The following is a 57,199-nucleotide window of genomic DNA, read 5'->3' on the forward strand; positions in this document are numbered from 1 at the left end:
GCGAGACGCCGGCGGAGGCAATCAGATGGACTTCGTTGCGCAAGAAACGATCATCGTCCGGGCTTGGGGCATCGGCGGCCGGAGAGTTGATATGCGCCATCACCGCTGCAGGCAGTTTCACGCCATAGGCCGAGATCGACGCCAGCGCGTCCTGGCGGCTGCCGCTGTCGGGAACGGTCGGGCCCGAGGCGACCAAAGCCGGATTATCGCCAGGGATATCGGATACCACCAGCGAAACCACCCTGGCCGGCCACGCCGCTGCCGCCAACCGACCGCCTTTGATGGTGGAGACGTGCTTGCGGATAGTGTTCATGGCTGCGATGGGCGCTCCTGAAGCAAGCAGCGCCTCGTTGACGGCGATTTCGTCGGCGAGCGTCAAGCCCTTTGCCGGCGCGGGCAGGAGGGCCGACCCGCCACCGGAAATCAGCGCAACGACCAAATCGTCGGCCGTCAAACCCTGGACCTTTTCGAGCAGGCGCCTCGAGGCCTCGAGCCCGGCCGCGTCAGGCACCGGATGTGCTGCCTCGATAATCTCTACGCGTTCGCATTTGGCGCCATAGCCATAGCGGGTGACGACAAGCCCTTCGAGCGGCCCGTCCCACGCCTTCTCGAACGCCGCAGCCATCTGCGCCGAGCCCTTGCCCGCGCCAATGACGATGGTGCGGCCCTTCGGCCTGGCCGGCAGATGATCCCGGATGGTGCGTTCCGGGTCGGCCGCGGCAACTGCGGCGTCGAAGATGGCGATGAGGAACGATTTCGGGTCAGTAAGGGTCATTCGGCTTCCGGCGGTAGCGCCAGTCCGCGCCTGTCGATCCCGAGATGCTCGCAGATCGCATCGACGACCACGCCGTGGTCCTCGCGCTCCGGCAGGCCCGACACGGCGATGACGCCGATGACGCCGGCGCCCTTGACCGTCACCGGAAAGCCGCCGCCGGCCAGCACATAGTCCGCAATGTCGAGGCCTTCACCGAGCTTGAAGGCGCGGTCTGGGCGCTGCTGCTCCAGCACCATGCGATAGCTGCTTCTGAGGAACCGCCTGACCACATTGACCTTGCGCCGCGCCCAGTCCGGATTGGAGGCGTTGGAACCCGGCATGGCGGCATAGAAAAGCGGCCTGTCGAAGGTCCTGATGTCGACGATGATCGGCAGGCTTTCAGCGAGCGCGCGCTCGCGGATGGCCGAACCGATCTTGAACGCGACGGCTTCATCGAAGGTGGAAAAGACAAGCGTCGTTTCTTGGCTCTTGATCAGAGCGATGTCTTCGGCAACGGGCATGTCGTCCCCCTGTCAGCTTCGCCGCACGCTTTGACCGATGGCCGCCCTGCGGTCAAGTCGTGTACAACGGCGCGGCTTCTAAGACGCGATATCCGTCTTCGCTGCCCGCCCGGCGACATAGACCTCGCGCACCGTGCGGTCGTCGCCAAGCGTTTGCAGGAGAAAGAGTTCCTGGGCCAGAGTGGTCACCGTTTCCATGCGCAGCCGCATTGCGGGCGTGGCGCGGGCATCCAGCACCACGATATCGGCATCGGTGCCTTCCTCCAGCGTGCCGACCCTCTCCTGCACCGACAGTGCCTCGGCATTGCCGCGCGTGATCTGCCAGAAAGACTGGAACGGGTTCAGCTTCTCGCCGTTCAGCGCGATCACCTTGTAGCCCTCATCCATGGTGCGCAGCATGGAATAATTGGTTCCGCCGCCGACATCGGTGGCGGTGGCGATGCGGAGCGGCTTGTCGCGGCGGCGATAGCGCTGGTAGTCGAACAGGCCGGAACCAAGGAACAGGTTCGAAGTCGGGCAGAACACCGCCACCGAACCGCTCTGCGACAAGGCGTCGGCCTCGCGTTCCGACAGATGGATGCAGTGGCCGAACAGGCTCTTCTTCCCCAGCAACCCATAATGCTCGTAGATGTCGGTGTAGTCGCGCGACCAGGGGTAAAGGTCCTGCGTAAGCGCGATCTCGGCATGGTTTTCCGACAGATGCGTCTGCATGTGCAGGTCGGGATGTTCGCGGCACAGCGCGCCCGCCATTTCCAGTTGCTCAGGCGACGAGGTGATGGCGAAGCGCGGCGTGATGGCGTAGCGCTGGCGACCCTTGCCGTGCCATTCCTTGATCAGCGCCTTCGTGTCGTCATAGCCGGATTGCGGCGTGTCGAGCACCCCCTCCGGTGCGTTGCGGTCCATCATCACCTTGCCGGCGATGTTGAGCATGTCGCGGTCATGCGACTCGGCAAAGAAGGATTCGACCGACGCCCTGTGCACCGAGCAGTAGGCGGCGACCGTCGTGGTGCCGTGGCGCACCATCTCGTCGAGGAACAGCCGCGCGATGCGGCGGCCATGCTGGGCGTCGGCGAATTTCGCTTCTTCCGGGAACGTGTAGGTGTTCAGCCAGTCGAGCAGTTCGGCGCCATAGGAGGCGATGACCTGCATCTGCGGGACATGCACATGCGCGTCGATGAAGCCGGGGAGCAGCAGATGTGGCCGATGGTCGATCTTCTCTGTCGCTTCGCCAGCCAGTCTTTCGACATCGCTATACGCGCCAGCAGCAACGATCCTGCCATCGCGCAGCAGCAGGCCGCCATCCTCCTCGTAGCGCCAGGCGGCCTGGTCATCGATGGTTTCCGGCCAGCGCAGGAACGACAGCGTGCGGCCACGCAGGAGGGTCGAACTCATGCCTATTTCTCCGCGCCTTCGTACCATGCCACCAGCAGCGCGCGCTCCTTGTCCGATATTTGCGACACGTTGGCGGGTGGCATGGCGTGGCTGCGGCCTGCCTGCAGATAGATCTCGCGAGCGTGGTTGGCGATGTTGGCGTCGGTGTCGAGCATCACGCCCTTGGGCGCATGATAGATGCCCTCATAGACCGGTTCGGCAGAATGACACATCGAGCAACGGCCGAGCACTGTGTCACGCACGGCCGGAAAATGCGCCGACGCGACATAGACCCGAGCCGCCGCCGATTCCTTGGGTTCGCCGGTCAGCAGCTTCGGCGCGGTCGACAACCACATGATGATGATGAACAGGACAAGCGCGCCAAGCCAGGTCCAGTGCGGGTTGCCCTTGCGGGCGTGGACGGTGTTGAAATAATGCCGGATCAGCACGCCGATGATGAAGACCAACGAGGCGATGACCCAGTTGAACTCAGTGCCGAACGCCAGCGGATAATGGTTCGAAAGCATCAGGAACAGCACGGGCAGCGTCAGGTAGTTGTTATGCAGCGAACGCTGCTTGGCGATCTTGCCGTATTTCGGATCCGGCTTGCGGCCGGCGATCAGGTCGGCGACGACAATCTTCTGGTTCGGGATGATGGCCATGAAGACGTTGGCCGACATGATCGTCGCGGTGATGGCGCCAAGATGCAGAAACGCGGCGCGGCCGGTGAACAGATGTGTCAGCCCCCAGGCGATGAACACCAGCACGCAGTAGAGCACCAGCATCAGGCCGGTATCGCTTTTGCCCAGCGGCGATCGGCACAGCAGGTCATACACGACCCAACCGACGCCGATCGTCGCCAGCGACAGAAGGATGCCGACCGGCACCGAGATGTTGAGCACGTTGGGATCGATCAGGAACAGGTCGGCGCCGGCATAGTAGACCACGCACAGCATGGCGAAACCGGACAGCCAGGTGGCGTAGGATTCCCATTTGAACCAGGTCAGGTGCTCCGGCATCTCGGCCGGCGCCACCAGATATTTCTGGATGTGATAGAAGCCGCCGCCATGCACCTGCCACTCCTCGCCGAAGGCGCCGACCGGCATGCCGGGACGTTGGGTCAGGCCGAGATCGAGCGCGACGAAATAGAAGGACGAGCCGATCCAGGCGATGCCGGTGATGACATGTAGCCAGCGGACGGCAAAGCTCAGCCAGTCCCAGAAAATCGCGAAGTCCATCATCGAAGTCGTCCCTGCGGATTCCCGCGACTTTACGGGTTGGAACGCAAACGGAAAGAGGTGAGGTGCGCGATGACTTTCAAAAAAAATTGGAAAATACTAGTCTGCCGCGTGTAGCCGCGTGAGAGCCCCGGACGAAATGGCCTATCTCGACAACATCGCCGTCTTTGTCCGCGTCGTCGAACTCGGCAACCTGTCGGCGGCGGGCCGCGATATGCGCATCTCGCCTGCGGTCGCGTCCAACCGCATCAAGGAACTGGAGAAGCATCTTGGCGTGCGGCTGTTCAACCGCACGACGCGGCAGCTGATGCCGACCGAACACGGTACCGTTTTCTACCCGGGCGCCAAGCAGGTGCTGGAGGCAATCACGGAGGCCGAAGCCGCGGTCTCGGCATTGTCCGGCCAACCGCGGGGCACCGTACGCGTCACGGCTCCGCTCGGTCTCGGCCGCCGGATCGTGGCGTCGGGCATCCCCGATTTCCACGACAAATATCCGGATATCGAGGTTCGGCTTCGGCTTTCAGACCACAATGTCGATATCATGAAGGAGGGCATCGACGTCGCCTTCCGGCTCGGCATCATCGAGGATTCCAGCCTCCGGATGCGCGGCATCATGGAATGCGAACGCGTGCTGGTGGCGGCGCCGAAATATCTCGAGACGCGTGGCGAGCCCGCAGAGCCGCAGGAGCTGATCGGCAGGAGGCATGACTGCCTGATGCTGCGTTATTCCGGCGCGCGCGAATATGTATGGACGCTGCAGACGTCGGCCGGCCCTCAGAAATTCGAGGTGCATGGACCATACGACACGGACGATGGCGATGTCCTCACCGGCTGGGCCTTGTCCGGACGCGGGATCATCAACAAACCCCGCTTCGAGGTCGAGCCGTTCATCCGCGACCGCCGGCTCAAGGTCATTCTAGCTCATACACCGCCGGTGCCGGTTCAGTTCGCCGCCGTCTACCCGCACAAGAAATTGCAGGATCCCAAGGTGCGACTGCTGCTCGATTTCATGGCCGAGCGTTGCCAGCGGCTGATCAACGAGATCCTTGCAGGCAAGCGATAGCTCCGATGAGCCGCCCTTCCGCATGGAGCGACGCTTCTATGCCTGGTCCATCATCCTGGCCGTTCCCGAGACTTTGATCGAGCTGCCCGCGGCCGGCGGGATGTCCGCGCGCAGGCGCGAGCGCATGCCCATGTCCTCGCCTTGCACGATCTCAATCGCGCCGCCATGTGCCCAGCCTATGTCACGAAGATAACCGGCGAAGGCTGCCGTCGCCGCGCCCGTTGCAGGATCCTCGTAGACACCGCCGGAAGCAAAAGGATTGCGGGTGTGGAAAAGACGCGGCGTTTCGGCAAAGGCGAGGAGTATCGTAACCAGCCCTTCGCGGCGCATCAGGGTCTGCCCTGCCTTGATCTCATAGGCCATTGCGGCGAGCGCCTCGCGCGTGCCGAGGGCCAGGACAAGATGGTCGGCGCCGCCGTGGATCAGCGCCGGCGGTATCGCGGGATCGAGGTCGGCGGGCGTATAGCCGAAGAGCTCCAGCGCTTCGGCAACCAGCCGAGGCGGGGCTGGCTTGCTGCTGGTCGGCGGCGATTGCAGCGCCGCCGCGACATTGGCACCATCGCGAAACCCTTCGACGGTGATGCTCGCCTGGTTGAGAGTCAACGGGAAAACCCCATCGCCAAATTGCCGGACCAGCGCCGCGCCGAGGGCAATGGTGGCATGGCCACAGAAGGGGACTTCCGATTCCGGCGAGAAATAGCGGACCCGCCAACCAGTGCCGTGCGGCGCGGCAAAAGCGGTTTCTGAGAAGCCGACGTCGGCCGCAATACGCTGCATGGCGGCCGCATCGGGCAAGGCATCGCCTATCACGACGCCAGCGGGATTGCCGCCGGCATCCCCATCCGAAAAGGCCGCGATCTTCAGCACTTCCATCTGCTTTTCCCTCATAGTCCCAAGGCGCGCAGAAAACACCTTCGCAACTGATTTGAGAACCGGAGAAATCGACGAGCAGCTGTGACCTGAACGATGAGGTCAGCCGCCTGTTGCCGCGTCATATGGCGCCTGGTGGCCGGCATTCGAGGCGGCCGCATGGGTGACCAGCGCGGTCATGATTTCGGCGGCCGCGAGCGCTGCGATGACCTGCGGGCGTTTGTCCTTGACGGCGTCGCCGCCGATCGGCGAGACAAGGCGCCCAAACTGCACCTGACTGCCGTCGGCCGACTTCATGAACCAGGTCCGGAACGTTGCCTTCTTGGTCTTCGAACCGATCATGCCGACATAGGCGGTGTCGTCACGCTTCAGCGCTTCGGCAACAATCAGGAAATCCAGCGCGTGATCATGGGTAAGGATGGCGAAGGCGGTGCCGGCGGGGGCGTTGCGCGCCTCGACCTCCGGCATCGGCGTCAGCCGTGTCTCGACCGATTCCGGCATGGCCTCAAGTGCTTCGGCCCGCGTCTCGATGACGATAACGCGTACCGGAAGAAGCGCTACCGCCGAGGCCAGCGACTGGCCGACATGGCCGCCGCCGAAGATGTAGACATATGGGAGATGCGCCTCCACGGCCCGCGCGGCCGCAACCAGTTCGGCGGCGAGCGCCGGGTCGACAAGCCGGATCGTCACTTCGACGCGCCCGCCGCAGCATTGACCGATCTCGGGGCCGAGCGGCACGTCGAGGGTCGCGCAACCATCGGCCTTTTCGCCCGGGCCGGTTTCTGGCGCCCCAAGCATCTGCCTTGCCTTGTCGATGGCCATGTATTCGAGCTGGCCGCCGCCGATCGTACCGAAGATCGCCGCCCGCGAAACGAGCATGAAGGCGCCCTTCTCACGGGGGGTCGAGCCTCTGGTGCCAGACACTTCGGCCAGGGCGACGGGGCGCCGGCCGGCAAGGAAGTCTTCCAGGCTTTGCACTTTCGAAGTCATCATGCGCTTCCCTTACGGGAACAATAGGGTTTTGCGGGCGGATTGCACGCTTATGGAAGTCCGGCCTTCGCTTCGCGCTTGAGCCGCTCGACCGCCATCAGCACGCGCTCGGGCGTCGCCGGAGCATCGAGGCGCGGACAGATTTTGTGATCGGCGACGCTTGCCACAGCATCCGACAGGGCATGCAGCACCGATATGCCGAGCGGCAGCGGCGGCTCGCCTACCGCCTTGGAGCGGTGCACCGTCGGCTCGAATGCTTCCGGCCAGTCCGCCAGCTGGACGTTGAATATCTTGGGCCGGTCAGAGGCGAGCGGGATCTTGTAGGTCGACGGCGCGTGGGTGCGAAGCCGGCCCTTCTCGTCCCACCACAATTCCTCGGTGGTCAGCCAGCCCATGCCCTGTATGAAGCCGCCCTCGACCTGGCCGATATCGATGGCGCGATTCAGCGAGCGGCCGGCGTCATGCAGGATATCGGTGCGCTCGACCAAATATTCCCCGGTCAGCGTGTCGACCGAAACTTCCGAGCAGGACGCGCCATAGGCGAAGTAATAGAAGGGTCGTCCTTCGCCCTTGTCACGATCCCAATGGATCTTCGGCGTCTTGTAAAAGCCAGCCGCCGACAGCTGGATGCGGGCCATGTAGGCCTGCTTGACCAAGTCGGCGAACGCGATCTCCTGGTTGCCGATACGCACCCGGTTGGGCAGGAACAGCACCTGGTCGCGCGACACCTGGTATTTCTCGGCGGCGAAATCGGTCAGCCGGTCCTTAATCTGACGAGCGCCGTTCTGCGCCGCCATGCCGTTGAGGTCGGTGCCTGAGGACGCTGCGGTGGCCGAGGTATTCGGCACCTTGCCGGTGGTGGTGGCGGTGATCTTGACCCGGTCCAGGTCGATCTGGAACTCCTCAGCGACCACCTGCGCGACCTTGACGTAGAGGCCCTGCCCCATCTCCGTACCGCCATGGTTCAGATGCACCGAACCGTCGGTATAGACGTGCACGAGGGCGCCGGCCTGGTTGTAATGGGTGGCGGTGAAGGAAATACCGAACTTGACCGGGGTCAGCGCCAGCCCGCGCTTGATGAAACGGCTGTTGGCATTGAAGGCGTCAATGGTGCGGCGGCGGCGGGCATAGCCGCAACTCGCCTCCAGTTCGGCCACGAGCCGGTCGACGATGTTGTCCTCGACCGTCTGATGGTAGGGCGTGACGTTGCGGTCCGAAGTGCCGTAGAAATTCTTCTTACGGATTTCCAGCGGGTCCTTGCCGACCGCGAAGGCAACCTCCTCGATCACCCGCTCAGCACCAACCATGCCCTGCGGCCCGCCAAAACCGCGAAAGGCGGTGTTTGACACGGTGTTGGTATAGAGCGGGGCGGATTGGGCATGGACCGCCGGCCAGAAATAAGTGTTGTCGCAGTGGAACAGGGCGCGGTCGGTCACGGGGCCCGACAGATCCGCCGAGAACCCACAGCGCGCGGCGAACATGAAATCGACGCCCAGAATGTTGCCCTCGTCGTCGAAGCCGACTTCGTAGTCGACAAGGAAGTCATGACGCTTGCCGGTGGCGATCATGTCGTCATCGCGGTCCGGGCGGATCTTGACGGCCCGCTGATGTTTCTTCGCCGCGATTGCGGCAAGGGCCGCGAACTGGTTGCCCTGCGTTTCCTTGCCGCCGAAGCCGCCGCCCATGCGGCGGATTTCCACCGTCACGGCGTTGCTCGGCACATTGAGCACGTGGCTCACCATGTGCTGGACTTCACTCGGATGCTGCGTCGAGGAATAGATGGTGACGTCCTGGTCCTCGCCGGGCACAGCCATGGCGATATGGCCCTCGAGATAGAAATGCTCCTGGCCGCCTATCCGCATCCTTCCCTTCAACCGACGCGGCGCTTGGCGGATCGCGTCGGCGGCGTCGCCGCGCTTCAGTGTGAGGGGCGGCGCAACCAGCCTGTCCTCCTTCGGGTCGAGAGCGGCGACGTCGGTGACGAACGGCAATTCCTCATACCGGATCACGGCCAGCAGGGCCGCGCGCCGGGCCTCCTCGCGCGTGCCGGCGATGACGCAGAAAATCGGCTGGCCGAAGAACTCAATCTTGCCGTCGGCAAGCACCGGCTCGTCGTGACGACCGGTCGGCGAAATGTCGTTCTCGCCAGGGACGTCGGCCGCCGTGAGCACGTCGACCACTCCAGGCGCGGCACGCACGGCCGCAAGATCCAGCTCGACGATGGTGGCGTGCGCCGCGGCCGAGAGGCCGAGGCAGCCATGCAGGGTGCCTGCCGGCTCCGGCATGTCGTCGATATAGATGGCGGCGCCGCTGACATGCTTGTGGGCGGAATCATGCCGCTGATCGCTGGCGACACCGCCGGCGATCTTCTCGGCTTTGAGGCTGGTATCTGCGTGCTTGTTCATCATGCCGCCGCGTGCCTTGAAACCTTGATCGGCTCGCTGGTCCCGCTGGTTTCGGCGAAGAAGCGAAGCAGCAGATTGCGCGCCACCATGGCCCGATATTCGGCCGAGGCGCGCATGTCGGTCAGCGGCGCGAAATCTCCAGCGTATGCTGCCATCGCGGCTTCGACTGTCTGCTCGGTCCATGGCTTACCGCGCAAAGCGTTCTCGACAGCGGTGGCCCGCTTCGGTGTCGCCGCCATGCCGCCATAGGCGATGCGCACCTCAGCGACAGTGCCGTCGCCGGCGAGTTCAAGGAAAAACGCGCCGAGCGTGGCCGTGATGTCTTCATCGCGCCGCTTGGTGACCTTGTGGACGGAAAAATGCGTGCCCGTGGGCGGCACTGGGACGTGCACGGCCTCGACGAATTCGCCCGGCTGTCGATCCTGCCTGCCATAGGCGATGAAAAAATCCTGCAACAATATCGTGCGCCTTGTGCCGCCCCTGCGCAGCGTCAGGCGCGCGCCGAGAGCGATCAATGGCGGCGGCATGTCGCCGATCGGCGAACCGTTGGCGATGTTGCCGCCAACCGTGCCCATATTGCGCACTTGGTCGCCACCGATGCGATCAATCAGGGCGCCCAGTGCGGGGATGCGCTTTGCAAGCGTCGAGAACGCTTCGGTGTAGGTGACGCCGGCGCCAAAGGTGATGGCGTCGTCTTTCTGCGAGATGGCGCACAGCCCGTCGAGATCGCCGATGAAGATGGCCGGCGAGATCGCGCGCATATGCTTGGTCACCCAGAGCCCGACATCGGTCGACCCGGCGACGATGGTAGCGCCCGGTTCCTTATCCAGCACGGCGGCAAAATCATCGGCGTCGGCGGGCACGACGAGGCGTGAATTGCCGGTGCCGATCTCGATCCGCGCGCCGTCATGCATGGCCTCCAGCCTGGCGGTGATCTCCGCGCGCTCGACAGCCAGAGGGTCGTTCGCAGCCTCGCCGTAGCTGGAGATGGCTGTGGCGGCGCGCATGATCGCCTCGTAACCGGTGCAGCGGCAGAGATTGCCCTGCAAAGCCTTTTCGATTGTCGCGGCCGAGGGATCCGGAGACTTCATCCACATTGCATAGAGCGACATGACGAAGCCCGGCGTGCAGAAGCCGCATTGCGAGCCGTGGAAATCGACCATCGCCTGCTGTACTGGGTGCATCCCGCCGGGCTCACCGCGCAGATGCTCAATCGTCACGACATGGGTGGCGTCCAGCGACCCGAGAAAGCGGATGCAGGCGTTGACGCCTTCATAGACCAACCCACCATCGGAGAGTTTGCCGACCAGGACGGTGCAGGCGCCGCAATCGCCTTCGGCGCAGCCTTCCTTGGTCCCACGCAGCGAGCGTTCGAGCCGCAGCCAGTCGAGCAAGGTCGCGTCGGGCGCAACCGACGACAGCACGACATCTCTGCCATTCAAGATGAAGCGGATCTCGTTGCGTATGGCGGCCATGCTTCAGCTCCCCCGGTAGGTGGAATAACCATAGGGCGAGACGAGCAGCGGCACATGATAGTGCACCGGATCGGCCATGCCGAAACGGATCAGGATCAAATCGAAAAAGGCAGGATTGGGCAATTTCGTCTGCAGGGCGCGGAGATAGTCGCCGGCGGCGAACACCAATTCATATTCGCCGGTGCGGAATTCGGCGCCGGCCAGCAGCGGCGCATCGCAACGTCCGTCGGGATTGGTGACCACGGTCTTCAGAAGTGTCCGGGCCTCGCCATCGAGATGGTAGAGCGAGATCGACAATCCGGCTGCGGGCTTGCCCGTCGCCGTGTCCAGGACATGCGTCGTCAGGCGTCCGCCGTCTGCCTTCAACGTCTCTGCCATTGGGTTACCATTCCCGCGTCACGAATTCGCCAATTGGAACATTACTGATGAATTGTGTGCCAATTAAAGGCAATGCATAAGTCGCGGTCGAGCGCAGCGCGACAAAAACAGTTTCAAAAATTATGGGGGAATGCGGAAGCGGACCTTTCGCTATCCTCATCAGGCTGCCGTCAATGCCGGGCACGGAGGAACTATGCGGTACATCAGGGACATGCGCGGCTACGGCCCCAATCCGCCGGACCCGAAATGGCCAGGCGGCGCGCATGTCGCCGTGCAATTCGTGATCAACTACGAGGAGGGCGGCGAGAACTGCGTGCTGCATGGCGACAAGGCTTCCGAAGCTTTCCTGTCGGAAATCGTCGGCGCCGCGCCCTGGGCGGGCCAGCGCCACTGGAACATGGAATCGATCTACGAATACGGCGCCCGCGCCGGCTTCTGGCGGCTCTATCGCCTGTTTACCGAAGCAGAGATACCGGTGACCTGTTACGGCGTCGCCACCGCCCTTGCCCGCTCGCCCGAGCAAGTCGGTGCGATGCAGGACGCGAACTGGGAGATCGCCTCGCACGGGCTGAAATGGATCGACTATCGCGACTACACCGAAGATGACGAACGCCGCGACATGGAAGAAGCGATCAAACTCCACTATGAAGTGACGGGCGAGCGGCCGACCGGCTGGTACACTGGCCGTACGTCGATCAACACGGTACGGCTGGCAGCGCAGGAAGGCGGCTTCGACTATGTGTCGGACACCTATGACGACGAATTGCCTTACTGGCTCGAGCACGAAGGCGGCGCCCAGCTCATCATCCCCTACACGCTCGACGCCAACGACATGCGGTTCGCCACGCCGCAGGGCTTCAATTCCGGCGATCAGTTCTTCGCCTATCTGAAGGATAGTTTCGACACGCTCTATGCCGAGGGCAAGGCGGGCCGGCCGCGCATGATGAATATTGGCCTACACTGCCGCCTTGTCGGACGGCCGGGACGGGTGGCGGCACTCAAGCGCTTCATCGATTATGTGAAGTCGCATGACAAGGTCTGGCTGGCGCGGCGCATCGACATCGCCAGACATTGGCATGAGAACCATCCTTACCAGCCGACGGCGCTGCGCCCATCGAAAATGGAGCGCGAGGCCTTTGTACGCACATTTGGCGGGGTGTTTGAGCATTCGCCCTGGATTGCCGAGCGAGCCTATGAGCTGGAACTCGGTCCGGCGCACGACACGGCGCGCGGCCTCCACAACGCGCTCTGCCGCATCTTCCGCGCCGCAAGCGCGACCGAGCGGCTTGGCGTGCTCAACGCCCATCCCGATCTTGCAGGCAAACTCGCCGCTGCCAAGCGGCTAACGGCGGAATCGACCAGGGAACAGGCCTCGGCGGGCCTCGATGCCCTGACCGACGCGGAACGGGAGCGATTCGCCGCGCTCAATGCCAGTTACGTCTCCAGCTTCGGCTTTCCCTTCATCATCGCGGTCAAGGGCAAGACCAGAGATCAGATCCTGGCCGAGTTCGAGGCCCGCATCGGCAACAGCCGCGAGATCGAATTTGAAACCGCCTGCAAACAGGTCGAGCGCATCGCGCTGCTCCGCCTCAAGGACATGCTGCCGCAATAGGTTTGACCCATGGATACGACCAGGATGCCAGAGAGAACCTATTACGCGCCGCAAGGCGGCCACCCCGGCCAGAGCGAGCTTCTGACGGGCCGCGCCGTTTTCACCGAGGCCTACGCCGTCATCCCCAGGGGCGTGATGCGCGACATCGTCACATCGGCCTTGCCGTTCTGGAATAGGACCCGCGTCTGGATCCTGTCACGGCCGCTGTCCGGCTTTGCCGAAACCTTCTCGCAATATATTGTCGAGGTGGCGCCGGGCGGCGGAAGCGAGAGGCCGGAGCCCGATGCCGACGCCGAAGGCGCCCTGTTCGTGGTCGAAGGCGAGTTGACTGTGCGGCACGCCGGCGAGGAACATGTGCTGCAGCCCGGCGGCTTTGCCTTCCTGCCGCCGGCAAGCGGCTGGACGGTCCGCAACGAAGGCGAGGCCGAGGTCCGCTTCCACTGGATCCGCAAGGCCTACGAAGCCGTCGACGGCCTGGATACACCGGAAGCCTTTTTCACCAACGAGCAGGAGATCGCGCCGACGCCGATGCCCGGCACCGAAGGCCGCTGGGCGACGACGCGGTTCGTCGACCCTGCCGATCTGCGCCATGACATGCACATGACCATCGTGACGCTGGAGCCCGGCGCGGTCATCCCGTTCGCCGAAACCCATGTCATGGAACACGGCCTCTATGTGCTGGAGGGGAAGGCGGTCTATCGCCTGAACCAGGACTGGGTCGAGGTTGAGGCCGGCGACTACATGTGGCTGCGCGCCTTCTGTCCGCAGGCCTGCTATGCCGGCGGCCCGGGCAAATTCCGTTACCTCCTCTACAAGGATGTCAACCGCCACACCAAGCTTGGCGGCGCCGGCATAGCCAGGCGGGCGCCGTGACCCGCGTCGCCGCGCGGCCGCTGACCCGCGAAGCCTTCTCAACTTTCGGCGATGTCATCGATATGGGCGGCGACAATCACTACCCGATCAATGGCGGCAAGGCCGAGCGCTACCATGATCTCGCCACCGCCGAGGCTACGGGACCGAATGGCCGGGTTCTCATTTCGATGGTGCGCGGCACACCTTACGACTTGCCGTTGAGGCTGACCATGGTCGAGCGCCATCCCCTTGGCAGCCAGGCCTTCATCCCGCTGTCGCCGCGTCCGTTCCTGGTCATCGTCTGCCCTGACGGCGGAGCGGGGCCGGGGGAGCCGCAGGCCTTCATCACGTCGCCCGGGCAAGGCATCAACTACCGGCGCAATCTCTGGCACGGCGTGCTGACCCCGCTCGGCGAGGCGCAGGATTTCCTGATCGTCGATCGTGGCGGCGACGGATCCAACCTCGAAGAGTTCCATTTCCCGCATCCCTACGAGATTTATCTCCCCGACGGTTTCCGGCAATGACCGAAATTTCGCTGATCGACCGCCTGCTTGACGTCATCGAGCAGGACATCGCGCCGAAAACGGAAGACGGCGTCGCCCAAGGCAACAAACTGTTCGGCGCGGCGATCCTCAGGAAGGATGACCGGTCGCTGGTGTTGGCGGAGACCAACAACGAGATCGAAAACCCGCTCTGGCACGGCGAGGTGCATTGCCTGAAGCGCTTCTACGAGATGCCCGTGGCGGAGCGCATCGACACCAGAGAGGCGATCTTCCTGGCCACGCACGAACCTTGCTCGCTATGTCTGTCGGCAATCACCTGGGCTGGCTTCGACAATTTCTACTATCTGTTCAGTCACGAGGATTCGCGCGACAGCTTCGCCATTCCGCATGATCTGAGGATACTCAAGGAGGTCTTCACCCTCGACCCTGGCGGCTATAATGCGCAGAACGCCTATTGGAAGAGCTTTTCCATCCGCAGGATGGTGAGGGCGCTTCCCGAGTTGGAGCGCACACGGATGGAGGCGCGGATCGACAGGATCTCAGCCCTCTACGACCAGCTGTCAAGCGCCTACCAAGCGAACAAGGCGGATAACGAGATTCCGCTGAACTAAGGTCTCGAAGGGGTTACGGCACAGGTCGCTTTTTTGGCTGCTCCAGTCGCGAATGATGATTGAAAGTCGCCTCGGCAGCGGGCGTTATGCCTTCATGAAAACCATCACCGAATTTCCCCGCAAGGTCGTCGAATTTCCTGACATGGGGATCGTCATGCCGGACGGCTGCCGGCTGTCGGCGCGGGTATGGATGCCGGAAGACGCCGGTACAGATCCGGTGCCAGCCATCCTCGAGCACCTACCCTACCGCAAGCGTGACGGCACCATCTTTCGCGACCAACTGACCCATCCCTATTTCGCCGGCCACGGCTATGCCTCCATCCGCGTCGACATGCGCGGCAACGGCGATTCCGAAGGGCTTATGGACGACGAATATTCGGAGCAGGAATTGCAGGATGCATGCGACGTCATCGCCTGGGCGGCAAGCCAACCCTGGTGCAATGGCAATGTCGGCATGATGGGCATTTCCTGGGGTGGCTTCAACTGCCTGCAGGTAGCGGCCAAACAGCCGCCGGCACTCAAGGCGGTGATCAGCCTGTGCTCGACAGTAGACCGCTACGCAGACGACATCCACTACAAGGGCGGCTGCCTGCTGACCGAGAATTTCGGCTGGGCATCGACCATGCTGTCCTATTCGTCGCGGCCGCCCGATCCCTTGATTGCGGGCGATAACCGCTGGCGCGACCTGTGGCTGACACGGCTGGAGCACCAACCCTTCCTGTTACCCTTGTGGCTCAGCCATCAACACCGCGACGCTTATTGGAAACGCGGTTCGATCTGCGAGGATTTTTCGGCGGTGAAGGCAGCCGTGCTGTCGATCGGGGGCTGGCATGACGGATACCGCAACACGGTCTCCAATCTGGTCGCCAACATCGAGGCGCCGGTCAAGGGGATCATCGGGCCGTGGATCCATAAGTACCCGCATTACGCAGGGCCGAAACCCGCCATCGGCTTTCTGCAGGAAGCCCTGCGCTGGTGGGATCGCTGGCTGAAGGACATCGACACCGGCGTCGAGGCAGACCCGGCCTATCGCGCCTACGTGATGAACAGCGTTCGCCCCGCCCGATGGCACCCGGAACGCCCCGGACGCTGGGTGGCCGAACAGGAATGGCCGGCGCCCAGCATCAGGACCGAGGACATCGCGTTGATGGCCGATGGCAAGGAGCCCCTGATCGTGGCTTCGCCGCAAAGCTGCGGGCTTGCCGGCGGCGAGTATTTTCCCTTCACCTTCGGACCCGAACTGCCGGGCGACCAGAGGCCCGACGACGCGCTGTCGGTGTGTTTCGACCAGCCCCCGGTGCCCGAAGCAATCGACATTGTCGGTGCGCCGGAGGTTCTGGTCCAGGTGGCGTCCGACCGCCGGCAAGCCAATATCGCGGTCCGGCTCTGCGACGTCCATCCTGATGGCGCTTCGGAACTCATTTCCTATGGCGTGCTGAATCTGACACATCGCAATTCGCATGAGTTCCCCGAAGCCCTTGTACCCGGCGAAACCGTCTCGGCGCGAATCATGCTCGATCAATGCGCCTACCGCGTGCCCGCCGGGCATCGGTTGCGCGTTGCCGTGTCGAATGCCTACTGGCCGCTGATCTGGCCATCGCCGGAGCCGGTGCGCCTCGATCTTTCGGCAGCAACGCTGAGGCTCCCGCTTCGCCCTGCGGCAAGGGGTGATGAAGTGTCATTCGCCGAGCCGGAAGGCGCTTTGCCCTGGGCAACGGAAACGATCCGCGCGCCCAATTCGGAGCGTCATGTCGCACGCGACGAGAAGACGGGCATCGTGACACTTTCGATCAATGATGACTTCGGCGAGATGCGCGATCTCGACCATGGGCTGGCCACGGGCAGCGTCGCCCGTGAGAGCTGGACGATTCATCCCGACGACCCATTGTCGGCGTCCGGAAGGACGCACTGGACTCAGACCCTGTCGCGAAATGGATGGTCGGTACGCACCGAAACAACTGCCGAGATGAGATCCGACGCAGAAAATTTCATCCTCAGCGCCAGAATCGAAGCCTATGAGGGTGAGACCCTCGTTTTCGAGCGCAATTTCGAGGAAACTCTTGCCCGCGCGCTTCTTTGAACGGAGCCCGGCTTGGTCCAAAAGCGACGTACGATTTACGCCACGGCATGTCGCATTTCGTCTTGCTTACGGCATTAGCTTACCCTCATTATTCCTGCGAGAATAAAAAAGAAAATCGGCCGCAGAGCCGAACCAACGGAGTGAGGAACTAAAATGTCGAATGAACTGGAATTTCTTAGCCGGCGTGTCGCGTCCGGTAAGCTAAGCCGGCGTGATTTTCTCGGCCGGGCGGCGGCGCTCGGCGTCACCGCGCCCTTCGCCAACTTGTTGCTGTCAAGCGCGGCACGCGCGGCGGGCCCGGTCAAGGGCGGTACCCTCAAGGCCGGCCTGGTCGGCGGTGAATCCACCAACAGCCTCGACCCGGCCCTGTTCATGACCCAGGTGCCGTTCGCCTTCGGCAAGATGTGGGGCGAGTTGATCGTCGAGCTTTCGCCCGACGGCAAGCTCGAGAACCGTATCGCCGAGGAGATCGGCTCGTCACCGGACGCCAAGGTTTGGACCCTGAAGATCCGCGACGGGATCGAGTTCCACAATGGCAAGACAGTGACGGCAGAGGACGTCGCCGCGACGCTCGAGCGCCATTCCGATGAAAAGTCGAAGTCGGGCGCGCTGGGCTACATGAAGGGCATAGAGTCCATCAAGGCCAGCGGCAAGGAAGTCGTGCTGACGCTGAAGGAGGCGAATGCCGACCTTCCTTACATGCTCAGCGACTATCACCTGATCATCCAGCCCAATGGCGGCAAGGACAAGGCCGATGCCGGCATCAGCGCCGGCCCCTACAAGATCGCCACCAACGAGCCGGGCGTGCGCCATGGCGGGGAACGCTTCGCCAATTACTGGCAAGGCGACAAGATGGGCCACGCGGACCAGATCGAGATCATCGTCATCAACGACGCGACCGCGCGCACGGCGGCGCTGCAGGGCGGCCAGGTCAATATGATCAACCGCGTCGAACCCAAGATCGTCGACCTCATCAAGCGGGTTCCGGGAGTGACCATCCGCAACCATGCCGGTCCAGGCCACTACGTCTTCATCATGCACTGCAATACGGCACCCTTCGACAATGCCGATCTGCGCATGGCGCTGAAGCTGGCGATCGACCGCGAAGAGATGTTGAAGAAGGTGTTGCGCGGCTACGGCTCCTTGGGCAACGACTTCCCGATCAACGCGTCCTACCCGCTGTTCACCGAGATCGAGCAGCGCAAGTACGACCCGGACAAGGCCAAATTCCACTTCAAGAAATCCGGTCACGACGGCTCGGTTCTGCTGCGCACATCCGACGTCGCCTTCCCCGGCGCGGTCGATGCGGCGCAACTGTTCCAGCAGAGCGCGGCCAAGGCCGGTATCAAGCTCGAGATCAAGCGCGAGCCGGGCGATGGCTATTGGTCGGAAGTCTGGAACAAGCAGCCCTTCTGCGCCTCCTATTGGGGCGGGCGCTCGACGCAGGACCAGATGTACTCGACGGCCTATCTGTCGACCGCCGACTGGAACGATACCCGCTTCAAGCGGCCGGATTTCGACAAGATGGTGCTGGCCGCACGCGCCGAGCTGGACGAGGCCAAGCGCAAGGCGATGTATCACGACATGGCCGTCATGGTACGCGACGATGGCGGTCTGATCCTGCCGATGTTCAACCAGTTCATCGACGCCACGGGCGCCAAGGTGGAAGGTTGGGTCGACGATCCGCATCAGGAGCTGATGAACGGTTATGCCCTGGCGAAGTGCTGGCTGCAGGCCTGAGCCGGCTTTGCGGACATGTCTTCACCCATATTGAAGCTAATTGCCCAGCGCATCGCGCTGGGCATTGTCCTCCTACTGGCCGTTTCGGTCCTCATCTTCGCCGGCACGCAGATCCTGCCCGGCGACGTCGCGCAAGCCATCCTTGGACAATCGGCGACTCCGGAGTCGCTCGCCAATCTGCGCGAGCAGCTCGGGCTCAACGACCCGGCCTATATCAGATACTTCCACTGGCTCGGCGGCGTGCTGACGGGCGACCTTGGCACGGCCATGTCGAGCGGCCAGGATATCGCGACATCGATCAAGGGTCGCCTGTGGAACACGCTGTTCCTCGCCTTCTGGGCAGCGATCGTCGCAGTGCCGCTGGCGATCATCCTCGGCCTCATAGCGGTTCGCTACCGCAATGGCTGGGTGGACAAGCTGATCTCGGGATTGGCGCTGGCCTCGACGTCGTTTCCCGAATTCTTCATCGGCTATGTGCTCGTCTACTTCTTTGCCGTGAAATGGCAGATCTTCCCCGGCATCTCGACCGTCTATGAAGGCATGCCCTTCCTCGAGCGGATGCAGGCGATCGCCTTGCCGGCGACGGCGCTGACACTTGTCGTGCTGGCTCATATGATGCGCATGACCCGCGCGGCGATCCTCAATGTGATGCAGTCGGCCTATGTCGAGACGGCGGAACTGAAGGGGCTTTCGGCGTTCAACGTCATCCGCAAGCATGCCTTCCCCAACGCCATCGCGCCGATCATCAACGTTGTCATGCTCAACCTCGCCTACCTCATCGTCGGCGTCGTGGTGGTCGAGGTGATCTTCGTCTATCCGGGGATGGGGCAATATCTCGTCGATCACGTGACCAAGCGCGACGTGCCGGTGGTGCAGGCGGTCGGGCTGATCTTCGCCGCCGTCTATATCAGCCTGAACATCATCGCGGACATTGCGGCGATCGTCGCCAATCCGCGCCTCAGACATCCGAAATAAGGGGGGGCGGGTATGCTCGATATCAAACGTATCCCCATCCCGGCCCTGATCGGCATCATCCTGACAACCTTGTTCGTTCTGGCCGCGGTCTTCGCGCCATGGATCGCCCCGCACGGCAATGGCGAAATCGTCGGTGATGTCTGGGAGCCAATGTCTTCGGCCTATTGGCTGGGCACCGACAATCTGGGGCGCGACCTGTTGTCCCGCATGATCTACGGCGCCCGCATTACACTCTTCATCGCCGTGCTGGCGACGGCGCTGTCCTTCTCGCTGGGCGCCATCCTTGGCTTCTCGGCGGCGGTGTTCGGCGGCTGGTTCGACACGCTGCTGTCGCGCCTCGTCGACCTCTTGATGTCGATTCCGACGCTGATCATGGGTCTCGTCGTGCTGTCGGTGCTGCCGACCAATCTGGTGACCCTGATCCTGGTCATGGGCGTTCTCGACTCGACCCGGGTCTACCGCCTGTCGCGCGCCGTGGCTGTCGACATCAATGTCATGGACTATGTCGAGGCGGCGAAACTGCGTGGCGAAGGGAGCGGCTGGATCATCTTCAGGGAGATCCTGCCCAACGCGCTGTCGCCGCTGGTTTCGGAGCTCGGCCTGCGCTTCATCTATGCGGTGCTGTTCCTGTCCACATTGTCCTTTCTCGGCCTCGGGGTCCAACCGCCCGATGCCGACTGGGGCGGCATGGTCAAGGAGAACAAGGACGGCATCGTCTTTGGGATTGGAGCGGCACTCATACCCGCGGCGGCGATCGCGGCCTTGGCGATTTCGGTCAACCTTGTCGCGGACTGGATTCTCAACCGCACGACAAGCCTGAAGGGAGGACGCGGGTGATGGCCGAAACCAAGCCGAAGCCCGGGCAGCCGAAAACAGGCGTGCTGCTCGACATACGCAACCTGCGCATTGAGGCCACCGTGTATCCGCCCGGAGAGGCGCCGAAGAATATCGTGCTGGTGCACGATGTCTCCTTGACGCTTCAACAGGGCAAGGTGCTGGGCCTGATCGGGGAATCCGGCGCCGGCAAGTCGACCATCGGGCTGTCCTCGATGGGGTACGGTCGTGGCGGTGTGCGCATCACCGGCGGCGAGGTCATCCTCAACGGCCGCGACATCCTCAAGGGCGGCAAGGACGGTTTCCGCAAATTGCGCGGCCGGGAGGTCTGCTACGTCGCGCAATCGGCGGCCGCCGCGTTCAATCCGGCGCATAAGCTTATGGACCAGGTGGTGGAAGCCACGCTGCTGCACGGAACGGCGACGCGAGCAGAGGCCGAAAAGCGTGCGGTCGCGCTGTTCAAGAAGCTGAGCCTGCCAAACCCGGAAACCATTGGCGAACGCTTTCCACACCAGGTTTCGGGCGGCCAGCTGCAGCGCGTGATGACGGCGATGGCGCTTTGCTCGGAGCCCGACCTGATCGTTTTCGACGAGCCGACCACGGCGCTCGACGTGACCACGCAGATCGACGTGCTGGCGGCGATCAAGGACGCCATCCGCGACACCCATGTCGCGGCGCTCTACATCACCCACGACCTCGCCGTCGTCGCGCAGGTTTCCGACGAGATCATGGTGCTGCGCCACGGCCGGCTGGTCGAATGGGGCGGCACGCGGCAGATCATCAAGGAGCCGCGCCAGGAGTACACAAACGCGCTGGTCTCGGTGCACGAGATCGAGCATGCCGAACAGAACCCCGGCACCACGCCGTTCCTGTCGGTCAAGAACGTCACCGCCGCCTACGGCCGCAGCCATATCAAAGTGCTGAAAAATGTCTCCGTCGACATCTACCCCGGCCAGACGCTGGCCGTGGTGGGCGAGTCCGGGTCCGGCAAGTCGACACTGGCGCGCGCCATCACCGGGCTTTTGCCACCCGAGCAGGGAACAGTCACCTTCGACGGGCGGCCGCTGGCGAACCGGCTTGCAGACAGGCCGAAGGAGGATCTGCGCCAGCTGCAGATGATCTACCAGATGGCCGATGTGGCGATGAATCCACGCCAGACGGTGGGCACCATCATCGGCCGGCCGCTCGAATTCTATTTCGGCATACGCGGCCGCGAGCGCGACACGCGCGTCGCCGAACTGCTCGACAAGATCGAGATGGGCAAGGGCTTTTCCGACCGCTATCCGGCCGAGCTCTCCGGCGGCCAGAAGCAGCGCGTCTGCATCGCCCGCTCGCTCGCGGCCAAGCCGAAGCTGATCATCTGCGACGAGGTGACCTCGGCGCTCGACCCGCTGGTTGCCCACGGCATCCTCAAGCTGCTGCTCGACCTGCAGAAGGAAGAGAACGTCGCCTATCTGTTCATCACCCATGATCTGGCGACCGTGAAGTCGATCGCCGATTCCATCGCGGTGATGTATCGCGGAGAGGTCGTGCGCTATGGACCAAAGAGCAAGGTGCTGACGCCGCCCTTCGATGCCTATACGGACCTGCTTTTGTCATCGGTCCCCGAAATGGAGATCGGCTGGCTGGAAAAGGCGATCAAGGGACGACGCATGGCCAGCGCCGGCAACTGAGCCATCAGGCAGGCCGGCGAGGTTTCGCCAAAGGAAGTGAGCGAAGCGGGGCGATCGTCATCAGCATGCAACGCGCGCGGCGATAGATGTTAGGTAGTTTTGAACAAGGGGTAGGACATGAAAACTGAACTAGACCATCTCGCCCAATTGGCCGGCCAGGGCCGCATATCGCGTCGCGACTTCCTTGGCCGCACCGCGGCGCTCGGCGTATCGGCGGCGCTGGCGACGACGCTCGCCGGCAAGGCCTTCGCCGCGACACCGGTAAAGGGCGGCATCATCAAGGCGGGCCTGCAGGGCGGCGAGTCGACCAACAGCCTCGACCCGGCGCTGAACCTCAGCCAGGTCACCTTCAGCTTCGACAAGCTCTGGGGCGAGTATCTCGTCCGCCTGACGCCGGACAACAAGCTGGTCAACCTGATCGCCGAGGATATCGGCGCATCCAAGGACGCCAAGACCTGGACGATCAAGGTGCGTGACGGCATCGAATTTCACAATGGCAAGACGGTGGGCGCCGAAGACGTCGCAGCGACGATCGAGCGCCATGCCGACGAGAAGTCGAAGTCGGGCGCGTTGGGCATCCTCAAAAACATCAAGGGCGTCAAGGCAAGCGGCAAGGAAGTCATCATCACGCTGGGCGACGCCGACGCCGACTTCCCCTACCTGATGGCCGACTACCATCTGGTGATCCAGCCCAATGGCGGCAAGGACGATCCGAATGCCGGCATTAGCGCCGGCCCATACAAGGTCGCGGTCAACCAGCCGGGCGTGCGGCATGGCGGTGAGCGCTTCGCCAATTACTGGCTTGCCGACAAGGCCGGCCATGCCGACCAGGTGGAGATCGTCGTCATCAACGACGCAACGGCACGCCTCGCAGCCCTGCAGGGCGGCCAGGTCCAGATGATCAACCGCGTAGAGCCGAAGGTCGTCGATCTGGTTAAGCGCATTGCCGGCGTCAGCATCGAGAACGTGTCGGGCAAGGGCTATTACCCCTTCAACATGTTCTGCGACACGGCCCCCTTCGACAGCAATGACCTGCGCATGGCGTTGAAGCTTGCCATGGACCGTGACGAATTGCTGGAGAAGATCCTTCGCGGCTACGGCTCGGTCGGCAACGATTTCCCGATCAACGAAGCCTATCCCCTGTTCACGGCCATCGAACAGCGCAAGTTCGATCCCGACAAGGCCGCTGCCCACTACAAGAAGTCCGGGCATAGCGGGCCGATCGTCCTTCGCACCTCGGACGTCGCCTTCCCGGGCGCCGTCGATGCCGCACAACTCTATCAGCAGAGCGCGGCCAAGGCCGGCATCAAGATCGAGATCAAGCGAGAGCCGGGCGACGGCTACTGGTCCGAAGTCTGGAACAAGCAGCCCTTCTCTCTCTCCTATTGGGGCGGACGCGCGACGCAGGATCAGATGTATTCCACCGGTTATGTCTCGACTGCCGACTGGAACGACACGCGCTTCAAGTCGCCGGCGTTCGACAAGATGCTGTTTGCGGCCCGAGGCGAACTGGACCAGGACAAGCGCAAGGCCATCTATCACGATATGGCGGTGATGATGCGCGACGAGGGCGGGCTGATCGTGCCGTTCTTCAACCAGTTCATCGATGCTGTCGCGACCAACAAGATCGGCGGCTTTGCCAAGAGCCCCATCGGCGAAATGATGGATGGCTACGCGCTCGCCGAATGTTGGGTCAACGCCTAGCCCATCGGCCCTTCGTCCGATCCCGCGAGAACGCCGTGTGCCAAGAAAAGGCATACGGCGTTCCGATTTCCGTATACAACGCATGGAGCAGCCCATGGCGCTCAAATCCAAACTCCTGCTCATCATCCTCGATGGCGTGCCCTACCGAAACTGGCGGCGCCTTATGGGCAACCTCGAAGGCTGGGTGCAGTCGGGCGAGGCGCGGGTCTGGAAAATGCGCTCGGTGCTGCCGTCGACGTCGGCCTGCTGCTATGCGTCCATCCATACCGGCGTATCGCCGCAGGTGCACGGAATCCTGTCCAACGAGAACCGCTTCCGCGTCGAGCAACCGGACATCTTCTCCGAAGTCAGCAAGGCCGGCGGCAAGACCGGCGCCGTCACCCATTCCTATTGGGCCGAATTTTTCCGCGCCTATCCGTTCGACCTGGTCGACGACATGGAGTTCGATGAGCCGGGCGGGCCGATCACGCATGGGCGGTTCCACACCATGACCGGTTACAACGCGCGCAACCAGATGACGCCGAGCGACGTCGATCTGTTCGCGACGCTGACCATGCTGACCAAGCGCCACGGCATCGACTACGGCATCCTGCACACCTGCACGCTGGACTCGATGGGCCATCGCTTCGGCCATGACTGCCACGAGATGGACCATGCGGTTTACGCCATGGACGGCATGCTGGCCGCCTTCCTGCCGCGCTGGATCGAAGGCGGCTACGAGGTCATCGTCACTGCAGACCACGGCCAGACGGATCGCGGCCACCATGGCGGCCATGACGACGAGATGCAGGATTTCGCGCTGTATTATTTTGGTCCCGGCCAAGGGCCCGATGGCGAGGTCCTGCTTGATCAGTTGCAGCTGGCGCCGACGGTTCTGAGCCGACTCGGAGTGCCCGTGCCGGCAACGATGAAGGCGAAGCCGTTTTTGGATTAGCGGTACGTCTCCGCCCCCCTCTCCACGTGCCTATACGGGGAGCGGGTAGGGGTGAGGGGCAGCGCTAACATCTTTGATACTTGGCAAGGTCGGCGCCGCCCCTCATCCGCCTGCCGGCACCTTCTCCCCGTATAGTGACGGGGAAGGGACCACTGGCAACCTCCCCTGTCTTCGGTTAGCCTCCGAAATTCCTTGGCGGAGGATGAACCTTTTTGCACCGATCAGCGACAGAATGGACAGGAGCCAGGCGGCTCGACCGGCCATGATGGCAGCGACAGAGACCGATCGCGCGCTCGTCGACCGGGTCGCGAAGGGCGACCGCGCCGCCGTGCGGCTCCTGTTCATGCGTCACCACGCGCGGGTCTACCGCTTCGTGGCGCGCCAGACGGGATCGGAAATGATGGCTGACGATATCGCGAACGAGGTGTTCCTCGAACTGTGGCGACAGGCACCGGGCTTCGAGGGCCGATCCGAAGTCTCGACATGGCTGCTCGGCATCGCCCGGTTCAAGGCGCTGTCCATGCTGCGCAAGAGGAAGGAAGACTGGATCGACGACGAGGCTGCGGCCGCCGTGCCCGACAGCGCCGACACGCCAGAAATCGTCACCATGAAGGAGGACAAGGGCGCGGCCTTGCGCCGCTTCGTCGACGCCCTGCCCGAAGAGCATCGCTCGGTGATCGATCTCGCCTATTATCACGGGCAATCGGTAACCGAGATCGGCGAAGTGCTCGGCATCCCGGTCGCGACCGTCAAGACACGGATGTTCTACGCCCGCAAGAAACTCGGCGAGGCACTCAAAGCCGCCGGTTACGACAGGGGGTGGCCATGAGCGCCGCTGAAAAGATGTCGCGTCGCGACGAGATGGAAACGCTGCTGCCGTTCTACCTTAACGGCTCGCTGGAAGGTTCGGACCTCGAAGCCGTCGAGCAGTGGCTGGCCAGCGATCCAGCCGCTCTTGCCGCCCTTGGCGAGGCGGAAGCCGAATTCTCCGGCACATCGGCCGCCAATGAGGCGATCCGGCCGCCGGCCGACGCGCTCAGCCGTTTCGCCAGGGCGCTCGAAGCCGAGGCCGGGCCAGCGCGAAAGAATGAAAGTTCATCCTGGCTGGCACAGGCCTGGGGCCGCTTCATGGCGGTGCCGGTCGGCGTTGCCTGGGCGGCCGCGGCGGTTCTGCTCGCCCTAGTCATGGTGCAGTCCCTGGTGCAGCCCGGCGGCAAAGGCAAGGATTTCGAAATCGCCGGCACCCAGGACGACCTGGCGAAAATGCCGTTTGCCCTGGTCAAGTTCAAGCCTGGCGCCACAATGTCGGATATTTCGGGCTTCCTCGGCGACAACGGGCTGAAGATTGTCGGTGGACCGACCGCCGACGGCGTGTTCCGGCTTGGCATCCCGGCCGACACGGCGGGCGACTACACCAAGCTACTCGGCCTGATCGCCGCGCAGCCCTTCGCGGAGAGCGTGATCGAGGGAAGGAAGCCCGCTGATGGTGGCTGAGGCGGCGCTTCGACTTGTGGCGATCCTGGCCGCGGCGGCCATTGCCGCGATCCCCGCGTCGGCACAGACCAACGACCCCAATATCGATCGTGCGCAAATCGACTGCCGCAATGGGACCAACGCGGCCGGCGCCGACTGCACCGAGGATGGCGGCAATGATGGTGCCGGGGATGCGGCGGCAGGGGCCGTCTTCCTGCCCGCCCTGATCGTCGACCTGTTTCCCAATCCCGCCGCGCCGCCGGCACCGATGCCTACGCCACGGCCGGGCCCAGCGGTTTCGGGTGGCAACGACCACGGCGATCCGGCCGTGAACGGAGCTGTCATTTCGCCCAGCGATCTCATTGCCGTCCAGCCGGCACGGGCCGTTGTCGGCGATTTCGTTCCCGACGAGGTGCTGGTAACGGTCGACGGCGATACCGGCGCGGTGCAGCAGATCGCTGCCTCCTTTGGGCTTCAGGTGCGGTCGCAGCGCCAGTCTCTGCTGCTTGGCTCCACGCTGGTGCGCTTCGGCATTCCAGATGGCCGTCCGGTCGGGGTCGTGCTGGCACAACTGGCAACCGACGGGCGCACGCAGCGGCGCGAACCCAATCACATCTACTCGCTGCAGCAAGCCGCAGGCATCGTAAACTATGCCTTCGACCGCATCGCGCTGGATGCCGGACAGGCCAGCGGCGAAAACGTTCGGATCGCCGTCGTCGATACCGGCATCGACGACACCAATCCGGCGTTGGCCGGCGTGATCGCCGGTCAGTTTGACGCAATGCCCGACGTGCCGATTGAAAAACGCGATCACGGCACCTCGATCGACGGGCTGATCGCCGGCGTCGGCGCGCTGAAAGGCATGGCGCCCGGCGCCAAAATCTATCACGCCCGCGCTTTCGAGGGCGGCAAGTCGACCATGGACGTCATCCTGTCGGCGCTCGACTGGGCGGCGGAGCAGAATGTCGCCATTATCAATATGAGTTTTGTCGGGCCAAAGAACGAGCTGCTCGGCGTTGCCTGCCGCAATGCGCGCGCGCTGGGCATGGTGCTGGTCGCGGCCGCCGGCAACAATGGACCGAAGGCTCCCTATGGCTATCCGGGCGCCTTCGAAGGTGTCATCGCGGTAACGGCCACCGACGCCCGGGACGGACTGATGCCGCAGGCCAATCGCGGCGCCTATGTCTTCATCTCGGCGCCCGGTGTCGAGATGGTGGCGCCGAGCGGCGCCGGCTCCGACGTGGTCACCGGCACCTCGTTCGCGGCTGCGATCGTCAGCGGCGCCATCGCCAATCTGATCCACGCCTCGCCCGACCGCTCGGCAGACGATATCGAGAAGGCCCTCGCCGTCACGGCAAAGGACCTCGGCCCCAAGGGGCGCGACAATGATTTCGGCTACGGCCTGCTGGACCTCAAAGCGGCCGCAGCGAAGGATTAATCCCAAGACGTGCCCTACAAGGCCGGACCCGGCCGAATGGCGCTTCCGTCATGGAAGCGCGACAGGCGAAAGCGGCTGAGATCATGCCCGCTCCGGTTTCCCTGGATCAGGTCGGAAACGACCCGGCCGATACCGGGCCCGATGCCGAAGCCATGGCCACTCATTCCCGTCGCGACGAAAAGACCGCCGACGGCCTCGACACGATCCACAACGGGGACGACATCCGGCATGGCGTCGATCATGCCGCCCCAGCTGGCCTTCAGGCGAACTGTTTCGAATTGCGGAAAGAGGCGTTTGAAATTGCGATCTATCGAATGCAGTTTGGTGGGTTCAGGGAGTGGGTTAAGCACCCGCAGCCTCTCGAAGGGGCTCTGCGATTCCAGCCCCCAAGCCCGCGACGTCGACCACGCATCGGGGTAGCCCGGCGGTGCGAATGGAAAGTAGCGCGTCCCGAATGGATTGGCCCTGAGGGCTGGAAGATATTTGGTGACGTGCCGGAATGCGTCGGGGCCGAGGTACAGCAGATGGCTACCGCCGGCGGCGAGCGTGTACCCACCATCCTGCCGGCGCCTGAAGGCGATGTCGTCGTCGGCTGCCGCGCCCGCGTAGATTTCCGGCAGGGGCTCGGTCGCCGCTACGGTCACCCGCACGCTGAGCTGAGGGATGGACACGCCGTGTCTCTTCAAGAACAGGGACGACCATGCGCCGCCCGCGACCAGCACTGTGGAGGCCTCGATATATCCCGCCTCGGTCCACACGCCCTTGACCCTGCTGCCCGAGATTTCGAGTGTTCGTGCTGCGCAGTTCTCGACGATCCTGACGCCGTGCCGAACGGCAAGCCGGGCGAGCGCCGGCACTGCCAGCCAGGGCTCCGCACGCATGTCGGACGGCGTCGTCATCGCGCCCTTGAACTTGCGCGACATGCCTCTGATTAGCGTGGCGGTTTCGTCGCCGTCCAGGAGGCGCGTGTCGAGATCGTGGCTGGCGGCGATCTTCATGAAGGCTTCGAAGGCCGCCATGTCCTTGTCCGACTTCGCCAGGTAGGTTACGCCTGTCTCGGTCAGCCCGATGTCTTCGCCGCATTCCTCGGCCAGTTGCCGCCATAGACGAATAGCCTCGATGACGATGGGCAATTCGTCCGCGTCCCGTCCCTGCTTCCGGATCCAGCCCCAATTTCTGGAGGACTGCTCGGCCGCGACGCGCCCCTTCTCCAAAATCGTTACGGGGATGTTGCGCTTTGCCAGGAAAAGCGCGGTCGTCACGCCGATAATGCCGCCACCGACAATGACCACCTCGGACGCTTTTGGAGGCGGGCCAGGATGCTGGATCGGATCAGCTTCGGAGAACGGAAATGTGGGCAATTGGCGTATCCTGCAGGAATGGCTGGGCTCTGTCTCGCTGGTTGCCACCCTGCGGATGGTAAATCAAGAACAGGTGCAGAGGGACCGTTATCCCACGGCCTGAGGCCGGCCAACCCAAAGCGCTCTGCAATGGCCTGACAGATGTGAGTTGTTGTTATTCCCTTTCAACTGAGTCACATTCCCGATGCGTCGGCGGGCGGGATGGAGGTTTCGTCCGGCGTTGTGGCCACTGGGAGGAATACCGATGAAGAAGACGCTTTTGCTGAGCGCCGCGATTGCGACGCTCGCCCTCAACGCGACAGCGCAGGCTGAACTCAAGTTCAAGCCGGGCGAAGATGCCCGTTTGAACTGGGCAAATTACGAAGAGCTCAAGAAGGTCGATCTCAAGGGCGAGACGCTGACCATCTTCGGACCATGGCGCGGCGAGGACGAAACCCTGGTGCGTACCGTGCTGGAATATTTCCAGGAGGCGACCGGGGCCGACATCAAATATTCTTCCTCGGAGAATTACGAGCAGCAGATCGTCATCGACACGCAGGCCGGCAGCCCGCCCAACATCGCCATTTTGCCGCAGCCGGGCTTGATCCAGGATCTGGCATCCAAGGGACTGCTGACGCCGCTCGGCGACGACACCGCCAAATGGGTCAAGGACAATTACGGCGCCGGCCAGTCATGGGTCGATCTCGGAACTTTCAAGGACAAGGATGGCAAGCCCGGTTTCTTCGCCTTTCCCTACAAGGCCGATGTGAAGTCGCTGGTCTGGTACTCCCCGGACAATTTCGAAGAAGCCGGCTACACCGTGCCGAAGACGCAGGAAGAACTTGCCGAACTCGAGAAGAAGATCATCGCCGATGGCGGCACGCCATGGTGCATCGGGCTCGGCTCGGGCGGCGCCACCGGCTGGCCGGCGACCGATTGGGTCGAGGACATCATGCTGCGCACCCAGTCACCCGAAATCTATGACAAATGGGTGAAGAATGAAATTCCGTTCAACGATCCGGCGGTGGTGAATGCCATCGACATATTCGGCAAGATCGCGACCGACGACAAGATGGTCGACGGCGGCGCCAAGGCGGTCGCTGCGACGGATTTCCGCGACAGTCCCAAGGGCCTCTTTTCGGTACCGCCGAAATGCTACTTGCACCATCAGGCATCTTTCATCCCGACCTTCTTCCCGGAAGGCACCAAGATTGGCCAGGACGCCGATTTCTTCTATTTCCCGCCCTATGCTTCCAAGCCTGAACTCGGCACGCCGGTCCTCGGCGCCGGCACGCTCGCCATGATCACCAAGGATTCCAAGGGCGCGCGCGCCTTCATCGATTTCCTGAAGATGCCGCTGGCGCATGAGATCTGGATGGCACAGGGCGGCTTCGTGACGCCGTTCAAATCGGTCAACCAGGACGCCTATGCCAGCGATGCGCTGAAGAAGCAGGGCGAAATCCTCGCCAAGGCCTCGACCTTCCGCTTCGACGGCTCCGACCTCATGCCGGGCAAGATTGGCGCCGGCGCCTTCTGGACCGGCATGATCGACCTCGTCGGCGGCAAGTCGGCACAGGATGTCGCGACCGACATCCAGAAGAGCTGGGACGCGATCAAGTAGGCCGGCCGGGCGTCCGCGTCTCGCACCGGATCCGGACCGGCGGGCCCGGACCCGACGGCGGCATCTACCGCGGCCTAGGTCATCGGCAGGAACACGGGGGGCCGCAGAGGCATTCACCGCGGCTGCGCTGCAAGCGAATGAATCGGCGCCTGGCCCCGTCACCAAGGTCGTTCGGCCTTGTCGGATCATGCGCAGGGAGAGGAACCCATGGCGGCTCAAATCTTCTCGGCCATATTGGTCATCATCATCGGGGTCGGCGGCTGCGTCGCCTATTTTTGGGGCGCCAACAAGCTGGTCGACCTGATCTTTCCTTCGCGTGGCGTGACCGGCGCTGCTGCGATCGACAATCTGCGCAGGCAGGGGCTCGTCCGGCCGTGGCTCTTCGTCGGCCCGGCCATGATCATCCTGACCATCTACCTGATCTATCCGGTGATCGCGACGCTGTGGCTTTCCTTCTTCGACCGTAGCGGCACCAGCTTTGTCGGCCTTGCCAATTACGAATGGGCCTTCGGCGACCGGGAGTTTCGCAGCTCGATCCTCAACAACATCATCTGGCTGGCGGTCGTGCCCGCCGCCTGCACTTTCCTCGGATTGATCATCGCCGTGCTCACCGACAAGATCTGGTGGGGCACGATCGCCAAGAGCCTGATCTTCCTGCCTCTGGCGATCTCCTTTGTCGGCGCCAGCGTGATCTGGAAGTTCATCTATGAGTATCGTGGCCAAGGCCAGACCCAGATTGGCCTGCTCAACGCCATCATCCAGCATTTCGGCGGCCAGCCGCAAGTCTGGATCTCGCTGCCGTTCTGGAACAACTTCTTCCTGATGATCATCCTGATCTGGATCCAGACCGGTTTTGCCATGGTAATCCTGTCTTCCGCCCTGCGCGGCATCCCCGAGGAGACGCTGGAAGCCGCCGTCATCGATGGCGCCAATCCGTTCCAGATCTTCTGGAAGATTATGGTGCCGCAGATCTGGGGCACCATCGCCGTTGTTTGGACCACGATCACCATCCTGGTGCTCAAGGTGTTCGACATCGTGCTGACCATGACCAACGGGCAGTGGAACAGCCAGGTCCTGGCCAATCTGATGTTCGACTGGATGTTCCGCGGCGGCGGCGATTTCGGCCGCGGCGCCACCATCGCCATCATCATCATGATCGCGGTCATTCCGATCATGATCTGGAACATCCGCCAGGCGGACAAAGAGACGGAAGGGCATTGAGATGGCTGTCGCGACCGGAAAATCCTTTGCCAGCCGCTTCGGCGTCCACATCGCCGTCCTCATCTTTGTTGCCATCTGGACAATTCCGACGCTGGGCATTCTCGTCTCGTCCTTGCGCGACAAGGGCCAGATCATTGCGTCGGGATGGTGGAACTCGTTTTCCAGTTCCAGCCAGACCGAGGCGGGGCGGCTGCCTCCGGCCTCGGCGCAGGCCGAGAAAGACGGCAAGTTCGTGCTCCAGGGCAACATCTTCGGCGAAGGCCCCGTCCGCAGCATCAGCGCCTTCGGCGTCAAAGCGGCGGCGCCCACGCAATATCCGGCCGGCACGTCGGCCGATCTGGGAAACGGCATTACCCTTCAGGTCGATGCGGACGGCACATTTGTCATGAGTTCGCCAAAGGCCTTCGAGGGCGACCGCGGCCAGCGCATCTACTACGCCTCGTCGGCGCCGCCGAAATTCACCACGGAAAATTACAAGACGGTGCTGTTTTCGGAAGGCATCGGCCGTTCGTTCATGAACTCGCTGACGGTCACCATTCCGGCCACCGTCATCCCGATCCTGATCGCCGCCTTTGCCGCCTACGCACTGGCCTGGATGCGCTTTCCCGGCCGCGCTCTGCTCATCGCGGTGATCATCGGCCTGCTGGTCGTGCCGCTGCAGATGTCGCTGATTCCGCTGCTGAAGCTTTATAACGGCGTCGGTTCTTTCTTCGGCGTGCCCTCCAAGACCTATCTTGGCATCTGGCTGGCACATACCGGTTTCGGCCTGCCCTTCGCCATATACCTGTTGCGGAGCTACATTGCCGGCCTGCCGCGCGAAATCATGGAGTCGGCGCGCATCGATGGCGCCAGCGACTTCGAGATCTTCGTCAAGATCGTCCTGCCGCTGTCGTTTCCAGTGCTGGCATCCTTCGCCATCTTCCAATTCCTATGGGTATGGAACGATCTGCTGGTGGCAATGGTTTTCCTCGGTACGGAGGCAGACCAGATCGTGCTGACGGCCAAGCTGAATGCCTTGCTCGGCTCACGCGGCGGCGACTGGGAGATCCTGACGACATCGGCCTTCGTGACCATCATCGTGCCGCTGATCGTCTTCTTCTCGCTGCAGCGCTATTTTGTCCGCGGGCTGCTTGCCGGCTCGGTGAAAGGAGGCTGAGACATGCAATCCGCTTTGAAAGTCAGTTCTAAACCCGACCTCGCCGTCGATCGCGACTGGTGGCGAGGCGCGGTGATCTACCAAATCTATCCGCGCAGCTACCAGGATTCCAATGGCGACGGCATCGGCGACCTGAAAGGCATCATCGAACGGCTCCCCTACATCGCCTCGCTCGGCGCGGACGCCATCTGGATATCGCCCTTCTTCAAGTCGCCAATGAAGGATTTCGGTTATGACGTCACCGATTATTGCGACGTCGATCCGATGTTCGGCACGCTGGCTGATTTCGACGCATTGACAGCCGAGGCGCACAGGCTCGGGCTGAAGGTGATGATAGACGAGGTGCTGTCGCATACCGCCGACAACCATCCCTGGTTCAGGGAAAGTCGGTCTAGCCGTGACAATAAAAAGGCCGACTGGTATGTCTGGGCGGATGCCAGTCCGGACGGCACGCCGCCCAACAACTGGCTGTCGATCTTCGGCGGATCGGCATGGCAGTGGGACACCAGCCGCCAGCAATATTACCTGCACAATTTCCTGGCGGAGCAGCCTGACCTGAATTTCCATAACAAGGAGGTCCAGGACGCGTTGCTCGATGCAACGCGCTTCTGGCTGGAGCGAGGGGTCGACGGCTTTCGGCTCGACACGATCAATTTTTACTTCCACAGCCAGGGCCTGGAGAACAATCCGCCGCTGCCACCCGAGGAGCGCAACGACCAGACGGCGCCTTCGGTCAATCCGTACAACTACCAGGATCATCTCTACGACAAGAGCCGCCCGGAGAATCTCGGCTTTCTCGAACGCTTCCGCGCCCTGCTCGACGAGTATCCGGCGACGGCCGCTGTCGGAGAAGTCGGCGATTCACAACGCGGGCTCGAGGTGGTGGCTGCCTATACCGCCGGGGAAAAGCGCGTGCACATGTGCTACTCCTTCGACTTCCTGGCGCCGGAGAAGATCAGCGCCACCAAGGTCCGCGCGGTGCTGGAAGCCTTCGGCAAGGTCGCCAGCGACGGATGGTCGTGCTGGGCCTTTTCCAATCACGACGTGATGCGGCCCGCCTCGCGCTGGGCGGCCAATGAACCCGACCCGACGGCCTATCTCAAGGTCATCTCGGCGCTGCTGATGTCCTTGCGCGGCTCGGTCTGCATCTATCAGGGCGAGGAACTTGGGCTCGGCGAAGCCGACCTCCGCTTCGAGGATCTGCAGGATCCCTATGGCATCCGCTTCTGGCCGGAATTCAAAGGCCGCGACGGCTGCCGCACGCCGATGGTGTGGGACGGAGGCGCCAGGAATGGCGGATTTTCCTCCGCAAAGCCCTGGCTTCCGGTACCGGCCAAGCATCTGACCCAGGCCGTCAATGTCCAGCAAGGCGACGACAATTCCCTGCTCGAGCACTACCGGCGCTTCCTTGCCTTCCGGCGCATGCATCCGGCGCTGGCCAAGGGCGACATCAGTTTTATCGAGAGTGAGGGCGACGTGGTGGCCTTCACGCGCAGCGAGGGCAACGAGCAGATCGTCTGCGTCTTCAATCTGGGGGCGACCCCGGCCAGCCTCGATCTTGGCCAAAGATCTCCACAGCCTCTTCCGGGACACGGCTTTTCCGGCCGGGAGAGCGGTGGCTCCATCAAGCTCGGCGGCTATGGCGCCTGGTTCGGGCGTATCGACTGAATTCAAACCACTGGGAGGGAACAATGGCCGATGTCACGCTGAGGCAGGTGAAGAAGTCCTACGGTAATTTGAACATTCTTCAGGGCATCGACCTCGACATAAAGTCGGGTGAATTCATCGTCTTCGTCGGACCTTCGGGCTGCGGCAAGTCAACTCTGTTGAGGTCGATTGCCGGGCTCGAGGAAATCACCTCGGGCGAACTCAGGATAGACGGCGAAGTGGTCAACGACGTGCCGCCGTCGAAACGCGGCATCGCCATGGTGTTCCAATCCTATGCGCTCTATCCGCACATGACGGTCTACGACAACATGGCCTTCTCGATGAAGATCGGCAAGGAGAACAAGGCCGAGATCGACCGGCGCGTGCGGCAGGCGGCCGAGATCCTGCAACTGACCAAATATCTCGATCGCCTGCCCAAGGCGATGTCGGGCGGCCAGCGCCAACGGGTCGCGATCGGCCGGGCCATCGTTCGCAATCCCAAAGTCTTCCTTTTCGACGAGCCGCTGTCCAACCTCGACGCGGCGCTGCGCGTCGCCACCCGCATCGAGATCGCCAAGCTCAAGGAATCGATGCCTGAAACGACGATGATCTACGTCACCCACGATCAGGTCGAGGCGATGACGCTGGCCGACCGTATCGTTGTCCTCAAGGAAGGGCACATCGAGCAGGTCGGCACGCCGATGGATCTTTACAAGAAGCCGGGCAATCTGTTCGTCGCCCAGTTCATCGGCTCGCCGGCCATGAACATCCTGCCGGCGACGATCGACAAGACTGGTGAGGCGACCGTCATAAGCCATGTCGGCGGCCGCAAGGCGACGGTGCCGCTCGCGACATCCGCCTCGGCCAAGGGTACATCGGTCAGTTTCGGCGTGCGTCCGGAAGATCTCGCCGTCGCCGGCGACGCCGACTATCTGTTCGAAGGAACGGTGGACTATGTCGAGCAACTCGGCGAGGTGCAGCTTGTCTATGTCGACATCGGCCGCTCCGACCTGCCTCTGGTGACCAAGCTACCGGGAAACTCCGAGGTCAAACGCGGTTCGGCGCTACGCCTGACCGCCAATGCGGAAGACCTGCATATTTTCGATGCGGAGGGACATTCCTTCGCACTCCAAAGACCGGAGGCAAAAGCCGCCTGAGGCGGGCATCCCGACCGAAAAAAAAGAGCGGCGGGCCAGTGGCCCGCCGCTTTTTCAGTTTGGAGTCGGATGCTGTCAACGACCGAAGAGGTTCCGGTCGCTGCCCTGAGGGGCCGACTTCGGCGCGTCAGCAGAATTGAGCAGCTTGTAGACGGGCGAGCCGTCATTGCGGATCGAAGCCGTAGGACGCGTGTCCACGCCGGAGGACGTTACCGCAGGCTGCTTGGCATTGTCGGAACCGAAATTGTCGCTGCCTGCGAAAGCGGTGCCGGAAACGGCCAGAAGGGCGGCAGCGGCGATGAGGATCTTGTTCATTTTGGTACTCCTGAATTCTCGAATTACCCGAGCGGCGGACCAAGCCCGCCAGCTACCGGGGTTCGGCTGTTAGTTGTTGCCGAAGAGGTTATGATCGGCACCCTGGGCAGGCGCCTGCGTGGCCGGAGCCGACTTTCCAATCGAAGCCGTGTAGGAATTGTCGGTCGACGTCACGGCCGGCTGGTTGGCAGCGTCCGAACCAAAATGGTCGCTACCGGCGAAGGCGCTGCCGGAAATCGCCAGAAGGGCGGCGGCAGTGATGATGATCTTTTTCATTTTTTTGGTACTCCTGAATTTTCGGTTTTCGCCAGGACGGCGGGCTGGCCGCCGTCGACTGGGGAAATCGGCTGTTAGTTGTTGCCGAAGAGGTTACGGTCGGCGCCCTGGGCAGGCGTCTGAGCAGCCGGTTCCGACTTCTTGATCGAAGCGGTGTACGAGCTGTCGACAGCGGTGGCTGCGGGGGCATTCGAACCATAATGATCGCTACCGGCGAAGGCGCTGCCGGAAATGGCCAGAACGGCGGCGGCAGTGAGGATGATCTTTTTCATTTTTTGGTACTCCAGTATCTTCTTTTTGCTGTCCGTCTAGCGGCGTGCCTTGTTATTAATTCGCGTCGTTCGGACCGCCCCGATGTGGGACGACGGCTTGTCCTTTTCCAGTCACGAAGTTGTTTGGGGTGGACCATTAATCAGGCGCTTGAAATTCCTGAATTGGTTTCCAGCAGGATTTTTTATATATTGCTTTCAATGGTTTATGGTAACCTCATGACGGCGCTGATCGGCGGCTTTCATGTCGGCGTTCACACTATGCGGGACGCACTGTCAACAGAAACGAACCGTTCGGTTCGATTTTAGAAATCTCTAATAGTCACTTTTCGAAACCTTTTGCCTTGCAAGCCCGGAATTGGCGATGATTCTCGTCCGTGTCGCGCCGCATGGATGCGATGTCGTTTTCATGCCGATGGCGTGCAGGCGAGCGTGATTAGATCACGATATCTCAGGTGCCGCTTTGTGAAGGCGAGGTGGAGAATTGGGAAGCCGGTCAGATTCCGGCGCTGCCCCCGCAACGGTGGTGGAGTTCAAGTCGCTACGGGAGACCACTGGGCAATTGCCTGGGAAGGTGTCGCGATGGTCCGCAAGGACAGCTCCAGAGCCCGGAAACCAGCCCGAGATTGTTGAACTCGACTGATCGCGGTGGGCGATCAAGAGGCGGACGATGCATGCCGGGCTTCGTCGGCGCGCTTCCAATCCTTCCTCCGTCACCACCAGTTCAGTCCTTGGAACGAGGACAGGACATGGATGCTCGCGCCGATATGCTGAGGCTCTTGAACAGCCGCAGGGAAGGTTTTTCCCTGGAGCAGCCTTTCTACACCGATCCGGGTTATTTCAAGCTCGACATGGAGCTGATCTGGTATCGCGACTGGTTGTTTATCGGCCATGATTGCGAACTGCCCAAGCCCGGCAGCTTCATCACGGTCCAAATCGGCGACTATCCGGTAGTTCTCGTCCGCGACCAGCAAGGCAAGATCAACGCCTTCCACAATTCCTGCCGCCATCGCGGCAGCCGGGTCTGCAACACCGAAAAAGGCACAGCAGCCAAGCTGGTCTGCCCCTATCACCAGTGGACCTACGAGCTGGACGGCCGGCTCCTGTTCGCACGGCAGATGGCCGAGGGCTTCGACAAGAGCCAGTTCGGCCTGAAGCCCGTCGCCTGCGAAAGCGTCGGCGGCTACGTCTTCATCTGCCTGGCGAAAGAGCCGGCTGATTTCGCGCCGATGCGAGCGATGATCGAACCATATCTTCTGCCACACCGCCTGCGCGAAGCCAAAATCGCCTTCGAAAGCACGATTGTCGAAAAGGGCAACTGGAAGCTCGTCTGGGAAAACAACCGCGAGTGCTATCACTGCGCGGGCAATCATCCGGAGCTGTGCAAGACCTTTCCGGAAGCGCCGAGCGTGACCGGCGTGCAGGGCGCCGACAGCGACCCGGAAATGCTCGCCCACTGGGCGAAATGCGAGGCCGCCGGACTGCCGAGCAAGTTCCGCATCGATCCGGCCGGACAGTACCGCGCCACCCGCGCGCCGTTGCTGCGCGACGCCGTGAGCTACACGATGAATGGCAAGCCGGCAGTAAGGAAGAACCTGTCGGACACGGTCTCGGCTGACCGGATAGGCACCTTGATGCACTACCATTATCCGACGACCTGGAACCACATCCTCATCGACCATGCTGTTACGTTCCGGGTGCTGCCGATCAGCGCGACGGAAACCGCGGTGACGACCAAGTGGCTGGTTCACAAGGACGCGGTCGAGGGCGTCGACTACACGATCGACGGCCTCACCCATGTGTGGATGGAAACCAACGACCAGGATCGACGCATCGTCGAGGAGAACGCACTCGGCATCCTGTCGCCCGCCTATGAGCCCGGTCCTTATTCGGAACTGCATGAGGGCGGTGTCATCCAGTTCGTCGACTGGTACGCGCGATTCATCGGGCCGCGTCTTGCCGAAGGCGGCCGCCCAGCGCTGCGCAGCGTCGCCTAGTTCACGCCGCCCAAGGGTGAGCCGCAGTTTCTCGATCACGGCATGAGCACAGCAAGAAGGACTGAGGGATGAACGCGACGACCGACCCTGGCCTCTACCGTCATCTCGACCAGATGGCGCCTTGGGACGACAGGCTCCAGGTCCTGGAAGTGATCGGCGTCAGCGACGAGGCGCCGGACGTGAAGACCTTCACCTTCCGATCCGACAACCAGACATGGTTCCGCTACAAGCCGGGCCAGTTCGTGACGCTGGAGCTGCCGACGGCGGACGGGCCGTTGATGCGCACCTATACACTGTCGTCCTCGCCTTCACGGCCTTTCTCGATCGCAGTGACGGTGAAGGCACAGGCGGGCAGCATCGGGACACGCTGGATGTTCGACAATCTGACCACCGGCTCCCACGTCAAGGCCTACGGGCCGGCGGGGGATTTTTCGCTGCACAGCCATCCGGCGGCAAAATACCTGTTCATCTCGGCTGGCTCCGGGGTGACGCCGATGATGTCGATGCTGCGCTGGCTGAACGACTGCGCGCCATGGACCGATGTCGGCTTCGTCAACTGTGCGCGCCGTGCCGAAGAGATCATTTTCCGCAAGGAGCTCGAACTGCTCGGCAGCCGCATGCCGGGCCTGTCGCTCGGATTTATGATCGAGGAGCGGTCGAGCCGCGAAGGCTGGTTCGGCCATATGGGGCGCATCGACGCGATCCGGTTGCCCCTGCTGGCGCCGGATTTCCGCGATCGCGAGATCTTCTGCTGCGGCCCCGATCCCTTCATGCGCGCGGTACGGCAGATGCTGGACGCTGCCGGCTTCGACATGGCGAAATACCATCAGGAGAGCTTTGCAGCACCGACGGTCGAGGAGATCCCGGCGCCGTTCGCATCCCGCGGCGAAGGCGGGACCGTTGTCCCCGCCGAAGCCGTGACAGCCATCCGGTTTGCGCTTTCGGATGTTGACGCCGAATGCGTCGCCGGACAGACGGTGCTACAGACGGCACGATCTTCGGGCGTGCGGATACCCGCCGCCTGCGAGTTCGGCCTATGCGGAACCTGCAAGGTCAAGAAGATTTCCGGCGAGGTCGAGATGAGCCACAATGGCGGCATCCTCGATCACGAGATCGAGGATGGCTTCATTCTCGCCTGCTGTTCGAAGCCGCGCTCGGCGCTCGAAATCGAGGCGTGACCCGCAACGCGCTTCCGTCTTGCCAACGAAGCGTCAAATGTTTAGACGCGTCTACGGTGGGTCGAAGCTTGGGAGCCGAGGAACGTTTCCTGTTCGGGCCTTGGCGGGGAAACAGCCATGCAAACATCCGGCATCTATACGATTGCAAGCAAGGACATCGTCTTTGAATCCTTCGACGGCGAAGCTGTCGTCCTCGATCTGACGAGCGGAAAATATTTCGGCTTCTCGGATTCGGGCAGCAGGCTTTGGGATGCCTTGTCATCGGGGGTGCCCGCCGCGGAACTGGCCGGTGTCGTGACCGGCGCCGGACCGCTCAGCGCCACCGACATCGATGGCTTCGTTTCGCAACTGCTCGAATTCGGTCTGCTCGCGCCGGTTTCCGATGCGCCGGCGCAGCCGCTTTCCGGGACATTGCTCGCCCAACTCGCCGATACAACCGAGCCGCTCAAGGTCGACATCCATGACGACCTTGCCGACCTGATCGTCGTTGACCCCATTCATGAGGTCGAAGAGCCGCTCGGCTGGCCTGCGGTCAAACAGGCGACCTGAGCGCCTTGGGCGCTTCGCGGCCGCGCAGCCAAGCGGTGCCGGGGTAGAACAGGCAATGCCAAAAGTTAACCTCGATAACCTGGCGGATTACGCGCGCTATGTGCTAGCGCAGGCGGAGCGCTGCAGCGCGAACTTTCCCCTGACGCGCGCGGTCCGCCTGCCTGCGCTGACGCTGACTACGCGGTTGGGCCCGGGCGGGCTGGCGGATGCGGTGGTCGACGGCTTCATCGCCGCGCGAGACGACGACGCGCCGGCCGATGCGTGCCGCATCTTCGTCGCGCATCCCGGCATCAACGGCATTGCCGCGCCGGAGAGCTGGGGAAACGCCCTCTTCACCCAGCATGGCTTCGCCACCCGCCTCGCTGAAGCCGGGTTGCGCGGCAACCATTACCACGACCTGGATTTCTGGCAGTTCTACGACCCGGAGCGCCGCGTCGGCGTTCAGTTGATGACGGCGCAGGACAGTTTCCCGCCTTGGGAGCCCGGGGCGCCGCTACGGCCCTTCCTGCACTGGGAATATGCGGCGCGCGGCATGCGGCTGGCGCACGCGGGAAGCTTGGGCATCGGCGGCAAGGGCGTGCTTCTGGCCGGATCGGGCGGAGCCGGCAAATCCGGAACGGTGGTCGCCGGCCTGCTCAACGGGCTCGATAGTGTCGGCGACGACTACGTCCTGATCGACCTTTCCGGCGGCGTCACCGCTCATCCTCTGTTTTCCACGCTCAAGCAGGATCCGGAAGGCTTCCGCAGGCTAGGATTGAAGGAGCGGCTAGGATCTCACGGTCCGTTGAATTGGCAGGGCAAATATCAGTTCCGTGTCGATGACATCGCGACCCGGCCGACACCCTCACGGCTCGACATGATTGCATTGATGGTGCCCCAAATCAGCGGTGGCGAGGCAAGCTCGATCATGCCCGTGTCGCGCAAGGACGCCATGATCGCATTGGCGCCGTCGGGTATTGCCCAGATGCCTGGCGAGCGGGAAAGCGGCTTCCGCTTTTTCAGCGACCTGACGCGACGCCTGCCGTGTTATCGGCTTTCGCTGGGTACGCGGCCCGATGAGATCGCCGGCACGATCGCCGATTTCATAACACGGGGCGGGCCGTGAAGCTGAGCGTGATCATGCCGGTTTACAACCGCGAGCGCTACGTCGTCCCGGCCTTGCGATCCTTGCTGCGGCAATGTGGCGAGGTGGACATGGATATCATCGTCATCGATGACGGATCCACCGATGGCTCCGCCGCAGCCGTGCGCGCAATGGCCACTGACGCGCCACGCATCCGGCTTTTCCAGCAGGCCAATAGGGGTGTTGCCGCCGCGCGCAATGCAGGTTTGCGGCAGCTGCCACCGGATGCCAGCTTCGTATCATTCCTCGATTCGGACGACCTTTCCGTGCAGGGTCGGTTTCAGGCCGACCTTGCCCAATTCAGGGCCGACTCCGATCTGCAACTGACCTATTCGCTGATGACGCTGGCCGACCGGATAGACGACGAGGCTTTGGAGCCCGCTGCAGACAGCCGGACGATCACTGTGCGGGGAATTTCGTTGAGCGCGGCGCTGTTCGACCGGGCATTGCTCACTCGCGTGGGATTTTTCGACGAGGAGTTCGAGCAGTCGGAGGATACTGACTATCTGCTGCGCGTTTTCGAGACGGGCCCGAACTACAGGCTGCTGGACACGGTCGCAATCTACTACAGGCGCCACGCCGGCAACGTCACCCGAGACCACGGCGGCAGGCTGCGCAACCATATGCGTGCGATCCACAAGTCAATGCGCCGGCGCAAAGCCGATCCATCCTTGCCTGCGGTCCCGGCTATGTTCGAATTCAAGAACCCGACCGATTGGCAGAGGCTCTGATGTCACGCCCTTCCACCATGACGATTCGTGCCGGCCACAAGCCGTCGGGGACCTACCTATGACGCTGAGCGTGATCATGCCTGTCTACAATCGCGAGGCCTATGTCGGCGCCGCTCTGCGTTCGCTGCTCAGGCAACAGGACGAAGCCGATCTTGATATCATCGTGGTCGACGACGGGTCCACGGACGGTTCCAACGAGGCCGTCCGCTCGCTGATGAGCCAGACGTCCCGCATACGCCTTTTCAAGCAGCCGAACATGGGCGTCACGAAAGCCCGCAACACCGGCCTACAGCAATTGCTGCCGCAAACCCGCCTGGTGTCGTTTCTCGATTCGGACGACATTTCTCCTGCAGGGCGTTTCAAGGCGGATCTGTCCTGTTTCGACAGCGACCCGCAACTTGAGCTGACCTATTCGCGCATGACGCTGGTCGACCAGCTGGATGGCGAGACACTGGAGCCGGCTGCAGGCAGCCACTCCATCACCGTGCGGGGCATCCACCTGTCCGCCGGGATCTTCGCCCGCGGCCTGGTCGACCGCATCGGCGGTTTCGACGAGGACTTCCAGCAAGCAGAGGACACCGACTATCTGCTCAGGGTCTTTGAGAGCGGCGCGAAATACACTATGCCCGATACGGTTGCACTTTATTACCGGCGCCACCCAGGCAACATGACCAAGGAAGCAGACGTGCCCTTTCGCGAATTCATGCGTGCCATCTACAAGTCGATGAAACGCCGCAAGGGCGATCCTAGTTTGCGCCGTGTCGAGGGTATCTTCGACTTCAAGGACCTCGCGCAGTGGCGGTTCCTCTGATGACCGGCTACGGCGTCGTCATTCCCGCCTTCAACGCGGCCGCGACCATTGCGGAGACACTGGATTCGGTGATGGCTCAGACGGTCAGGGCCGAAGCGGTCATTGTCGTCGACGACGGTTCAACTGACGACACCGTTGCCGTGATCAACGCGATGAACCTGCCGGTCACCGTCTTGCGGCAAGACAATGCCGGCCCGGGTAGCGCCACCACCAGGGGGCTTGCGGCCCTGTCTACGCCTTTGGTGGCCACGCTCGACGCCGACGATCTCTGGCTGCCGCATAAAATCGAAAAGCAGCTGGAATATCTTGACCGCAACCCGGGCATCGCAGGCGTCTTTTCGCATTGGCGCGTGTTTCGCAACAACCGGCCCGACCTGCCCGAAGGGCCCGAGTTGGCCGGCTGGTCGCGCACGACAATGATGATCCGCCGCCAGGTTGTCGCGAGCGTCGGCCCGATCGTCGACCCACAGGGCGGGCGCGGCGAGATGATCGACTGGATCGCGCGGGTGCGCGAGGCGGATTTCGGCCTGACCATGCTTGACGACGTCCTGGCCTTGCGCCGCATCAGGCCCGGCAGCCTCTCCTATGGCCGCGACCCGGCGCGCGATCGCGGTTATCTCGAAGTCGCGAGGCTCGCTTTGCAGAGGCGGACGCGAAACAGAGCGGGCACCGCCTGATGGCTCTCCGCCGCATAGGCCGCCGGTTTCCGGACTATGGCTGGTCCTGGCCCACCGGCAAGCTCGACCAGTTGCTTAAGGCCGCGCTGCTGCAGGATGAGGATTTGGCTGGCCGGTTGGCCGGACGCTGGCTCGACGAGAACGACATCGATCTCGTCTCCTTCCGCGAACACCGGCTGCTCGCGGCGATCTCCGACAGGTTCGGCAGGAAGCTGGCCGCGCATTCCGCCTATCCGCGCCTTGTCGGCCTGCAGAAGATGTTATGGACAAAGTCGCGCATGGCGATGCGCGAGGCCGAACCAGCGCTGGCGGCGATGGTGGAGGCCGGCGCCGACATTATGCTGATCAAGGGCGCCAGCCGCATTGCGCTGAACGCGTCGGCGCAGCGCGGGCGAGTGGCGCACGATATCGATATATTGGTGCGTCCGCGCGACATGGCCACCGTCTTCGATGTCCTGCGCGACCGCGAGTGGCAGATCGCCTCGGGTGTCAGCGCGCAATATCTGCGGACACGGTTGGCGTCGCTGCGGTCGATGAACTTCTTCAAGGGCAGCTTCGGTGACATCGACCTGCATCAACTCGGCTATGACGGTTCGCAACCAAGCGCCGAGGACGACCTGGCGATCTGGCGGCGGGCCATCCCTGCCGCGTTCAGCGGGGTCGGCGTCTTTGTGCCCTCGCCCGCCGACCGCATGGCGCTGGCAATCGCCCATGGCGGGCTCGACGCTCACACCCACAGCGACTGGCTTGTCGATTGCGCCGTCGCCATCCGGGGTGGTGACGTCGACTGGGACGTCTTTCTCGACATCGTCGGCAAGCGTGGCCTTGCCGTCCCAGCGGCGGTGGCTTTGTCCTATCTCTCCCATGGGATCGACCTTCCCGTGCCGGAGGCGACGCTGGGCAGGATCGTCGAGATGGCCGACCGGCTCGGTCTGTCGCGCTGGTCATCGGTGCTGCAGGCCAAGCCGCGTACGGATTTCGGCGGCTTGGTTTGGCTGTCGCGCGGGCTGGCCAAGCAATTGCGCCTGAAGCGGAAGAAGGGCCGGCTGCAGCAGGAGCCGCCGGCACGGCCATGGCGCGGCAGACGGGCCGCTCGCAGCCCGGCAGGAGCGCCGGCGCCAATGGTGTTTTCACAAATCATCGCGTGTCCGCCAACGAGCGGGGAGATGATGCTGGATGTCATTGTCAGGATCGACATTCCGCCGGTGCGCCGCCGCATAGAGATGGAAATCAATGCCGGCGACCACCACATCGCTCGCCTGCGCGCCACAGCCATCAGCCGATCCGGCAAGCAGCGGATGCTGCATTTCCGCGGCAAGGTGATGCTGGACGGGGTCAGGCAAGCGCTGACGCTCGAGGCGCGTCCGTCGCGGCAGTTTCGCGAGTGGAGCGACGAAGCCACCGTCGCCACCTATGGGGCCCTGCCCTTCCAGATGGTGTCGGCAAAGTTCTCGCCAGCCAATTGAGCGGGAGGCCAAAAGATGGCCGATCACGTGTTGTCCGGCGTGATCAGCCTCACCAACGGGAAATAGGTCCGGTATCGGCCGACGTCCCGGGTGAGCAGTGGCAGCCTGGCCACCGCGGCATGGGCGCCAATGAAGAAGTCAGGCAAGACGACCGTCCGCGACCCTGCCGACCGGCGGTACCTCTCGGAGCGGATTTCAATGGTGAACAGCCTTTCTTGAGACCGGCGTACGGTCAAACTCCATAACGTTCTGTGCGGATCTCGCCCGCCGGCACCCCGGCATCGATCAGCGCCTGGGCAGCGGCCGACACGAAGGCGTTGGAGCCGCAGATGAAGGCGAGGGACGGCGGCCCCGGCAGCCGCGCCATCACTTGCGCGACCATGGTGACATCCACGCGCCGCGAATAGTCGGATGGGCGGCGCGCGGCCTCGCGGGTCAGCGTCAGCGTCAGATCGAAGCCGTCCCCGCGATCATCGAGGGCGATCAGTTCGTCACGAAAGATCACCTCGTCCCAGATCCGGGCCGAAAAGACGAGAGCGACGGGCACCGTGGACTTGCGCGCGGCGCGGTGGCGGACCATCGACATCAAGGGCACGACGCCCGAACCGCCGCCAATCAGCAGAAGCGGCCCGCCATCATCATCGGGCCAGACGAAATGCCCGCCAAGCGGTCCACGCAATTCGATCTCGTCGCCAGCCGCCGCGACCTCGTGGAAGAATGGCGAAACCTCGCCATCGTCGAGTTTCTCGATCGCCAGTTCGACTACGCCGTCATTATCGGGCGCGGAGGCAATCGAATAGGAGCGGCGTGCCTGATAACCGTCTGGCGCAGTCAGTCTGACATCGACATGCTGGCCGGCGCGATAGGCGAATGGCCGCGACGGCTGGACGAAGAAGCTGGTGACGCGCGGCGTGCGCTTCTCGATGCGGACAATGCTGGCCGCCTGCCAGGGCGACCGAGCCGTGGCCGCATCGCTCATGGATCGTCCGTATAGCGCTGCTCGCGCCATGGATCGCCATAGATGTGATAGCCGCGCAATTCCCAGAAGCCGGGCTCGTCACGGGTCGTGAACTGCAGGCCGTTCACCCATTTGGCCGATTTCCAGAAATAGAGATGCGGAACGAGCAGCCGCGCCGGGCCGCCATGGTCGGCAATGATCGGTTCGCCTTCATAGAGCAGGGCCACCATGGCTTTGCCGTCGGTCAGATCCTTTGTCGGCACGTTGGTCGTATAACCATCGAAGGCAAGTGCAAGAGTATAGGCGGTCGGCGGCTCGATCCCCGCATCGGCAAGGATGTCGTCGACCAGCACGCCCTGCCAGGCCGTATCGAACTTGGTCCAAGCGGTCACGCAATGGATGTCGCGTGTCATCTTGGTCAGCGGCAGGGCGTTGAACTCGGCCCAGTTCCATTTCTTGATCGGCCGCGGCCCATGCTTCAGCGTGAACGACCAGTCCTCGGTCCGCACCCTAGGCGTGGGGCCGGCCGACAGAACCGGAAAGCCCTGTTCGAGATACTGGCCGGGCGGAATGCGCGCATCGCCATCGGCAGGCGGGCGCCGTCCTGAAGAGAAACCTCGGGTGGCCATCTCGGGCAATCCCCTGTTGCATCAAGCCACTATCGGCCTGATGCAATGTTCTCGAAGATTGCGGGCTGGGCAACCGGAATCTTGATGGATCAAACCTGATTGTGCTCGCTGCAGGGCTCGTCACCCACGAGCCCCGCCCGATCCAGCAGTCAGGCCTCAGCCATTGGCAAACGGCACCGCTACGTAGATCTGAGCACCGTCACGTTCCACCAGCAGCAACACCGATTTACGGCCGGACTTGCTGGCCTGTGCGATTGCCTGCGTGACCTGCCTGGCGTCCTTCACCGGCGCCTGGTTGACGGCGACGATGATGTCGCCTGCCTGGATGCCCGAGGCCGAGGCCGCCTTGTCCGGGTTGACCTTGGCGACCAGGGCGCCTTCCTGACCGTCGGCGAGATCAAGCTCCTGTCTGACATCAGGGGTGATGTCCATCAGGCTGAGCCCGATCGCCGGGACCCGCGAGCTTTGCTTGGCGGACGGCGCGTCGCCATCGGTTGCGGAAGCGGTCTTCACATCGTCACCGTTGCGGCCGACGTCGACTGCGATTTCCACTGCCTTGCCCTTGCGCCACACGCCAAGCGTCTCGCGGGCGCCCGGAGCGACATCGGCAACGGCCCGCGACAGGTCCTTGGGATCCTTGATCTCCCGACCGGCAAAGCTGGTGATGACATCACCGGTTTCGATGCCAGCCTTGGCTGCCGGCGAGTCGCCATTGATCTGCGAAACCAGCGCGCCGCCGGCATGGTCTAATCCGATGGCGCTCGCCACATCCGGCGTCACTGGCTGGATCTCGACGCCGAGATAGCCATACTCGATGTAGCCGCCCTTCATCAGCTTGGCGACGACCTTCTGGGCTTGGTCGGAGGGAATGGCGAAGCCGACGCCGACGCTGCCGCCATTGGGCGAATAGATCGCCGTGTTGATGCCGACCACATTGCCGTTCGCGTCGACCAGCGGGCCGCCGGAATTGCCATGATTGATCGGGGCATCGATCTGGATGAAGTCGTCGAACGGCCCGCTGTGCAGGTCGCGGCCGCGTGCGGAGACTATGCCCGCGGTGACCGTGGTGCCGATGCCGAACGGATTGCCGATCGCCAGCACCTGGTCGCCGGTCATCAATTTGTCCGAGTCCCCCCATTTGACCGTCGGCAAGGACTTGTCGGAGTTGATCTTGAGCACGGCGAGGTCGTTCTTGGCGTCGCGGCCGACGAGCTTGGCGGGAAGCACAGTGCCGTCGTCCAGCGTCACCTTGATCGAGGTGGCGCCGTCGACGACGTGATTGTTGGTGACGATGATGCCATCGGAAGCGATGATGAAACCGGAGCCGAGCGCTTCGGCACGCTGTGCCTGCTGCGGTGGCGTCTGTGGAGATGGGATGCCCTGGTCGCCAAAGAACTGGCGGAAATATTGATCGAAAGGCGAGTTGCCAAGCGGCACGCCTTCGTCGTTGCTGGTAGGCTGAGCCTGCATGATGGTGGTGACGGTCACCACCGCCGGCTTGTCGGCCGCCACTATGGGCGCAAATGAGCCGTTTGGCGCTGTGACGCCGACGACGGGGGTCATCGTGCCGGCCTGTGCATGATTGTCCCTGACAACCGTAAGGGCAACAGGGCTGATGATGAGGGCGGCGCCCAGCAAAGCGGCGACGCGATGTCTGCGAAGAATCTTGAGGGATGACATGGTCGTTGTCCATGCGAGACATTCGGTCCGGCGCCGTGGCTGTCTCAAGAGGCGGCCTATCCGGCGTATCGACTGCAGCGGCTGCCCGTCTCGCTTCATGAGGCAGTCCTGCAGGTCGATGGGCGGGAATCTAGGACGCCGATGCGGACGAATTAGGTTTTTCGCCGATATTACAAAGATTTAATTCTTTCGGGATGACGGGCGGTTCAGCATTTGTCGGCCGTGGCCACGCCCTCAAGCTCATCGCTAGAGCTGGATGTCTTCGGTTTTCTGCAGATAGCCCGATGCGATCTCTCGCATGCGCCTGGCGTCGAAGCTCGGTCCATGGCCGCCATGGCCGATGCGGATCGGCAGGTCGAGCAGGCGCCGCATCGTCGTGCGGTAATCGACGCGGCTGGAGTCCGGCAGATCGTCGATCAGCATGGCATCGTAGATGGCGTCGCCAGCGAAGAAAACTCCGTCCGCCTCGTCGAACAGGGCAATGGAGTCCGGGGAATGGCCCGGCAGATGCAACACCCGGAACTGGCGGTCGCCGAGATCGATCATGTCGCCTTCGTTCAGGGTTCGCGTCAAGGGCGCAGGCGGGATCTTGTAGTCGGCAGCTTTCCAGCCCGGAGCCGGCAGCCTGGAGACAGCGCCTTCCAGGTGATGGAACATGTTGGCATAGGTCGCCGCATCATCCATCGTTTCGAAATGCGCCGCACTCATGCTTGGCCCTGCCCGCCAGGGAAATTCGTGCAGCGATCCGACATGGTCGAGATGGATATGAGTGGCGACGACCAGTAGGGGCTTGCCGTCCCGCGTCTCGATCTCCGGCGCCAGCGGGCGAATGCCCATACCGGTATCGACCAGCAGATCGGCATCGCGACCACGCAGATGCCAAAGGTTGGCGCGCACGAAACTGTGCACGAAAGGTTCGGTCAGCATCGTCGTCTTGTCGTCGACGACGGTGCTGCTGAACCAGCTTGGCATCGGTGACAAGCCAGACATTATGCTGCGCCATTCATCAAACGAATGGCTTTCCGACCTTATATTTCTCCGGCACCAGCCTCTTGAGATAGGCCATGCCTGCATCGGACAGCTGGTTCACGTCGGGCTTCATGAAATCGTCGGGCATGTGGCGGGTCTTGCCGGCGACGTTCTGGAGCGGAACCTTCTTCAGAACCGTCCTGGTGCCGTCATATTGCAGCGCCACCGAGCCGCCACCCTGTTCGGCAACGGTCACCGCGAAGGCGCCGGCGTCGAAAGCCTCCTGCGCGTCGACGGCACTTATGGCGCCGATATAACCGCGCGGCATATAGCCCAGCGCGTCGACGCGCGCCCGCTTGCCCGGCAGGCCCTCGGCGAGAGCGCGTTCGAGCGCCGCAGGCAGGTCGCTTCCCGACAGTTTGACGTTGCCATGCGCATCGCGCTCCAGCCTATCGGGCGGCACCAGGCTTTCGACCAGCGCCTTGCCGTCGGCGGTGCTCACACCTTCCGACACCGCGACGATGCAGCGCTTGTGGCGGTCGAGCGTGGCGCGCACGTCGTCGATGAAGGCGGCGGCGGAGAAAGGCCGCTCCGGCACGTAGACAAGGTGGGGGCCGCTTTCCGGATCGAGTTGCCAGGCGGCGGCCGCGGCAGTCAGAAAGCCGGCATGCCGGCCCATGACGATGCCGACATAGATACCGGGAAGGGCGCGGAAATCGAGATCGACGGAGAGGAAGGCGCCAGCAACGAATTCAGCGGCCGAGATGAAGCCCGGGGTGTGGTCGTTTTCCTCTAGATCGTTATCGATGGTCTTCGGCGCGTGGACGAAGGCGATCTCGCCGGCGGCCGCATCGGTGAGGATCTGCTGCGTGCCCGACGTGTCGTTGCCGCCAATATAGATGAAGGCATCGGCTCCGGCCTTCTTCAACCCCTTCAGGATCACGTCGCAATAGGCGGCATCCGGCTTGTCGCGCGTCGAGCCGAGCGCGGCGCTCGGCGTTCCGGCGATCAACCTAAGCCTGTCCTCGGGAATTTCGGAAAGATCGACGTAGTTGCCGTCCCTGATACCGCGCACGCCGTGGATCGAACCCAGCACCTTGGCACCGGGATGCTGCTTGCGGATTTCCAGCGTCGCCCCGACAACCGTCTGGTTGATCACGGCGGTCGGCCCGCCGCCCTGCGCGATAACGAAAGTTCCGGCCATTCCTGACGTCTCCCTGGCAATGAATCGCAGGCACATTCGCCTGTCTTTCGCCATCGCGCAACGGAAGAGTGGGTATCGTCAAAGCCAAACAGAAGGCCGCCGACCGGCGGCCCGAACACTCACATGACGACGACAGGATTTTTCTTGGAGACGCGGCTATAGAGATCGATGATGTCCTGGTTGATCAGGCGCACGCAACCTGACGACATGGCCTGGCCGATGCTCCACCATTCGGGCGAGCCGTGGATGCGATAGCCGGTATCCTTGCCATCCTGGTAGATGTACAGCGCGCGAGCGCCGAGCGGGTTGTCGAGCCCGCCGGGCTGGCCGCCCTGCCATTTCACCAGTTCCGGTTTGCGCTGGATCATCTCCGGCGGCGGCGTCCAGGTCGGCCATTCCTTGCCATACTGGATGTTGGCACGGCCAGACCAGCGGAAGCCATCCTTGCCGATGCCGACACCATAGCGGATGGCTTCACCGCCCGGCTGGACGAGATAGAGCATGCGCTCGTTGAGATGGACGACGATGGTGCCGGGCGCCTCGCCCGTCGTATCGACGACGATCTGCCGGCGGAATTCCGGCTTGACCTTGAGATACGGCACCGCGGGCACGTTGAAGCCATTGTCGGTCAGCGAGGCATACATCACATCGGGGCTGGTGATGTTCTTGTCGACGCTGATCGAGGGGCGGACCGGTCGCACCGAGCCGGTATTGACGTCGTCGAGTTCGAGCGCAGGCAAGCTAAGGTCAGTGGTCGAACAGCCGGCGACGCCAAGCAGCGCGAGCGCCCCTGCCCCAGACAGGATCGAACGGCGAGAACAAATCTGATCGGTTTCCATGACGTCGCCGTTTCGTTTCGGCGCCGGATCTCGCGGTAACTCACGCATATACCCAAACCTACGCTGTCGGCGGGAAGCACGGTCTCGCCGGATAGCAGGCATTTTCACCAATCATGGTTGATAAAGCGTGAATGCGTCAATCGCAGCGTTTGCACGCGATTCCGGTCCCTTGGCCCCGCTGCTCACAGCTCGAAGTCGCCACCACACAAAAAGACCCAGATCGAGCCACATTCCGGGCACCGGCGCTTTTTAACCCGAGACGACCAACTGGGGCATCCATGTGCGAGATCTTGAACACCGACCTCAAGCTTTTTGGCGCCGCCATTGCCGCTTCCGCCCTGGTCCCCGGTGCCAATGTGAGCGTGGCCGATATCAGGAGCACGCGAATTGGCGTGAACTGACGCCGGCCCAACGCTTTCGAAATTGACGGCGCGAACAAGCACGTAAAAGCGCGTCTGGCTCCTCGATAGGGAGTTGTCGCATAAGCAGAAGCGAAGGCACTTTACATTCTGCCGGGGTTGAGGATTTATCCTTGTCCTTAACCCAAGGAGACAGACATGTCCTTCGAGACCTGGGCCGCCTTCGCCGCAGCATCGACGATCCTGCTCATCATTCCGGGTCCGACCATACTGCTGGTCGTATCCTATGCGCTTGGCCAGGGCTGGCGCACCGCCTTGCCGATGGCGGCCGGCGTGGCGCTTGGCGATTTCACAGCGATGACGCTGTCCATGCTGGGCATCGGCGCATTGCTGTCGGCCTCGGCGACAGTCTTCACCATCCTGAAGCTGATCGGCGCGGCCTACCTGATCTATCTCGGCGTGAAACTGTTTCGCGCCGGCGGCATGCTGCAAGCCGAACCTCGCACCGACCTAGCGTCATCGGCGAGAATGATGGCGCATGCCTGGCTGGTGACCGCGCTTAACCCGAAAAGCATCACCTTCTTCGTCGCCTTCCTGCCGCAGTTTCTCGACCGGCACGCCGATTTCTGGACGCAGATGCTGATCTTCGAAACGACCTTCCTGACGCTCGCTTTCGCCAATGCCTTCGGCTACGCTTTGGTCGCCGCGCGTGCCCGCGACGTCGTGCGAGACGAGAGGGCGGTGCGCATCTTCAACCGAACCGGCGGCACGCTGCTCGTCGGCGCCGGCATCGCGACAATGGCGATGCGCTCAGGCAATTGAAGGCGGCAAAGCCAAAGACCGCCGCACGGCGGCTGTCCATGGTCTTGGATCGGACGCGCTTTTTGAAGGAGGGGGCATGCCGGTCAGAGATGCATTCGGTCTGACATTGTCGGGGGCGACGGAAGGCGGGTTCGCTTCGTACGGCCGGGCAGTGCGGGAATTGCAATGCTTCATCGGAGATCCCGTCGCCTCGATCGACGGCGCCCTCGCGCAGGACCCCGGCTTCGTCATGGCGCATGTGTTCAAGGGATATCTCTTCGGCCTCGCCACCGAACGAGGCGCTACGGCGATAGCCAAGGCTTGCCACGAGGCGGCACTGCCGCTCGCGGCGAACGCGCGCGAGCAGGCGCATGTCATGGCCCTCGGCCATCTCGCAGGAGGGCGATGGCATGAGGCGGGCCGGATTCTCGAGGACATCACAATCGACTTCCCGCTGGACGCTGTCGGGCTTCAGGTGGGCCACCAGATCGACTTTTTCACCGGCAATGCCCGCATGCTGCGCGACCGCATTGGCCGCGCGCTGCCGTCCTGGCAAAGCGGCATGCCGGGCTACCATGCCATCCTAGGCATGCAGGCTTTCGGGCTGGAGGAGATGGGCGACTATGGCAGGGCCGAGAAGCTTGGCCGCAGCGCTGTGGAGATCGAGCCGCGCGACGGCTGGGCACAGCATGCCGTGGCGCATGTCATGGAAATGCAAAGCCGGCAGAGGGATGGCATCGCCTGGATGCGCGCCAATCCTGAAGCGTGGACGCGGGACAGCTTCCTGCAGGTGCATAATTGGTGGCACTTGGCCCTGTTCCACTATGATCTGGGCGAAATTGATGAGGTTCTCGCCCTCTATGATGGTCCGATCTACGGCACGCCGTCAGCCATGGCACTCAACATGGTCGATGCCTCGGCAATCCTCTGGCGGCTCTATCTCGGCGGCGTCGATGCCGGCCACCGCTGGGCGGCGCTGGCTGCCAATTGGCCCAAGGCCGGCTTCGGCGACTATGCCTTCAACGATGCCCACGCCATGATGGCCTTCGTCGGCGGCGGACTTGAAGCGCCGGCGCGAGCGCTGCTCGAGACGCAGGTGGAAGCCATGCGCGGCAGCGGTGACAACGCTGCCTTCACCCGGGACGTCGGCCATCCGCTGACGCTCGCCATCAAGGCGTTCGGCGAAGGCAGATATGAAGAAGCCGTTCGGCTGATCCGCCCGATCCGGGCGATCGCCCATCGTTTCGGCGGCAGCCACGCCCAGCGCGACGTCATCGACCTGACGCTGATCGAGGCCGCCTTGCGTGCCGGCGAGGCTGCGCTGGCGAGGGCGCTCACGGCCGAGCGCTCGATGTCACGGTCCGATAGTCCGCTGTCGGCGTTGCTTTCGCGGCGCGCGGCCGAATTGTCGGAGAATTGACCACAGGCCGATCTTGTCTTAAAAACTGGCCAAGCCAGATTTTTTCGGGATCCGAAAAAAATTAACGGCATGGGGAGGACATCATGTATCTCGGCCTCGACTTGGGCACGTCAGGCGTCAAGGCGCTGTTGATCGACGCCGGCCAAACCGTCATCGGCTCCGGCCACGCGTCCATGGATGTTTCCCGGCCGCATCCTGGATGGTCCGAACAGGACCCGGCCGAGTGGATCCGCGCCTGCGAGGCGGCAATTGCTCAATTGAAGGCCGCTTACCCCAGGGAATTCGCCGCTGTCGAAGGCATCGGCCTGTCGGGGCACATGCATGGCGCGACCTTGCTCGATGCCGCTGATCAAGTGCTGCGTCCCTGCATCCTGTGGAACGATACGCGCAGCCATGCCGAGGCGGCCGCACTCGACGCAGATCCGCGCTTTCGCGCGCTCACCGGCAACATCGTTTTTCCCGGCTTCACCGCGCCGAAGCTTGCCTGGGTCAAGAACAATGAGCCCGCCATTTTCTCCAAAGTGGCAAAGGTCCTGCTGCCCAAGGACTTTTTGCGGCTCTGGCTGACCGGCGAGCACATCTCGGAAATGTCGGATTCGGCCGGCACCTCTTGGCTCGATGTCGGCAAGCGGGCCTGGTCCGCGGAATTGCTGGGCGCCACATCGCTCGATGAGAGGCAGATGCCGTCCCTGGTCGAAGGCAGCCAGAAGGCCGGTTCGCTGCGTGCCGAACTGGCATCGAAATGGGGTGTGAGAGCGGGCATCCCGATCGCCGGCGGTGCCGGCGATAACGCAGCGTCGGCCTGCGGCATGGGGACCGTCGGCGCCGGTCACGCTTTCGTCTCGCTCGGCACGTCGGGCGTTCTGTTTGCCGCCAATGCTTCCTATTTGCCGAACCCGGCCAGCGCAGTGCACACTTTCTGCCACGCGCTGCCCAACACCTGGCACCAGATGGGAGTCATCCTGTCGGCGACCGATTCGCTGAACTGGCTGTCGGAGATTACCGGCAAGGGCGCCGGCGACCTGACCGCTGAACTCGGCGAGACGCTGAAGGCACCGACAGGAGTTTCCTTCCTGCCCTACCTCTCCGGCGAACGCACGCCGCACAATGACGCCGCCATTCGCGGTTCGTTCACGGGGCTGGCGCATGAATCGAGCCGCACCGTGCTGACCCAGGCGGTGCTTGAGGGCGTCGCCTTTGCCTTCCGCGACAGTCTCGAAGCCTTGAAGACCGCCGGCACGACCTTGACGCGCGTGACCGCCATTGGCGGCGGCTCGCGCTCGCGCTACTGGTTGAAATCCATCGCCACCGCGCTCGGCCTGCCGGTCGACATCCCCGCCGACGGCGACTTCGGCGCCGCCTTCGGCGCGGCGCGGCTCGGCCTGATTGCGGCGACAGGGGCGGATCCGCTCACGGTTTGCACGGCACCCAGAACCGAGGCCACGATCGAGCCGGACGCCGCGCTTGGCGAAGCGTATGCAGACGCTTATCACCGCTACCGGGCGCTGTATCCTGCGATAAGGGGCGTTACGGCGTGAGCAGGCGCGAGGCGCCCCCCTCTGCCCTGCCGGGCATCTCCCCCTCAAGGGGGGAGATTGGCAGCTTTGGCGATGCCTCATTCCTTTCGACATTGGTCATTGGCGAAGGTCGTCCCGACAGCCGATCTCCCCCTTTGCGGGGGAGATGGCCGGCAGGCCAGAGGGGGGTGCCTCGGACCGTCTTTACCCAACTAGCCTCACTGCGCCGGCACCTTGTCCAGAAAGCCGGTCACGTTCCTCAGGCGGCCATTCTCGATGATGCCGATGTCGGTACCTTCGATGACGGATTCGCTGCCTTCCGGGCCGAGGTTCCACGAGAAGCGGATTGTGTCGGCAAAACCGTCGGGCGCGCCCTTCAGGGAGAAGCGGAAGCCGGGAAAGCGCTGCTGCACGCCGTCGATGAGCGCTCCGACGCCGGCATGTCCATCACCCTGCATCAGCGGATCACGGTAGCTGACGTCGTCGGTGAAGATCGCCTCGAGCAAGGCTGCGCGGCGGGCCGCGTCGCTCTCGTTCCAGGCGGCGATGTAACCTCCGGCGATCTTATTGAGGTCGGCCATGGTCTGTCTCCTTTGTTGACTGGCTTTGACGCGACCGTTTTCGCCCGGGGAAAGAACGCAACCAATTACGCCTGAGGTAATCAGGGTGCCATTCGAGAGGAGAAAATCATGAGCAGCGGGTTTTTCGGCGACATCCAGAAGATCAAATATGAAGGGCCGGACTCGACCAATCCGCTCGCCTACAGGTTCTACAATCCCGACGAGGTGGTGGCAGGCAAGCGGCTGGAAGACCATTTGCGCTTTGCGGTTGCTTACTGGCACTCCTTTGCCTGGCCGGGGGGCGATCCGTTCGGCGGCCAGACTTTCGACCGGCCGTGGTTCCCGAAGGCGGGCGGCGTCGACACGATGGAACTGGCAAAACTGAAGGCTGACGTCGCCTTCGAAATGTTCTCGCTGCTCGGCGCGCCCTATTTCTGCTTCCACGACGCCGACGTACGGCCGGAGGGCAAGGATTTTGCCGAGAGCGCCGCGCGTCTCGACGAGATCGCCGACTATTTTGCCGGCAAGATGAAGCAGACGGGTGTCAAGCTCCTGTGGGGCACGGCCAACCTGTTCTCCCATCGCCGTTTCATGTCGGGCGCCGCCACCAATCCCGACCCGGATGTGTTTGCATACGCTGCGGCCACAGTGAAAAGCTGCATCGACGTCACCAAGCGGCTGAAGGGCGAAAACTACGTTCTGTGGGGCGGGCGCGAAGGATATGAGACGCTGCTCAACACCGACCTTGCGCGCGAGCAGGAGCAGGCCGGCCGCTTCCTTAGCCTGGTCGTCGACTACAAGCACAAGATCGGCTTCAAGGGCACCATCCTGATCGAGCCGAAGCCGCAGGAGCCGACCAAGCACCAGTATGATTACGATGTCGCGACCGTTTACGGCTTCCTCAAGCGCTTCGGCCTGGAAAAGGAGGTCAAGCTCAATATCGAGCAGGGCCACGCCATCCTGGCCGGACATTCCTTCGAGCACGAACTGGCGCTGGCCAATGCGCTCGGCATCTTCGGCTCCATCGACATGAACCGCAACGACTACCAGTCGGGCTGGGATACCGACCAGTTCCCCAACAACGTGCCGGAGATGGCGTTGGCCTATTACCAGGTTCTGCAGGCAGGTGGCTTCAAGACCGGCGGCACCAATTTCGACGCCAAGCTGCGCCGCCAGTCGCTCGACCCGCAGGACCTGCTGATCGGGCATATCGGTGGCATGGATTCTTGCGCGCG

52 protein-coding genes, 1 pseudogene and 1 riboswitch (2 of these 54 cut by a window edge) are annotated in these 57,199 nt (G+C 63.0%); of the genes and pseudogenes, 32 read left to right on the plus strand and 21 right to left on the minus strand.

Annotated features, from left to right (window positions below):
* The 4 genes from LB513_RS12530 to LB513_RS12545 form a co-directional block, all read right to left on the minus strand.
* A protein-coding gene (locus LB513_RS12530) for a glycerate kinase (RefSeq protein WP_224663818.1) crosses the window boundary here: on the minus strand, positions 1 to 775 show its 5' portion. 491 nt of this gene lie to the left of the window's left edge; the window shows 775 of its 1,266 coding nt (coding positions 1-775); the start codon lies at positions 773 to 775; its stop codon lies off the left edge, out of view.
* A complete protein-coding gene (locus tag LB513_RS12535; RefSeq protein WP_224663819.1) occupies positions 772 to 1,275 on the minus strand; it encodes a heme-degrading domain-containing protein in 504 nt (167 codons plus the stop codon). The genes LB513_RS12530 and LB513_RS12535 overlap by 4 nt, the downstream gene beginning before the upstream one ends.
* A gap of 78 nt (positions 1,276 to 1,353) precedes the next feature.
* Positions 1,354 to 2,667 carry a guanine deaminase gene (gene guaD / locus LB513_RS12540; protein WP_224663820.1) on the minus strand — a complete coding sequence of 438 codons (1,314 nt, stop codon included), beginning with the start codon at positions 2,665 to 2,667 and terminating at the stop codon, positions 1,354 to 1,356.
* 2 nt (positions 2,668 to 2,669) lie between these two features.
* The gene (locus tag LB513_RS12545; RefSeq protein WP_224663821.1) at positions 2,670 to 3,887 is read right to left on the minus strand and encodes a urate hydroxylase PuuD; all 1,218 of its coding nucleotides are present in this window, start codon (positions 3,885 to 3,887) and stop codon (positions 2,670 to 2,672) included.
* Between the two features lie 136 nt (positions 3,888 to 4,023).
* Here LB513_RS12545 and LB513_RS12550 point away from each other — a divergent pair, with 136 nt between their 5' ends.
* Complete coding sequence (locus LB513_RS12550; protein WP_224663822.1) at positions 4,024 to 4,947, plus strand: LysR family transcriptional regulator; 924 nt, start codon at positions 4,024 to 4,026, stop codon at positions 4,945 to 4,947.
* 36 nt (positions 4,948 to 4,983) lie between these two features.
* Here LB513_RS12550 and LB513_RS12555 read toward each other — a convergent pair whose 3' ends face one another.
* From LB513_RS12555 to uraH, 5 genes are all read right to left on the minus strand, one after another.
* The gene (locus LB513_RS12555) at positions 4,984 to 5,820 is read right to left on the minus strand and encodes a PhzF family phenazine biosynthesis protein (protein ID WP_224663823.1); all 837 of its coding nucleotides are present in this window, start codon (positions 5,818 to 5,820) and stop codon (positions 4,984 to 4,986) included.
* A 99-nt stretch (positions 5,821 to 5,919) separates the two neighbouring features.
* Positions 5,920 to 6,807: a xanthine dehydrogenase accessory protein XdhC gene (gene xdhC / locus LB513_RS12560; protein WP_224663965.1), complete on the minus strand. Its 888-nt coding sequence runs from the start codon at positions 6,805 to 6,807 to the stop codon at positions 5,920 to 5,922.
* 50 nt (positions 6,808 to 6,857) lie between these two features.
* A complete protein-coding gene (xdhB, locus tag LB513_RS12565; RefSeq protein ID WP_224663824.1) occupies positions 6,858 to 9,212 on the minus strand; it encodes a xanthine dehydrogenase molybdopterin binding subunit in 2,355 nt (784 codons plus the stop codon).
* Positions 9,212 to 10,687, minus strand: coding sequence for a xanthine dehydrogenase small subunit (xdhA, locus tag LB513_RS12570; protein ID WP_224663825.1), 1,476 nt, complete (start codon positions 10,685 to 10,687; stop codon positions 9,212 to 9,214). The genes xdhB and xdhA overlap by 1 nt, the downstream gene beginning before the upstream one ends.
* A gap of 3 nt (positions 10,688 to 10,690) precedes the next feature.
* Positions 10,691 to 11,065: a hydroxyisourate hydrolase gene (gene uraH / locus LB513_RS12575; RefSeq protein WP_224663826.1), complete on the minus strand. Its 375-nt coding sequence runs from the start codon at positions 11,063 to 11,065 to the stop codon at positions 10,691 to 10,693.
* Between the two features lie 193 nt (positions 11,066 to 11,258).
* Here uraH and puuE point away from each other — a divergent pair, with 193 nt between their 5' ends.
* From puuE to LB513_RS12645, 14 genes are all read left to right on the plus strand, one after another.
* Positions 11,259 to 12,677: an allantoinase PuuE gene (gene puuE, locus LB513_RS12580; RefSeq protein ID WP_224663827.1), complete on the plus strand. Its 1,419-nt coding sequence runs from the start codon at positions 11,259 to 11,261 to the stop codon at positions 12,675 to 12,677.
* Positions 12,678 to 12,686: 9 nt separating this feature from the next.
* Positions 12,687 to 13,550, plus strand: coding sequence for a bifunctional allantoicase/(S)-ureidoglycine aminohydrolase (locus LB513_RS12585; RefSeq protein ID WP_224663828.1), 864 nt, complete (start codon positions 12,687 to 12,689; stop codon positions 13,548 to 13,550).
* The gene (locus tag LB513_RS12590; RefSeq protein WP_224663829.1) at positions 13,547 to 14,053 is read left to right on the plus strand and encodes an ureidoglycolate lyase; all 507 of its coding nucleotides are present in this window, start codon (positions 13,547 to 13,549) and stop codon (positions 14,051 to 14,053) included. Before LB513_RS12585 ends, LB513_RS12590 begins: the two co-directional genes overlap by 4 nt.
* Complete coding sequence (locus LB513_RS12595) at positions 14,050 to 14,643, plus strand: nucleoside deaminase (RefSeq protein WP_224663830.1); 594 nt, start codon at positions 14,050 to 14,052, stop codon at positions 14,641 to 14,643. Before LB513_RS12590 ends, LB513_RS12595 begins: the two co-directional genes overlap by 4 nt.
* A 94-nt stretch (positions 14,644 to 14,737) precedes the next feature.
* A complete protein-coding gene (locus tag LB513_RS12600; RefSeq protein ID WP_224663831.1) occupies positions 14,738 to 16,723 on the plus strand; it encodes a CocE/NonD family hydrolase in 1,986 nt (661 codons plus the stop codon).
* Between the two features lie 153 nt (positions 16,724 to 16,876).
* Entirely contained in the window at positions 16,877 to 18,463 is a 1,587-nt protein-coding gene (locus LB513_RS12605; protein ID WP_224663832.1) for an ABC transporter substrate-binding protein, read from the plus strand.
* A 15-nt stretch (positions 18,464 to 18,478) separates the two neighbouring features.
* Positions 18,479 to 19,438, plus strand: a complete 960-nt coding sequence (locus LB513_RS12610; protein ID WP_224663833.1) for an ABC transporter permease — start codon at positions 18,479 to 18,481, stop codon at positions 19,436 to 19,438.
* Between the two features lie 12 nt (positions 19,439 to 19,450).
* Complete coding sequence (locus tag LB513_RS12615; protein ID WP_224663834.1) at positions 19,451 to 20,275, plus strand: ABC transporter permease; 825 nt, start codon at positions 19,451 to 19,453, stop codon at positions 20,273 to 20,275.
* Positions 20,275 to 21,945, plus strand: coding sequence for an ABC transporter ATP-binding protein (locus tag LB513_RS12620; protein WP_224663835.1), 1,671 nt, complete (start codon positions 20,275 to 20,277; stop codon positions 21,943 to 21,945). The genes LB513_RS12615 and LB513_RS12620 overlap by 1 nt, the downstream gene beginning before the upstream one ends.
* A gap of 117 nt (positions 21,946 to 22,062) precedes the next feature.
* Positions 22,063 to 23,649, plus strand: coding sequence for an ABC transporter substrate-binding protein (locus tag LB513_RS12625; protein WP_224663836.1), 1,587 nt, complete (start codon positions 22,063 to 22,065; stop codon positions 23,647 to 23,649).
* 94 nt (positions 23,650 to 23,743) lie between these two features.
* Positions 23,744 to 24,583, plus strand: coding sequence for an alkaline phosphatase family protein (locus tag LB513_RS12630; protein ID WP_224663837.1), 840 nt, complete (start codon positions 23,744 to 23,746; stop codon positions 24,581 to 24,583).
* A gap of 262 nt (positions 24,584 to 24,845) precedes the next feature.
* On the plus strand, positions 24,846 to 25,412 hold the full coding sequence (locus tag LB513_RS12635) for a sigma-70 family RNA polymerase sigma factor (protein ID WP_224663838.1): 567 nt from the start codon (positions 24,846 to 24,848) through the stop codon (positions 25,410 to 25,412).
* Complete coding sequence (locus LB513_RS12640; RefSeq protein ID WP_224663839.1) at positions 25,409 to 26,077, plus strand: anti-sigma factor; 669 nt, start codon at positions 25,409 to 25,411, stop codon at positions 26,075 to 26,077. The genes LB513_RS12635 and LB513_RS12640 overlap by 4 nt, the downstream gene beginning before the upstream one ends.
* Entirely contained in the window at positions 26,067 to 27,494 is a 1,428-nt protein-coding gene (locus tag LB513_RS12645) for a S8 family serine peptidase (RefSeq protein WP_224663840.1), read from the plus strand. The genes LB513_RS12640 and LB513_RS12645 overlap by 11 nt, the downstream gene beginning before the upstream one ends.
* A gap of 14 nt (positions 27,495 to 27,508) precedes the next feature.
* Here the strand turns inward: LB513_RS12645 and LB513_RS12650 are convergent, their stop codons facing one another.
* Positions 27,509 to 28,855 carry an NAD(P)/FAD-dependent oxidoreductase gene (locus tag LB513_RS12650; RefSeq protein WP_224663841.1) on the minus strand — a complete coding sequence of 449 codons (1,347 nt, stop codon included), beginning with the start codon at positions 28,853 to 28,855 and terminating at the stop codon, positions 27,509 to 27,511.
* A 244-nt stretch (positions 28,856 to 29,099) separates the two neighbouring features.
* Here LB513_RS12650 and LB513_RS12655 point away from each other — a divergent pair, with 244 nt between their 5' ends.
* The 5 genes from LB513_RS12655 (at position 29,100) to LB513_RS12675 (ending at position 35,636) form a co-directional block, all read left to right on the plus strand.
* Positions 29,100 to 30,455: an ABC transporter substrate-binding protein gene (locus tag LB513_RS12655; protein WP_224663842.1), complete on the plus strand. Its 1,356-nt coding sequence runs from the start codon at positions 29,100 to 29,102 to the stop codon at positions 30,453 to 30,455.
* A 207-nt stretch (positions 30,456 to 30,662) separates the two neighbouring features.
* Positions 30,663 to 31,676 carry a carbohydrate ABC transporter permease gene (locus LB513_RS12660; RefSeq protein WP_224663843.1) on the plus strand — a complete coding sequence of 338 codons (1,014 nt, stop codon included), beginning with the start codon at positions 30,663 to 30,665 and terminating at the stop codon, positions 31,674 to 31,676.
* Position 31,677: 1 nt separating this feature from the next.
* Positions 31,678 to 32,832: a carbohydrate ABC transporter permease gene (locus LB513_RS12665; RefSeq protein ID WP_224663844.1), complete on the plus strand. Its 1,155-nt coding sequence runs from the start codon at positions 31,678 to 31,680 to the stop codon at positions 32,830 to 32,832.
* A gap of 3 nt (positions 32,833 to 32,835) precedes the next feature.
* Positions 32,836 to 34,500, plus strand: a complete 1,665-nt coding sequence (locus LB513_RS12670) for an alpha-glucosidase (protein ID WP_224663845.1) — start codon at positions 32,836 to 32,838, stop codon at positions 34,498 to 34,500.
* A 23-nt stretch (positions 34,501 to 34,523) separates the two neighbouring features.
* Complete coding sequence (locus LB513_RS12675; protein ID WP_224663846.1) at positions 34,524 to 35,636, plus strand: ABC transporter ATP-binding protein; 1,113 nt, start codon at positions 34,524 to 34,526, stop codon at positions 35,634 to 35,636.
* Positions 35,637 to 35,711: 75 nt separating this feature from the next.
* On the opposite strand, the gene LB513_RS12680 is transcribed toward LB513_RS12675, so the two are convergent.
* From LB513_RS12680 to LB513_RS12690, 3 genes are all read right to left on the minus strand, one after another.
* Positions 35,712 to 35,951 carry a DUF680 domain-containing protein gene (locus LB513_RS12680; protein WP_224663847.1) on the minus strand — a complete coding sequence of 80 codons (240 nt, stop codon included), beginning with the start codon at positions 35,949 to 35,951 and terminating at the stop codon, positions 35,712 to 35,714.
* Between the two features lie 69 nt (positions 35,952 to 36,020).
* Complete coding sequence (locus LB513_RS12685) at positions 36,021 to 36,227, minus strand: DUF680 domain-containing protein (protein ID WP_224663848.1); 207 nt, start codon at positions 36,225 to 36,227, stop codon at positions 36,021 to 36,023.
* Positions 36,228 to 36,301: 74 nt separating this feature from the next.
* The gene (locus LB513_RS12690; protein WP_224663849.1) at positions 36,302 to 36,499 is read right to left on the minus strand and encodes a DUF680 domain-containing protein; all 198 of its coding nucleotides are present in this window, start codon (positions 36,497 to 36,499) and stop codon (positions 36,302 to 36,304) included.
* Between the two features lie 433 nt (positions 36,500 to 36,932).
* A riboswitch (cobalamin riboswitch) is annotated at positions 36,933 to 37,135 on the plus strand.
* Positions 37,136 to 37,245: 110 nt separating this feature from the next.
* Between LB513_RS12690 and LB513_RS12695 the strand changes: the two genes are divergently transcribed.
* From LB513_RS12695 to LB513_RS12730, 8 genes are all read left to right on the plus strand, one after another.
* On the plus strand, positions 37,246 to 38,493 hold the full coding sequence (locus LB513_RS12695; RefSeq protein WP_224663850.1) for an aromatic ring-hydroxylating oxygenase subunit alpha: 1,248 nt from the start codon (positions 37,246 to 37,248) through the stop codon (positions 38,491 to 38,493).
* A 68-nt stretch (positions 38,494 to 38,561) separates the two neighbouring features.
* Complete coding sequence (locus tag LB513_RS12700; RefSeq protein WP_224663851.1) at positions 38,562 to 39,671, plus strand: hybrid-cluster NAD(P)-dependent oxidoreductase; 1,110 nt, start codon at positions 38,562 to 38,564, stop codon at positions 39,669 to 39,671.
* 117 nt (positions 39,672 to 39,788) lie between these two features.
* The gene (locus LB513_RS12705) at positions 39,789 to 40,220 is read left to right on the plus strand and encodes a PqqD family protein (RefSeq protein WP_224663852.1); all 432 of its coding nucleotides are present in this window, start codon (positions 39,789 to 39,791) and stop codon (positions 40,218 to 40,220) included.
* Positions 40,221 to 40,275: 55 nt separating this feature from the next.
* Entirely contained in the window at positions 40,276 to 41,325 is a 1,050-nt protein-coding gene (locus tag LB513_RS12710) for a serine kinase (RefSeq protein WP_224663853.1), read from the plus strand.
* Positions 41,326 to 41,339: 14 nt separating this feature from the next.
* On the plus strand, positions 41,340 to 42,074 hold the full coding sequence (locus LB513_RS12715) for a glycosyltransferase family 2 protein (protein WP_263482095.1): 735 nt from the start codon (positions 41,340 to 41,342) through the stop codon (positions 42,072 to 42,074).
* Between the two features lie 58 nt (positions 42,075 to 42,132).
* Complete coding sequence (locus LB513_RS12720) at positions 42,133 to 42,885, plus strand: glycosyltransferase family 2 protein (protein ID WP_224663855.1); 753 nt, start codon at positions 42,133 to 42,135, stop codon at positions 42,883 to 42,885.
* Positions 42,870 to 43,562, plus strand: a complete 693-nt coding sequence (locus LB513_RS12725) for a glycosyltransferase family 2 protein (protein ID WP_224663856.1) — start codon at positions 42,870 to 42,872, stop codon at positions 43,560 to 43,562. Before LB513_RS12720 ends, LB513_RS12725 begins: the two co-directional genes overlap by 16 nt.
* A complete protein-coding gene (locus LB513_RS12730; protein ID WP_224663857.1) occupies positions 43,562 to 45,028 on the plus strand; it encodes a nucleotidyltransferase family protein in 1,467 nt (488 codons plus the stop codon). Before LB513_RS12725 ends, LB513_RS12730 begins: the two co-directional genes overlap by 1 nt.
* Positions 45,029 to 45,051: 23 nt before the next feature.
* Here LB513_RS12730 and LB513_RS12735 read toward each other — a convergent pair.
* From LB513_RS12735 to LB513_RS12765, 7 genes and pseudogenes are all read right to left on the minus strand, one after another.
* Positions 45,052 to 45,210: pseudogene (locus LB513_RS12735) on the minus strand (type II toxin-antitoxin system VapC family toxin); the annotation flags it as partial.
* 50 nt (positions 45,211 to 45,260) lie between these two features.
* The gene (locus LB513_RS12740; protein ID WP_224663858.1) at positions 45,261 to 46,007 is read right to left on the minus strand and encodes an FAD-binding oxidoreductase; all 747 of its coding nucleotides are present in this window, start codon (positions 46,005 to 46,007) and stop codon (positions 45,261 to 45,263) included.
* Complete coding sequence (locus LB513_RS12745; RefSeq protein ID WP_224663859.1) at positions 46,004 to 46,615, minus strand: molybdopterin-dependent oxidoreductase; 612 nt, start codon at positions 46,613 to 46,615, stop codon at positions 46,004 to 46,006. Before LB513_RS12745 ends, LB513_RS12740 begins: the two co-directional genes overlap by 4 nt.
* 156 nt (positions 46,616 to 46,771) lie before the next feature.
* Positions 46,772 to 48,295 (minus strand): DegQ family serine endoprotease, encoded by a 1,524-nt coding sequence (locus tag LB513_RS12750; protein ID WP_224663860.1) that lies wholly within the window; start codon positions 48,293 to 48,295, stop codon positions 46,772 to 46,774.
* A gap of 246 nt (positions 48,296 to 48,541) precedes the next feature.
* The gene (locus tag LB513_RS12755) at positions 48,542 to 49,267 is read right to left on the minus strand and encodes an MBL fold metallo-hydrolase (RefSeq protein ID WP_224663966.1); all 726 of its coding nucleotides are present in this window, start codon (positions 49,265 to 49,267) and stop codon (positions 48,542 to 48,544) included.
* 34 nt (positions 49,268 to 49,301) lie between these two features.
* Positions 49,302 to 50,468: a diphosphate--fructose-6-phosphate 1-phosphotransferase gene (locus LB513_RS12760; protein WP_224663861.1), complete on the minus strand. Its 1,167-nt coding sequence runs from the start codon at positions 50,466 to 50,468 to the stop codon at positions 49,302 to 49,304.
* A gap of 119 nt (positions 50,469 to 50,587) precedes the next feature.
* The gene (locus LB513_RS12765) at positions 50,588 to 51,355 is read right to left on the minus strand and encodes a L,D-transpeptidase (RefSeq protein WP_224663862.1); all 768 of its coding nucleotides are present in this window, start codon (positions 51,353 to 51,355) and stop codon (positions 50,588 to 50,590) included.
* Between the two features lie 509 nt (positions 51,356 to 51,864).
* Between LB513_RS12765 and LB513_RS12770 the strand changes: the two genes are divergently transcribed.
* The 3 genes from LB513_RS12770 (at position 51,865) to xylB (ending at position 55,425) form a co-directional block, all read left to right on the plus strand.
* Positions 51,865 to 52,488 carry a LysE family translocator gene (locus tag LB513_RS12770; RefSeq protein WP_224663863.1) on the plus strand — a complete coding sequence of 208 codons (624 nt, stop codon included), beginning with the start codon at positions 51,865 to 51,867 and terminating at the stop codon, positions 52,486 to 52,488.
* Between the two features lie 76 nt (positions 52,489 to 52,564).
* Entirely contained in the window at positions 52,565 to 53,887 is a 1,323-nt protein-coding gene (locus LB513_RS12775) for a tetratricopeptide repeat protein (protein WP_224663864.1), read from the plus strand.
* Between the two features lie 83 nt (positions 53,888 to 53,970).
* Positions 53,971 to 55,425: a xylulokinase gene (xylB, locus tag LB513_RS12780; protein WP_224663865.1), complete on the plus strand. Its 1,455-nt coding sequence runs from the start codon at positions 53,971 to 53,973 to the stop codon at positions 55,423 to 55,425.
* A 197-nt stretch (positions 55,426 to 55,622) separates the two neighbouring features.
* On the opposite strand, the gene LB513_RS12785 is transcribed toward xylB, so the two are convergent.
* Positions 55,623 to 55,985 carry a nuclear transport factor 2 family protein gene (locus LB513_RS12785; protein WP_224663866.1) on the minus strand — a complete coding sequence of 121 codons (363 nt, stop codon included), beginning with the start codon at positions 55,983 to 55,985 and terminating at the stop codon, positions 55,623 to 55,625.
* A gap of 108 nt (positions 55,986 to 56,093) precedes the next feature.
* Here LB513_RS12785 and xylA point away from each other — a divergent pair, with 108 nt between their 5' ends.
* On the plus strand, positions 56,094 to 57,199 hold the 5' portion of the coding sequence (xylA, locus tag LB513_RS12790; RefSeq protein WP_224663867.1) for a xylose isomerase. The gene runs 220 nt beyond the window's last position; the window shows 1,106 of its 1,326 coding nt (coding positions 1-1,106); the start codon lies at positions 56,094 to 56,096; the stop codon falls past the right edge of the window.

Origin of the sequence: Mesorhizobium sp. ES1-1, assembly GCF_020164785.1 — a bacterium.
Classification (GTDB): Bacteria; Pseudomonadota; Alphaproteobacteria; order Rhizobiales; family Rhizobiaceae; genus Mesorhizobium.

Coding starts and splice junctions, on each gene's coding strand:
- LB513_RS12535 (WP_224663819.1), bottom strand. CDS start 1,275: ATGCCCGTTGCCGAAGACATCGCTCTGATCAAGAGCCAAGAAACGACG.
- guaD (WP_224663820.1), bottom strand. CDS start 2,667: ATGAGTTCGACCCTCCTGCGTGGCCGCACGCTGTCGTTCCTGCGCTGG.
- LB513_RS12545 (WP_224663821.1), bottom strand. CDS start 3,887: ATGATGGACTTCGCGATTTTCTGGGACTGGCTGAGCTTTGCCGTCCGC.
- LB513_RS12550 (WP_224663822.1), top strand. CDS start 4,024: ATGGCCTATCTCGACAACATCGCCGTCTTTGTCCGCGTCGTCGAACTC.
- LB513_RS12555 (WP_224663823.1), bottom strand. CDS start 5,820: ATGGAAGTGCTGAAGATCGCGGCCTTTTCGGATGGGGATGCCGGCGGC.
- xdhC (WP_224663965.1), bottom strand. CDS start 6,807: ATGACTTCGAAAGTGCAAAGCCTGGAAGACTTCCTTGCCGGCCGGCGC.
- xdhB (WP_224663824.1), bottom strand. CDS start 9,212: ATGAACAAGCACGCAGATACCAGCCTCAAAGCCGAGAAGATCGCCGGC.
- xdhA (WP_224663825.1), bottom strand. CDS start 10,687: ATGGCCGCCATACGCAACGAGATCCGCTTCATCTTGAATGGCAGAGAT.
- uraH (WP_224663826.1), bottom strand. CDS start 11,065: ATGGCAGAGACGTTGAAGGCAGACGGCGGACGCCTGACGACGCATGTC.
- puuE (WP_224663827.1), top strand. CDS start 11,259: ATGCGGTACATCAGGGACATGCGCGGCTACGGCCCCAATCCGCCGGAC.
- LB513_RS12585 (WP_224663828.1), top strand. CDS start 12,687: ATGGATACGACCAGGATGCCAGAGAGAACCTATTACGCGCCGCAAGGC.
- LB513_RS12595 (WP_224663830.1), top strand. CDS start 14,050: ATGACCGAAATTTCGCTGATCGACCGCCTGCTTGACGTCATCGAGCAG.
- LB513_RS12600 (WP_224663831.1), top strand. CDS start 14,738: ATGAAAACCATCACCGAATTTCCCCGCAAGGTCGTCGAATTTCCTGAC.
- LB513_RS12605 (WP_224663832.1), top strand. CDS start 16,877: ATGTCGAATGAACTGGAATTTCTTAGCCGGCGTGTCGCGTCCGGTAAG.
- LB513_RS12610 (WP_224663833.1), top strand. CDS start 18,479: ATGTCTTCACCCATATTGAAGCTAATTGCCCAGCGCATCGCGCTGGGC.
- LB513_RS12615 (WP_224663834.1), top strand. CDS start 19,451: ATGCTCGATATCAAACGTATCCCCATCCCGGCCCTGATCGGCATCATC.
- LB513_RS12620 (WP_224663835.1), top strand. CDS start 20,275: ATGGCCGAAACCAAGCCGAAGCCCGGGCAGCCGAAAACAGGCGTGCTG.
- LB513_RS12625 (WP_224663836.1), top strand. CDS start 22,063: ATGAAAACTGAACTAGACCATCTCGCCCAATTGGCCGGCCAGGGCCGC.
- LB513_RS12630 (WP_224663837.1), top strand. CDS start 23,744: ATGGCGCTCAAATCCAAACTCCTGCTCATCATCCTCGATGGCGTGCCC.
- LB513_RS12635 (WP_224663838.1), top strand. CDS start 24,846: ATGATGGCAGCGACAGAGACCGATCGCGCGCTCGTCGACCGGGTCGCG.
- LB513_RS12640 (WP_224663839.1), top strand. CDS start 25,409: ATGAGCGCCGCTGAAAAGATGTCGCGTCGCGACGAGATGGAAACGCTG.
- LB513_RS12645 (WP_224663840.1), top strand. CDS start 26,067: ATGGTGGCTGAGGCGGCGCTTCGACTTGTGGCGATCCTGGCCGCGGCG.
- LB513_RS12655 (WP_224663842.1), top strand. CDS start 29,100: ATGAAGAAGACGCTTTTGCTGAGCGCCGCGATTGCGACGCTCGCCCTC.
- LB513_RS12660 (WP_224663843.1), top strand. CDS start 30,663: ATGGCGGCTCAAATCTTCTCGGCCATATTGGTCATCATCATCGGGGTC.
- LB513_RS12665 (WP_224663844.1), top strand. CDS start 31,678: ATGGCTGTCGCGACCGGAAAATCCTTTGCCAGCCGCTTCGGCGTCCAC.
- LB513_RS12670 (WP_224663845.1), top strand. CDS start 32,836: ATGCAATCCGCTTTGAAAGTCAGTTCTAAACCCGACCTCGCCGTCGAT.
- LB513_RS12675 (WP_224663846.1), top strand. CDS start 34,524: ATGGCCGATGTCACGCTGAGGCAGGTGAAGAAGTCCTACGGTAATTTG.
- LB513_RS12680 (WP_224663847.1), bottom strand. CDS start 35,951: ATGAACAAGATCCTCATCGCCGCTGCCGCCCTTCTGGCCGTTTCCGGC.
- LB513_RS12685 (WP_224663848.1), bottom strand. CDS start 36,227: ATGAAAAAGATCATCATCACTGCCGCCGCCCTTCTGGCGATTTCCGGC.
- LB513_RS12690 (WP_224663849.1), bottom strand. CDS start 36,499: ATGAAAAAGATCATCCTCACTGCCGCCGCCGTTCTGGCCATTTCCGGC.
- LB513_RS12695 (WP_224663850.1), top strand. CDS start 37,246: ATGGATGCTCGCGCCGATATGCTGAGGCTCTTGAACAGCCGCAGGGAA.
- LB513_RS12700 (WP_224663851.1), top strand. CDS start 38,562: ATGAACGCGACGACCGACCCTGGCCTCTACCGTCATCTCGACCAGATG.
- LB513_RS12705 (WP_224663852.1), top strand. CDS start 39,789: ATGCAAACATCCGGCATCTATACGATTGCAAGCAAGGACATCGTCTTT.
- LB513_RS12710 (WP_224663853.1), top strand. CDS start 40,276: ATGCCAAAAGTTAACCTCGATAACCTGGCGGATTACGCGCGCTATGTG.
- LB513_RS12715 (WP_263482095.1), top strand. CDS start 41,340: ATGCCGGTTTACAACCGCGAGCGCTACGTCGTCCCGGCCTTGCGATCC.
- LB513_RS12720 (WP_224663855.1), top strand. CDS start 42,133: ATGACGCTGAGCGTGATCATGCCTGTCTACAATCGCGAGGCCTATGTC.
- LB513_RS12730 (WP_224663857.1), top strand. CDS start 43,562: ATGGCTCTCCGCCGCATAGGCCGCCGGTTTCCGGACTATGGCTGGTCC.
- LB513_RS12740 (WP_224663858.1), bottom strand. CDS start 46,007: ATGAGCGATGCGGCCACGGCTCGGTCGCCCTGGCAGGCGGCCAGCATT.
- LB513_RS12745 (WP_224663859.1), bottom strand. CDS start 46,615: ATGGCCACCCGAGGTTTCTCTTCAGGACGGCGCCCGCCTGCCGATGGC.
- LB513_RS12750 (WP_224663860.1), bottom strand. CDS start 48,295: ATGTCATCCCTCAAGATTCTTCGCAGACATCGCGTCGCCGCTTTGCTG.
- LB513_RS12755 (WP_224663966.1), bottom strand. CDS start 49,267: ATGCCAAGCTGGTTCAGCAGCACCGTCGTCGACGACAAGACGACGATG.
- LB513_RS12760 (WP_224663861.1), bottom strand. CDS start 50,468: ATGGCCGGAACTTTCGTTATCGCGCAGGGCGGCGGGCCGACCGCCGTG.
- LB513_RS12765 (WP_224663862.1), bottom strand. CDS start 51,355: ATGCGTGAGTTACCGCGAGATCCGGCGCCGAAACGAAACGGCGACGTC.
- LB513_RS12770 (WP_224663863.1), top strand. CDS start 51,865: ATGTCCTTCGAGACCTGGGCCGCCTTCGCCGCAGCATCGACGATCCTG.
- LB513_RS12775 (WP_224663864.1), top strand. CDS start 52,565: ATGCCGGTCAGAGATGCATTCGGTCTGACATTGTCGGGGGCGACGGAA.
- xylB (WP_224663865.1), top strand. CDS start 53,971: ATGTATCTCGGCCTCGACTTGGGCACGTCAGGCGTCAAGGCGCTGTTG.
- LB513_RS12785 (WP_224663866.1), bottom strand. CDS start 55,985: ATGGCCGACCTCAATAAGATCGCCGGAGGTTACATCGCCGCCTGGAAC.